We start from the raw sequence: 56,284 nt of genomic DNA, 5'->3' as shown, positions 1-56,284 counted from the left end.
ATGCGCTCTATCCGCATCTGACGGTGGCGGGCAACATCGGCTATGGCCTGCGCGTCGCCGGAATGCCAAAGCCCGAACGTCGGACCCGGATCGCCGAGGTTGCAGAGCTGCTGGAGCTTGCCCCGCTGCTCGACCGCCGGCCCGCGCAATTGTCGGGCGGCCAGCGCCAGCGCGTCGCCATCGCCCGCGCCATCGCCCGCGAACCGGCGGTATTCCTGTTCGACGAGCCGTTGTCGAACCTCGACGCCAGGCTGCGCGGCACCATGCGGACCGAGTTGCGCAAGCTGCACGACCGGATCGGCGCGACCAGCATCTTCGTCACCCACGATCAGGTCGAGGCGATGACGCTCGCCGACCGGGTCATCCTGCTGAACAACGGCCAGATCGCCCAGTTCGGCACCCCGCACGAGCTGTACCACGCGCCGCGCACCCGCTTTGTCGCCGAATTCGTCGGTGCGCCGCAGATCAACATCTTCGATGCGGTGGTGGCGCCCGGTGGCCTGACGGCCGAGAGCCGTTTCGGCCTGACCCTGCCGCTGCCCAAACCGATGGCCGGTACGGCCGAAGCGACCGTCGTCAGCCTTGGCATCCGGCCGGAAAACCTCTGCGTCGCCGAGGCGGGCTGTCCGGTGCGGCTCGACCATATCGAGGACATGGGCAGTCAGAAGGTGCTGTTCTGCCAGGCGGGCGCGCAGGAGATCCGGCTGATCGAACCCGGCAACCATGCCTTCAGCAATGGCAGCGACATCTTCATTGGCGTCCGAAACCCGGCGGTCCTGTGCTTTGACCCCGAGGGTCCGGCCGATTCGCAGGGCTGAGGCCGGCCCTCAGGCCGCCTGCGCCTTGTCGATGCGGCCGATCTGGGCATAGCCGCGGAACAGATAGTGCTGCTCGGCCGTGACGCCTTGCCGCTCGGCAAGGGCGGTCAGTTCGTCGGCCAGTTCGACCCGCGGCGTGACGTGGAACTGATCGAGCCAGGTGCAAAGGGCTGTCTTGAACACCTTCGGCAGACCCGCCTGATCCCCGAAGTCGACCAGATGCAGCGTGCCGCCCTCGGCAACATGGGACAGCGCCTCGCCGAGCGCGGCGCGCCAGTCGGGGATCATCGACAGGCTGTAGGACAGCACGACGTGATCGAAATCGCGCCGCCCGAACAATGCCTGCGGATCGAAACTGCAGGCATCGCCAAGCGCCAGCCTCGCGCGGCCCCCGAGCTTGGCCTGCGCCGTTTCGAGCATCTGCGCGGAAATATCGAGACCATAGAGGTTGCGGCCGGGATAGCGCCTGCCGATCAGGTCGAGATTGCGGCCGGTGCCGCAGGCAACCTCGAGGATATGCGCGTCCTTGCCCGGATCGATCTGTGCGATCAGCCGGTCGCGGCCGAGCAGGTAATATTTCCGCGTCACGTCATAGATCCGCCGCTGATAGCGATAGATCCCGTCCATCAGGGCGCCGTGCGCATCCGCGTGGTCGGTCATCTCGAGGCCTTCAGCCGATAGACGTGAAAGCCGCCATAGATCGCCGAACGGTCCGCGCGGGTGCCCTCGCGCGAGGCCGCCGCGTCATAGCTCCAGCGATCCAGAACCTCGGGCACGACACGTCCGGGCAGGATGTCGGGCACGCCGCCGGTGCGGAAGATGACCCGCGCGCCGGGTGCCGCGGTGCGGGTGATCTCGGCCCAGAGCGCATTCAACTGCCGGTCGCTCATCCAGTCCTGCGCATCGAGCAGGACATAGGCGTGCTTCGATGCGTCGGGCTGACCGGCCAGCATGTCGGTGACCGACCGGTTCAGCACCGTCACCCGCGGCGCGTTTGCCCGCACGGCATCGAAATTCCCCGGTTCCAGATAAGGCGGCATCGGCCCCGTGCCATCGGGATTATAGCCGCGAGAGGCCGCCTGCCACGCAAAATAATTGTCCTCGATCGGGAAATCGCAGAACAGTTTCCGTGTACGCTCTTTCAAGACCGGGATGATGTCGCCACCGGCATCGGCGGCGAGCTTCTCGTATTGCGCGGGCGGAATGCCCAGACCGAACAGCGAGGCGCGGCGGCGCGCCAGAAACCGGACGCCGGGGGAATCGTAAAGCGGCGCAATCCGGGCGTCGAAAAACGCGGTCTGTTCCTCAAGGCTGCGGGCTTCCAGCAGCGGGCGGAAATCGACCCGGCCAAGGCGGGCGATCAGGTGCACGGCCCCGATGAACCGGCCCAGCAATCCGTGGCGATACAGCCCCTTGCGAAAGATCTGCTTGCGCTGGCCCGAGGGCGTCCGCTCGGTCCAGTATTTCAGCGTCTGTTCATCGAGATGCGGCGCCAGGTAACGGTCGAAGGCCGCAACGTTCGAGGCCCGGTTGCCATGGCCGAACATGTCATGGAACGCCGCGTGGTCCGGCAGGTGTTGCGCGGCGGCAAGCTTCAGCCGGTTCAGCGCGACATGGGCGGGCGACAGATCGACCGCGGTGATCGATGCGGGCCCGGCGCTGAGATAGGACATCATGTTGCAGCCGCCAGAGGCGAGACAGACGACATGGTCCTGCCCGGTCAGCGCCAGCGCCTGCATGTCGACGACCGGATCCTCCCAGATCTGGGCATAGACGAGGCCGCGGAACAGCCGCCCGAAGGCGCGTTCGAGCACGCCTTCCCGGGTCGAGACAGCGTTCTGGTTCACCGCTGCGCCGATCTGGTCGTCCACGGTCTGTGTCTGGCTCATGCGTGATCCCTTGTTGCCGCCCTCAAGGCTCGGACAGCTCTTTGTTCTTCTTCGACCGGCGGCGGGCAACCTTGCGGGCCAGCATCCGCTTGCGCGTCATCGCGGCCTCCCAGTCGATCAGCCGCAGCGAGCCATCGGGATCCTCGACAATCGCGGTGCAGCTTTCAACCCAGTCGCCCGTGTTGACATAGTGGATTTCGTCTATCATGCGAATGTTCGCGTGATGGATATGGCCGCAGATCACGCCATCGTAACCGCCGCGGCGGGCGTCGTCGGCCAGCACCTCTTCGTACTCGCCGATAAAGTTGACCGCCTGCTTGACCTGCTGCTTGGCCCATTTCGACAGCGACCAGTATTGCGCGCTCCACAGCCGCCGCACCTGATTGATCCGCGGGTTGAGCCAGATCAGAAAACCATAGGCGCGATCCCCCAGCAGCGCGAGCCACTTGGCATTCATCACGATAACGTCGAACTGATCGCCATGGGTCACCAGATACCGCTTGCCGTCCAGCGCGACGAAATCGGCGTTTTCGACCACCTCGATTCCGCCGAAATGCGTGCCGAGATAGCTGCGCATCACCTCGTCATGGTTGCCGGGGATGAACACGATCCGGGTGCCATGCCCCGCCTTGTCCAGCAATGCCTGCACCACGTCGTTGTGACCCTGAGGCCAGTGCCATCCGCGCCGCAGCTTCCAGCCGTCAAAAATATCGCCGACCAAATAGATCGTATCGGCATCGTAATGCGCGAGAAAGCTCTGCAAGAGCTCGGCCTGACATCCACGCGTTCCAAGGTGGATGTCGGAAAGGAATATGGTTCTATGGCGCAAGGGCTTACTTGAGTGGCGGCTTTCTGTCGTCCTAGGCGACGCGTGTCACAAATCCATGACGGACAAGAGCGAATGCCTTCCCAGGAAGCGGCATCGCCCAGCAATCCATTAGCGAGCGGGACAGTAGAAGCCCAGACTGCCGTCGTCCATCAAAATCCGCGCGCGGCGGATTGCGCCAGTTGTCCGAAGCCCAATGGGTCCGGGGCGGGAGGCGAGGGGAATGCGCCTGTGGGTCATGGCCGGACGCGCCGCCTGCCGGTCTGCGGCCGCGGTCACAGAACGTCGAGATTGTCCTCGATCAGGATCTCGATGCGGATCTGTTCCTGCGATGCCAGCGGCGGGCGGCGATCGCAGCGTGCCTTCAGCAATCTGATCGCGCTTCGGACCAGATGGCCGGGGTTCTGGGCGATGACGGCATCGAGGACCCGGTTGCGCAGCATCTCCTCGGTATAGCGGGTGCGTTCGTGGGCGATGATGACCTGGCCTGCCGGATCGCTGGCGTCGCGGATCGCCTCGAGCGGCAGCCGCGCCTCGGAGCCGAGGATATAGGCGCCGATGATGTCGGGGTGATTGGCATAGGACGTGCGCACCACGGTTTCGGTACGCACGGGATCGCCGAAGGTTTCAAGCGACGGCAGCGGGGTGAGCGCGGGAAAATCCGAGGTCAGGACCCGGTCGAACCCCAGACGACGCTCGACACTGTCGAGCGCATTCATGGTCTCGGACACCACAAGGATCTTGCCCGCCCGCGGGCCGAGAAACCGGCCGAGAAGCCGACCCGCGGTCGCCCCGGCAGAGTTGTTGTCGACACCGACGAAATCGAGCGGGCGGAGGTCGGGCTGACCCGAGAGGAATTGCACGACCTGCACCCCGCGTCCGATCAGACGGCTGGTCGCGTCGCGCAACTGCGGGCTTTCCGGCGCCATGATCGCGACGCCGTCGACCCGTTCCGCCGACACCCGCCCCAGCAACGCGGCGGCCGAATGCGGGTCGTTCGGCAGCGTGCAGTGAAAGGCGACCTCGATCGAATCCGACAGCAGCGCGAGGCGCGATTCCTCGATGCGGTCGATCAGCGCGGCCATGAAATCGTCGCCGGTTTCGGGCAACAGGAACTCGAAGCGATAGCTGCGTCCGCGCGCCAGATTGGCCGCCGACTGGTTGCGGACGAATCCGATCCTCTCGATGGCGCCAATGACCGATGCAACGGTTTCCTTGCGCACGCCGGGGCGGTTGTTCAGCACGCGGTCGACCGTCGCCAGGCTGACGCCGGCGGCCTTTGCAAGGTCTTTGGTTGTGGGGCGCATCGCGGGACTCCGGTCCGGTGTCGCAGCAATCTTTCATATATCGGAGCGGAAGTGCAATGCGAATGAGGTACGCACCTCAGAATTTTCTTGCTGTGATGTGCGTGCCTCATGTAACAATTGACCGGCAAGAGTCGGGGAGAGGAGAACCCGGCCTTCAGGGAGGAGACCAAATGCACTGCACACGCACCTTGTCCGTCGCAGCCGTCGCGCTGACGGCGGCGACCGCCGCCGCACGGGCCGACGACCTGACGCTCTGCTGGGCGGCCTGGGACCCGGCCAACGCGCTGGTCGAATTGTCGAAGGATTTCGAGGCCCAGTCGGGCAACAAGATGTCGTTCGAATTCGTCCCCTGGCCGAACTTCGCCGACCGGATGCTGAACGAGCTGAATTCCGGCGGAAAGCTCTGTGACCTGATGATCGGCGACAGCCAGTGGATCGGTCTTGGCGCCGAGGCGGGCCATTACATCAAGCTCAACGACTTCTTCGAGGCCAACGGCATCACCATGGACGACTTCCTGCCGGCCACGGTGAAGGGATATGCCGAATGGCCGAAGGGCACGCCGAACTACTGGGCGCTGCCGGCCTATGCCGATGTGGTCGGCTGGACCTATCGCAAGGACTGGTTCGACCGCCCCGAGCTTCAGGCCGAGTTCCAGGAGACATACGGCCGGCCGCTCGAGGCGCCGACGACGCTCGATGAACTGATGGACGTGGCCAAGTTCTTCCAGGGGCGCGAGATCGACGGCAAGACCGTCTATGGCGCGGCGATCTATACCGAGCGCGGCTCGGAAGGGATCACCATGGGCGTGACGAACGTGCTGTATAACTATGGTTTCGACTACGGCACGCCCGAGAACCCGTACCAGCTGGAAGGCGTGGTCAATTCCCCCGAGGCGGCCAAGGGGCTCGAGTTCTACAAGGAGCTCTATGACTGCTGCACGCCCCCGGGCTCGTCGGACTGGTACATGTCCGAGGATATCGACGCCTACAAATCCGGTCAGGTGGCGCTGCAGATGAACTTTGCCTTCATCTGGCCGGGGGTCGAGGCCGACCCGAACGTCGGCGGCGGCAAATCCGGCTATTTCGCCAACCCCGAAGGTCCCGACGGCCATTTCGCCCAGCTGGGCGGGCAGGGGATATCGGTGGTGTCCTATACCGACAGCAAGGACGCGGCGCTCGACTATATCAAGTGGTTCGCCCAACCCGAGATCCAGCAGCGCTGGTGGGACATGGGCGGCGCCTCGGCGATGCGCGCCGTGGTCGAAAACCCCGACTTCGCCACCAGCCAGCCCTATGCCCAGACCTTCCTCGATTCGATGGCGATCGTGAAGGACTTCTGGGCCGAACCGGCCTATGCCTCGCTGCTTCTGTCGATGCAGGATCGCGTCCACAGCTATGTCGTGGCGGGCCAGGGAACCGCGCAGGAGGCGCTCGATGCGCTTGTCGCGGACTGGACCGAGATCTTCCAGGACGAAGGCAAGATGTAATCCGAAAGGCCCCGCGCCCGTCTTCTCCCCAGAGGGCGCAGGCGTGCGGGGCAGGGCCGGACAGCCCTGTCCCGCGTGCATCCCCACGGACTTTAGGAACCACAGATGTCGAACTCGATGATCGGGCGCGCTGCGGCGGCCACACCGCCGGGTGCCGCCCGGCAGATCAGGGGGCTGTCGGACCGGGCCATTGCCTGGATCTTCGTGGCGCCGACGATCTTCCTGCTGCTTGCGGTGAACATCTTTCCGCTGATCTGGACGATCCGGCTCAGCTTTACCAATTTCCGGGCGAACCGGCCCAATGCCGAGGTTTCCTGGGTGGGACTGAGCAATTATCAGCGCATCCTGACCGATCCCGACATCTGGCGGACCATGCAGGCGACGGCGCATTTTCTGGTCTGGACGCTGGTGTTTCAGGTGCTGATCGGCTTCACGCTGGCCTGGCTGATCAACCGCAAGTTCAAAGGAAACGACCTGTGGACCACCATCATCGTGCTGCCGATGATGCTGTCGCCGGCGGTGGTGGGCAATTTCTGGACCTTCCTCTATCAGCCGCAGATCGGGCTGTTCAATTACGTGGTCGCATTCTTCACCGGCATCGACCCGACGAGTTTCACCATGATCGGCGACGTGGCGCTGGCGCCCTGGGCCATCGTGATCGTCGATACCTGGATGTGGACGCCGTTCGTGATGCTGATCTGCCTGGCCGGGCTGCGCTCGATCCCCGATGCGATCTATGAGGCGGCCGAATGCGACCGCGCCTCGTCCTGGCGGCAGTTCTGGACCATCACCATTCCGATGACGCTGCCGTTCCTGATGCTGGCGGTCCTGTTCCGCGGCATCGAGAACTTCAAGATGTTCGACCTCGTGGTGCAACTGACCGGCGGCGGACCCGGCAACACCACCACGCTGACCTCGATCGACCTCAAGCGCGAAGCCTTCGAGAAATGGCGCACGGGCTATTCCTCGGCCTACGCGATCATCCTGTTCGTGACCGTCTTCGGGCTGGCCTCGATCTATGTAAAGGCACTGAACAAGGTGAAGGAAAGATGAGCGGATTTTCGATCACCGAACCCTCGCGCGGGCAGAAATGGATCGCCGGCCTTCTTGTCGCGGGCTATGCGCTGATCACCATCCTGCCGCTGATCTGGATCGTCGCCACCGGGTTCAAATCCTCGGCCGATTCCATCGCCTATCCGCCCAAGGTGTTCTTCTCGCCGACGCTTGAAGGCTATGTGAACCTGTTCACCACCCAGACCCGGCAGACGCAGGAGTTTCTGGCCGCGCATCCGCCCCAGACCTGGTACGAGGAGATCGTGCATGCCCGCGGGCTGGTGATCGCCGGGCCCTCGCGGTTTGGCGAGCGCTTCATGAATTCGGTCATCATCGGCTTCGGCTCGACCTTCCTGTCGGTGTCGCTTGGGACGCTCGCGGCCTATGCCTTTTCGCGCTTCAAGGTGCCGCTGAAGGACGATCTGCTGTTCTTCGTGCTGTCGACGCGGATGATGCCGCCGATTGCGGTGGCGATCCCGATCTTCCTGATGTTCCGCGCGCTGGGGCTGAGCGACACCCATGCCGGCATGATCCTGCTTTACACGGCGGTGAACCTGTCGCTGGCGGTCTGGCTGCTGAAGGGGTTCATCGACGAGATCCCGCTCGAATACGAGGAAGCGGCGCTGATCGACGGCTACACGCGGTTTCAGGCCTTCTACAAGGTGGTGCTGCCGCAGGCGGCGACGGGCATCGCCTCGACCGCGATCTTCTGCCTGATCTTCGCCTGGAACGAATATGCCTTTGCGGTGCTGCTGACCAGCGGCACGGCACAGACCGCCCCGCCCTTCATCCCAACGATCATCGGTGTCGGCGGTCAGGACTGGCCCGCCGTTGCCGCGGGCGCCACGATCTTCCTGCTGCCGGTGATGATCTTCACCATCCTTCTGCGCAAACATCTGCTGCGCGGCATTACCTTCGGAGCGGTGCGCAAATGAAACGGATTCACTCCCCCTTCGATCCCGACCGCAACCTGACAAAGGACGAACTGGCAGCGGAAAAGACCCTGCCACGGCCCGACTGGGGCACGCCCGAGGAGGAACCCCATGTCAAGTACCGCATCCACCCGGCCGACCGCCTGCTGGTGCGCGGCCCGTGGGAGATGGCGGCCTCGATCCTGATCGGTCTGGGCGTGGTGATGCTGATGCAGCCGTTCTTCCTGTGGGCCTACACCTGGTCCTTTCTTGTCACGCTGGTCGGCACGGTGATGTTCATCGTCGTCAGCCATTTCCCGGATTGAGTGCCATGCTGGAGAAACTTTCGCCGATCCTGCCCTCGCGCGACATCGACGCGACCGAGGCATTCTATGCCCGGCTCGGCTTTGCCACGGTGTTCAAGGCCGCGGACTCCTATCTGGTGACGAAACGCGACGCGGCCGAGCTGCATTTCTTTCTCTCGCCGGGCACCCTGCCGGCCACCAACGACCACGGCGCGTTCCTGCGGCCTTCGGATGTCGATGCGTTCTCGGCCGAGGTGGCGGCACTTGCGCTGCCGGCCAAGGGCGTACCGCGGTTTCAGCCGGCCGAGGACAAGCCCTGGGGGATGCGCGAATGCGCCCTGATCGACCATGACGGCAATCTGATCCGTGCAGCCCAGGAGATCGCCGATGGCTGAGATCGTGATCGAGAACCTGCGCAAGGATTTCGGCAGCTTCACGGCGGTGAAATCCTCGTCCTTCACCATCGCGGATGGCGAATTCTTCATGCTGCTCGGCCCCTCGGGCTGCGGCAAGACGACGACGCTGCGCATGATGGCGGGGCTCGAACTGCCAACCTCGGGGCAGATCTATATCGATGGCGAGGAGGTCGGGCAGAAACCCGCCAGCCAGCGCGACATCGCCTTCGTGTTCCAGATGTTCGCGCTCTATCCGCACATGACGGTCGGCCGGAACATCGCCTACCCGCTGCGCAGTCAAGGCGTATCGCGGGCCGAAACCCGCACAAGGGTGGCCGAGGTCGCGCGCATCCTCGGGATCGAGGACATCCTGTCAAAGCCGGTCGGCGGGCTTTCGGGCGGCGACCGGCAGCGCGTCGCGCTTGGCCGTGCCATTGTCCGCGAGCCCAAGGCATTCTTCATGGACGAACCGCTTGGCGCGCTCGACGCGGAATTCCGCGAACATATGGCCGAGGAACTGCGCGCGCTGCACGACCGGATGGGCGCGACCACCGTCTATGTGACCCACGACCAGTTGGAGGCCATGCAGATGGGCGACAAGATCGTGGTGATGAACCACGGCGTGGTTGAACAGTTCGGCGTTCCGCAGGACATCTACGACTGGCCGGCAACCATGTTCGTGGCGGGCTTCATCGGCTCGCCGCCGATGAACTTTCTGGGCTTTGACGGCAGCGTGGCGCCCGGCGCGACCGAGGTCGCCCTTGGCGCCAACCGGTTCGCGATCCCGCAGGCCCGCGACGGGGGCAAGGGCGCGCTGGTGCTGGGCGTGCGGCCCGAACATATCCGGCTCGACGATGCCGCGGACTATCGCGGGCGGGTTCTGGCGGTCGAATACCTCGGCACCACCCAGATCGTGACCCTTCAGACCGAACATGGCGAGGTCAAGGCCCGCACCGCCAGCAGCGATCCGGTCCGGGTCGGCGCGACGACCGGCCTCGCCTTCAACCCGCGGACACTGACCTTGTTTGACCGCGACAGCGGCAGGGCGTTGCGGTCGGCAGCAAACGAACGGGTGCTGGACCATGGCTGAAATCGAACTCTCCGGGATCGGCAAGAGCTTTGGCGACACGGTTGCGCTCGACGCGGTCACGCTGACGGTGCCCGATGGCGCCTTCATGGTGCTGCTGGGGCCGACCGGGGCGGGCAAGACGACCACCCTGCGCATCGTCGCGGGGCTTGACCGGCCGGATGCGGGCGAGGTGCGGATCGGCGGCACGGCGGTGACGGGCATGACGCCCGCACAGCGCAACGTCGCGATGGTGTTCCAGCAATATTCGCTCTACCCGCATATGTCGGTGCGCGAAAATCTGGCCTTTCCGCTGAAATCGCCGCTGCTGCGGACCCCGCCCGACCGGATCGCGCGCAAGGTGCAGGAGGTGGCCGAGACGCTGCAGATCGCCCACAAGCTCGACAATCGTGCGACGACCCTGTCGGGCGGCGAGATGCAGCGGGTGTCGATCGGGCGCGCGCTGGTGCGCAATCCGGCGGTCTATCTGATGGACGAACCGCTCAGCTCGCTCGACGCCAAGCTGCGCGCCGACCTGCGGATCGAGTTGAAGAACATCCAGGCCGGATCGGGCGCGACCTTCCTTTATGTCACCCATGACCAGATCGAGGCGATGACCATGGCGACCCATGTCGGCGTGCTCGACCGCGGAAGGCTGGTGCAGATCGGCAGCCCGCGCGAGATCTACGAGGATCCGGTCAGCCTCTATGCCGCCAGCCGCCTTGGCCAGCCGCGGATCAACCTGTTGCCGGCAGACCTGTTCGGGGAACGGCCGCCGGGGGCAAGGACCATCGGCCTGCGCCCGGAACAGATCCATCAGGGCGAGGGCGCGGACAGCACCGTGACCCGGGTCGAACATCTGGGCGACCAGACCCGGCTGCACCTGTCGTTCCTCGGTCACGATCTGATCACCGTGACCGACGCCCATACCGGCCTGCGGCCCGGCGACACCGTCAAGATCCGGCCGGAGCGTCCGTTCTTTTTCGATGCCACCGGCGCCCGCGTTCACTGAGGGAGGACCCCATGACACAGTTCATCAACAGGAAGGAAGACATCGTCGCCGAGGCTGTGGACGGGTTGATCGCCGCCTCGGGCGGACGGCTCGCGCGGCTCGACGGCTATCCGCATATCCGGGTGATCCTGCGCACCGACTGGGACAGGACCCGGGTGGCGCTGGTCTCGGGCGGCGGGTCGGGGCACGAACCGGCCCACGCCGGGTTCGTCGGCAAGGGGATGCTGACCGCGGCGGTCTGTGGCGACGTCTTCGCCTCGCCCTCGGTCGACGCGGTTCTGGCCGGCATCCTGGCGGTGACGGGGCCTGCGGGCTGCCTGCTGATCGTCAAGAACTATACCGGCGACCGGCTGAACTTCGGCCTTGCGGCGGAACGCGCCCGCGCCTTCGGGCTGAAGGTCAGGATGGTGGTGGTCGACGACGACATCGCGCTGCCCGATCTGCCGCAGGCGCGCGGCGTCGCGGGCACGCTGTTCGTGCACAAGATCGCCGGGGCGCTGGCAGAGAGCGGGGCGGATCTGGACACCGTGACCGCCGCGGCAGACCGGGTGATCGCGGGCACAAAATCGATCGGCATGTCGCTTGATACCTGCACGGTGCCGGGCTCGCCCAAGGAACAGCGCATCCAGAGCGGCAAGGCCGAGCTCGGGCTTGGCATCCATGGCGAGGCCGGGGTGGAGCAGGTCGATTATACCGACGCGCAAAGCGCGATGCGGATGGTGGCAGACAGGTTGGCGGCCCATATGGCGCCCGGCCGGCCGCATGTGGCGATCCTGAACAACCTTGGCGGCACCTCGGTGCTGGAGATGCAGATCCTTGCCCATGAACTGGTGCGCTCGCCGATCGGCGGCCGTCTGAAACATCTGGTCGGGCCGGCATCCCTGATGACCTCGCTCGAAATGCGCGGCTTCTCGGTCTCGGTCTATCCGGCAAGTGCCGAGGATCTGGTCGCACTGGCCGCGCCGACACCGCTCGCTGCCTGGCCCGGCCTGTCGACGCTGGTCCCTGTCGGGGTTGTCGAACTGCCCGACGGGCTGCGGCCGATCCGGCCGGTGCCTTCGGATCATCCGCCGACGCGCGCCTTCCTGACCCGCTGCTGCGAGGTGTTCCTCAAGGCCGAGGCCGATCTGAACGCGCTCGACGCAAAGGCGGGGGATGGCGACACCGGCTCGACGCTTGCCGGTGCCGCGCGGGCGCTGATCGGGGCGATGGACCGGCTGCCGCTGGCCGATCACACGCAGCTTTACCGCGCCATCGGGCTCGAACTGAGCCAGACCATGGGCGGATCCTCCGGCGTGTTGCTGGCGATCTTCTTTGCCGCCACGGGCGATGCGGCCTCGAGCGGCCAGTCGCAGCGCGAGGCGTTCAAGGCCGGGCTTGCCCGGATGCAGGAGATCGGCGGCGCCCGGATGGGTGACCGCACCATGATCGACGCGTTGCTGCCCGCGCTGGAAAAACTGCCCGAGGGCCTGCCCGCGGCGGCGAAGGCCGCCCGCGAGGGCGCAAACCGGACAGCCGGGATGACCCGCGCCAATGCCGGGCGGTCGTCCTATATCAACGCCGAACAATTGCGCGGGCAGGTCGATCCGGGCGCCGAGGCGGTCGCCCGTCTGTTCGAACATCTGTCGGCGTGAGCCTTTGGGGTTGCCTCATGCGGGGCCGGGGGGTGCCCCCCGGCCACCGGCTCTAGGCCTGGGCTTTCGCGTCCCGTCGTTCCAGCAACTCGGCCTCGGGGTGGATCGGGCGATAGATCTCGACCCGGTCGCCATCCTTGACCGTCGCTGTCAGCTTTGCGACCGAGCCGAAGATGCCGACCTTGTTGACGGCAAGATCGATCTCGGGGAATTGCTGCAGCAACCCCGAAAGCTCGATCACCTGCTCGACGCTCGATCCCTCGGGGACCTCGATCTTGATCCAGGCTTGCGCCGATTGCTTGGCATAGGCGACCCCGACATTCATCGCGCTGTCTCTCCTTCGGGCTCGGGCGACAGGACGCCCGCTGCAGTGAAGACCTTGGGAAGCCGGCTGTCAGCCGTGTGGCCCGAGGCGCGCTGGCGCGAATCCACAATGGATTTCAGGGCCAGCAGGAACCCCAGAATGATGAATCCGCCGGGCGGCAGGATCAGCAGCAGGAAGCCGTCGTAATCGGGGATGACCGTGATCTCGAGAAACCCGAGCCGCGGCCCCAGCAGCACCGAGGCATTGGCAAACAGCGTGCCGGACCCCAGGATCTCGCGGCAGGCCCCCACGAACACCAGCGACGCGGTGAACCCGAGCCCCATCATCAGCCCGTCGAACGCCGCCGCCGGCGCCGAGTTGCGCGAGGCAAAGGCCTCGGCCCGGCCGAGGATGGCGCAGTTGGTGACGATCAGCGGGATGAACAGCCCCAGCACCTTGTGCAGATCGTGCAGCCAGGCGTTCAGCGCCATGTCGACCACGGTCACGATACAGGCGATGACCAGCACGAAGGCGGGAATGCGGATCTCGGGCGTGATGGCGTTGCGCACCAGCGAGATCGCGACCCCCGACATCACCAGCACCGCCGCGGTAGCCAGCCCCATGCCAAGCCCGTTGGTCGCGGTCCCGGTGACCGCGAGCAAGGGACAGAGCGCCAGCATCTGGCCGAAGATGATATTGTCGTCCCAAAGGCCGCTGCGGGCGATCTTCGAATAATCTGCGGACATCACTTGGCCTCCGGTGAAGCGGTTGTGTCGGCGGGCGCCGCCAGCAGCGCCGGCTGGTTGCGCCCGAAGAACTCGAGCCCCCTGCGGACGGCACCGACCACGGCACGCGGGGTGATCGTCGCGCCGGAGAACTGGTCAAAGGACCCGCCGTCGCGCTTGACCTTCCAGGCGTCGGGGCCGGGGTTGCCCAGCGACAACCCGGTGAAGCGGAAGATCCAGTCGGATTTCGCCGCCTCGACCTTGTCGCCCAGACCGGGCGTCTCGGCGTGCGACAGAACCCGCACCCCCAGCAGTTGACCGTCCGGATCGACGCCCAGAAGCACCTCGATCCGCCCGCCATAGCCATAGCCGATCATCTCATAGGCGGTGCCGGTGACCTTGCCGCCCTGCAGCGCGCGATAGACCGTCACCGGCCCTTCCTGCGGATCGTCGAGGGTCAGCGGCCCGGCTGTGACCTCGTTGTCGCGGATGTCGTCGGGGATCACCTGCGCCAGCGAGGCATAAAGATCCTCGGTCGCCCGATCCTCGATCGCGCCGCGGGTCAGGTCGTTGACGACGGCCAGCACCAGCGCGGTCAGCAGCGAAAACAGCCCGAGCAGCAGCCCGTGCGCAATCGGCGCGGTGCGGAAGGCGTCGATCCTGCCCCGCAGCCAACCGGGCGATGCGGGATGTTCGGCGGCCTCGGCGACGGCGGAACCCTCGGTCATGGGCGCGCTCCCTTGGCGATCTCGAGCGGCTTGCCCTTGCGGTCGCGCCCGAAGATGCGTGGACGGGTATAGGTGTCGATCAGCGGCGTGCAGGCGTTCATCAGCAAGACCGCAAAGGCTGCGCCCTCGGGGAACGACCCCCAGGTGCGGATGATCACGATCAGGGCCCCGGTGCCGGCGCCATAGATCAGCTGGCCGCGGGCGGAGACCGGCGAGGTGACATAATCGGTCGCGATGAAGAAGGCGCAGAGCATCAGCGCCCCCGAGGTCAGATGCCAGAGCGGCGAGGGGAAGCTTGCCGGATCGGCCCAGTGAAGCGCCCCCGAAAGTGCCGCCGCCGCCCCCAGCACCGCGACCGGAATGTGCCAGGTGATGATGCGCATGGCGATCAGCAGGCAGCCCCCGGCGAGGATCAGGGCGGCACTCGTCTCGCCCAGGCTGCCCGGAACATGGCCATAGAACAGGTCGCGGATCGAGAATGTCTGCGCCATGATCTGGTCGAGCGGCAGCCCGCCGCCAAGCTGTGCACTGACAAAGCCCAGGGTCGAGGCGCTGCTGACCGCGTCGACATCGCCGCCGCCCCCGAAGGTTATCGCCAGCGACTGCCAGAGGTCGGGCGCGCCCGCTGCGCCAAGCGGATCGGGCAGGACCCAGACGGTCATCTGGACCGGCAGCGATATCAGCAGCATGGCACGCGCCACCATCGCGGGATTGAACATGTTCTGCCCGATCCCGCCATAGACCTGCTTGCCGATCACGATGGCGATGAAGGCCCCGACCGTCCCGACCCACCAGGGCGCCCAGGGCGGCAGCGTCATGGCAAGGATCCACCCGGTCAGCACCGCCGAGCCGTCGAGCAGAAAGCGCGCCACCGGACGTTGCGCGACGATCAGGCACACTGCCTCGAACGCCACCGCGCTGAAAATCGTGACCAGAAACAGCAGGATCGCCGGCCAGCCAAACTGATAGAACCCAAGCCCCGTTGCCGGGGCAAGGCACACCGCCACCATGGCCATGGTCTGGGTGACCGAGAACATGGAATGGGCATGAGGCCCGCTTGAGACGACACGAACGGTCATTCCGCAGCCTCCTTCGGGGTCTCTGGCGCGGCCCCGGACGCGGCGGCGGCCTCGGCCTTCTTGCGCTCGGCCATCTCGGCCTTGCGTTTGGCCATGGCCTGACGCTTGGCCTCGGCGATAGCCTCTTGGCGGATATTGCGCGCATCGGCCAGGCGCTTGGTCTCTTCCTGCTGGTGCTTCTGGCTTTGCTTGAAGGCAAGCCGCCCCTTGGCATAGTTGAAGCCCTGCACAAGCTGGATGTTCGACGGGCAGTTGAACGAACAGGAGCCGCAGGCGATACAGTCGAGCAGGCCGATATCGACCGCGCCATCCAGATCGTCGTTCCGGATCCGGGCGTGCATTTCCATCGGCATCAACCCGCAGGGGCAGACCTTGATGCAGCCGCCGCAGCGAATGCAGGGCATCGCCGCCTTCTGGCGGGACTCGGTCTTTTGCAGCGCAAGAATGCCGTTGGTGCCCTTGATCACCGGGACCCGCAGGCTCTGGATCGGCAGGCCCATCATCGGGCCGCCCAGAAGGATGCGTTCGGGCTCGCCCTCGAGCCCGCCGCAATGGTCGATGATCTCGGAGACCGGCGTGCCGATCAGAACCTCGATGTTCGCCGGCCGCTTGATGCCATGGCCCGAGACCGTCAGCACCCGCGAGATCAGCGGCTCGCCATAGCGCACCGCCTTGTGGACCGCATGCGCCGTCGCCGCATTGTGCACGACGACACCAAGTTCGGCGGTCAGCGCGCGCGCCGGGGTCTCAAGGCCCGTCACGGTCTGGACCAGATGTTTCTCGGAGCCCATCGGATAGAGCGTGGGAACCCGCATCACCCGCGCATTCGGCCCGGCGGCCAGGATATGGCGGCGCATCGCCTCGATGGCGTCGGGCTTGTTCGACTCGATGGCGACGATGACCTTCTCGACGCCAAGCGCCTTTGCCATGATCCAGATGCCGTCGGCCACTTCCTCGGCCCGTTCGCGCAGCAGCCGGTCGTCGCAGGTCAGGTAGGGTTCGCATTCGGCGGCGTTGATGATCAGCGTGTGCAGCGGATAGCGTTCGCGCAGGTTCAGCTTGACGGCCGCCGGGAAGGTCGCGCCCCCCATGCCGACGATGCCCGCCTCCATCACCCGCTGGGCGATGTCCTTTGGGTCCGCGTCCTCGGGGCGCAGACGCGGCAGGTGCGGGCCCCAGCGATCCTCGCCATCGGGACGGATCGTGATCGTCGCCACCGGCAGGCCCGAGGGGTGCGGCGCCGTGAAATGCCCCACCGCGATGACCCGCCCCGAGGTCGGCGCATGGACGTTGGCCGAGATCGGCCCGCGCGCCTTGCCGATCAGCTGGCCCTTCAGCACCAGGTCGTCGCGTTTCACCAGCGGCACCGCCTCGGCCCCGATGTGCTGCTGCAGCGGAACCCGGATGATGCTGGGCATCGGCATCTTTTCGATCGGGCTTTTTGCCGACAGGTATTTGTTGGTCTCGGGGTGGATGCCGCCGCGGATCGAGAACATGTCCGCGCCGCGTCTGAGAGAAGAGAGGGAAAACAGTTTCATCGCGCGGCGTCCTTATGCGGCGGGCTCGAAGTGTTCTTCGGGTTTCGGCCAGTACCAGTTGCGAAGGGTGCGAGGTTTGCTGCGCATGATGATCGCCTCGGTCGGGCAGACCTCGACACAGGCATCGCAGCCGATGCAGGCATCGAAGATGACGCTGTGGATCTGCTTGGCCGCGCCGATGATCGCGTCGGTCGGGCAGCGTTTGTAGCACTTGGTGCAGCCGGTGCAGTGGTCTTCGAAGATGAAGGCCGCCATTGGCCCGGCGTCTTCCTGACCGGCAAGATCGGCGCCGCCCGCGTGACAGCTGGGACCCGCGATCTCGACCAGCTTCAGCGCCACTTCGCGCCCGCCGGGGGGGCAGACGGTCGCCACGGCCGAGCCGTCGGCCACCGCTTCGGCCGCGGCATGACAGCCGGCGAACCCGCACTGGCCGCAGTTGGTGCCCGGAAGCGCCGCCTCGATCTCGTCGACGATGGGCGGGGTTTCGACATGGAACTTGCGCGCTGCAACCCCGAGCACGATACCCAACCCGACCCCCAGCGCGGACATCGTTGCGATGGCTTCAATCATGGGAGGTCTCCGATCCGATCAGTTCGCGACGAGGCCGGCAAAGCCCATGAACGCCATGGACAGAAGGCCGGCCGTGATGAAGGCGATGGGCGGCCCCGAGAACGGGACCGGAACGGCAAGTCGGGCGATCCGCTCGCGCATCCCGGCAAAGATGACGAGGACCATGGTGAAGCCCGCGGCCGATCCGAAGCCATAAAGCAGGCTTTCCGCGAAGGAGTGCTGTTCCTGAACGTTCAGCAACGCGACCCCGAGCACCGCGCAGTTGGTGGTGATCAGCGGCAGATAGATGCCAAGCGCGCGGTAGAGACCGGGCGAGGCCTTGCGAATGAAGGCCTCGGTGAATTGCACGATCGCCGCGATCACCAGGATGAAGCTGAGGATGCGCAGGAATTCCAGATGCAGCGGGACGAGGATCAGCGCCTCGACCGCCCAGCTTGCCGCCGCCGCAAGCGTCAGCACGAAGGTGGTGGCAAAGCCCATGCCGATTGCGGCCTCGATCTTCTTCGACACCCCCATGAACGGGCAAAGTCCGAGGAACTTCACCAGCACGACGTTGTTCACCAGCGCGGTTCCCAACAATATGACGAGGTATTCTTCCATTCTCTTGCTCCGCGGGCGCAGCCTCTGTCCGGGTCTCTGGCGCCTGCCGCCTGGCAGCGCCGGGATGCGGCGGCTCTGATTGGGGTTGAAGCAAGCGCCGTGCCAATTGGCACCGCAGGTGGTTCCCGTTGCAGGCGCAGCTCCGCTCACCGAGGAATCCGGCCGCCATTTCATCGCCCGACCGCCCCGCCGACGCCGCAGATCCGTGGAATGCGCGCGATCCCTGGCCAAGGCCCGCATCGCCCCGACCGCTGTCGACAGCGCAGGCACCGGCCCTCAACGTCGTCTTTGCGACAATTGTCGGCCCCATGTCGGACGCGGCGCCGCGGGCTGCGACCGCGCAAAGACGGCCCTGGCGCAGCCACACGCCATCCCGGCTTCGCATTTTCTGCGATCCCAGTCGCGCCGTTGGCGGAAATCCCCGGGAACCTGCCCCTCGCCCAGCTTGGCACGATCCTTGCTGAATGTGTTGTCGCGAGCCTGCCGGCCAGACACCTGACTTCGGGTCCGCTCTGGCCAGCCGACCCAAGCAGAGGGAATTCGATTTGCCACCTTTCCAGGCTTCCGGCCTTCACATGCAGGGCGGATCACAGCCGCCGGAGGCGATCCGGCCGGTCGAGGTTGCCGACCGCGTGCAGTGGATCGGCGCGCTGGACCCGCATCTGCGCAATTTCGACATCATCCTGCGGACGGCGAACGGCACCAGCTATAATTCCTATGCCGTGCGCGGCAGCAGCGGCGTTGCGATCATCGACACGGTCAAGCAGGAGTTCACAGACCCTTTCCTGCGCCGCCTCGAGGCCGTCACGCGCTATGACGAGATCACGACCCTTGTCCTCAACCATCTGGAGCCTGATCACACCGGCGCGGTGCCGGAATTGCTGCGTCGGGCACCGCATGTCGAAATCTGCGTGTCACCGCGCGGGGTGCAGGTTCTGCGCGCCCTGCTGAAGGACGATTTCGACAGCTATACGGTCAGGGTGGTGCGGACCGGCGACACGGTCTCGCTCGGCGATCGCAGGCTGCGGTTCCTGACCACACCCTATGTGCACTGGCCCGACACCCAGTGCACCTATCTGGAAGAACAGCAGTTGCTGTTCACCTGCGATCTGATGGGCTGCCATTTCTGCGACGAACGGCTGTTCAACGATTGCGTCGGCGATTTCCGGTTCTCGTTCGAATATTATTTCGAACACATCATGCGGCCCTTCAAACGCTATGTGATCGAGGCGCTCGATCTGATCGAGCCGCTCGACATCGCGATGATCGCGCCAAGCCACGGGCCGATCCTGCGTTCGCATCCGCGGGAATACATCACCCACTATCGCCGCCTGGTGAAGACCCGGCTGGCAAGCGAAGTGGGCAATCAGAAAACGCTGCTGATCTTCTATGTCAGCGCCTATGGCGCGACCTCGCAGATGGCCTATGCGGTCTATGCCGGTGCCGCCGAAAACCCCGGGGTCCGGGTCTCGCTGTTCGATCTGCAGGTCGGCGAGGTGACGCCCTTCGTGGATCTGATCGAGGAAGCGGACGCACTGGCCTTTGGCACGCCGACGATCAACGGCGACGCGGTCAAGACCGTGTGGGATCTGCTCGCCGGCCTCGTCGACATCGACACCAAGGGCAAGCTTGGCGCCGCCTTCGGCTCCTATGGCTGGACCGGCGAGGCGGTGCCGATGGTCGAGGCGCGGATGCAGGGGATGAAGATGCGGGTGCCGGAAAAAGGCATCAAGATCAAGCTGCACCCGACCGAGGATGAGCTGGAGGACTGCCGCGCCTTTGGCCGCCGTCTGGCCGCCCATCTGACCGGAGAGGTCGCAGCGCGCGAGATTGACATATCCGACCTGCTGTGACGGCACCGGCCATCGGTTTCGCCCAGCCTGTCAGACCAGAAGAGCTGCCGGTTGAACTCGAAAGGACACCGAAATGGCCCATGCAAAACTGACCTTCGCCGACGTCGCCCTGACCGTGAACGTCCCGTCGGGAACCCGCATCATCGAAATCTCCGAGAAGGTCGGCGCCGGCATCACCTATGGCTGCCGCGAGGGCGAATGCGGCACCTGCCTGACCCATGTGATCGAGGGCGGCGAGAACCTGTCCGAACCCTCGGTCCTGGAACAGCGGGTGCTGAAGGAAAACCTCGCCGGGCGCAACGACCGGCTGGCCTGCCAGTGCCAGGTGCTGGGCGGCGAAATCAAGGTTCGCCCGGCCTGACGGGGCGCTGCGACAGCAGTTGGCACGATCCTTGCTAGATCAATGGTGCGCAACTGCCTTGCCCGTGGCCTTGCCGGCCACGGGATGACTACCACGGAAAGGAAGACACCATGGCAATGCAAATCGTATCGGATCTCTGCACCTCTTGCGGCGATTGCGAACCCGTCTGCCCCACCAACGCGATCACCCCGAAAAAGGGTGTGTTCTACATCGACCCCGCGGTCTGCACCGAATGCGAAGGCGACCACGACATGCCGCAATGCCTGAACGTGTGCATGGAAGACGGATGCATCATTCCGGCAGCGTGACCGCGGCAAAGGACGCCCTCTGCGGCGACCGGATGTCCGAGCCCGAGTGTCCCCGCACAGGCGGGGACCTGTCGGACCGCAACGACGCCATGCGCCAGACCCTCAGGGTCACGGCGCTTGGCGACGGCTATGTCGAGCTGGAAGGCGACCGCGCCGCGGGCTGCGCCAGCTGTGCCTCGCGTTCGAGCTGCGGCTCGGGGGCGCTGGCCGAGCTGATCGGTGGCAAACAACACCTGCGACTGCGCCAGACCCTGCCGCTGTCGGTCGGGGACGAGGTCGTGGTCGCGATGGAAAGCAGCGCGTTTCTGGGTGCGATGACGCGCGCCTATCTGGTGCCGCCGGCGGCTCTTTGCGTCGTTGCGGCCGTGTCGGCATCGCTTGGCCTGTCCGATGTGGCGACGGCCTTGCTCTGTGTGCCCGCCCTTGCGCTGTCCGCGCTGCCGCTTGTCCGTGCCGACCGCCGGGAACGCGCCGGATCGGCGCTGCGGATCGAGGGGCTGGCCAACCCGGGGCCCGGATCGGGCCGCGGCTGATGGCCGGTCGCGCGGGCACCCGTCTGCGGCTGTCGCTGGTCGCGTTCTGCCTTGCCGCGATTGCGGCGCTGGCGGGGGTGCTTCGGGCCGAAAACCGCGATCCGGTGCATTCCGAAACGCTTTATGTCTTTGGCACCCTGGTCGAGGTCGTCATTTACGGCGAACCCCCGCAAAAGGCCGAGGCCGCGACTGCCGAGCTTGGCCGCATGTTCCAGAGCTTTCACCGCGACTGGCACGCCTGGCGGCCGGGCGAACTGGGGCGGCTGAACGATGCCATCGCCAGCGGCACCTCGCTTCCGGTCGATGACGAACTGGCGGCCGTGCTGCGTCAGGGGCAGGCGTTGTCGTTGCAAAGCGGCGGCCTGTTCGACCCTGCGATCGGCAAGCTGATCGGGCTGTGGGGGTTTCACGACGACGTGCCGCCCTCGGGTCCGCTGCCAGACAGGGAGGCCATCGCGCGGCTTGCCGCCGCACAGCCGCGGATGGCCGACCTGCGGTTCGACGGCAACATCGTGTCGTCGCGCAATCCGGCGGTTCAGCTCGATCTCGGCGGCTTTGCCAAGGGATCGGCGCTCGATCTTGCCGCCGCGACGCTTTCACGGCGTGGCATCCGCAATGCGGTTCTGAACGCGGGGGGCGACGTTCTGGTGATCGGCACCCATGGCGCGCGCGAATGGCGGGTGGCGATCCGCGATCCCTTCGGCTGGGGGGCTGTGGCCGCACTCTCGGTCCATCCCGGAGAGGCTGTCTTCACCTCGGGCAACTACGAACGCTTCCTCGAACAGGACGGCGTGCGGTTTTCCCATATCATCGACCCGCGCAGCGGCTGGCCGGTGACCGATATCGTGTCGGCAACCGTGCTCGACACCAACGGCGCGCGGGCCGATGCGGCCGCAACCGCGCTGTGCGTGGCCGGCCCGGACGGCATGGCCGCGACGGCGCGCGCGATGGGCGCGGATGCGGTGCTGCTGATCGACCGCAACGGAACTTTCTATGCCACGCCCGCCATGGCCGCGCGCCTTCAGGCCGCTTCGGATGCGGGCGAGGAGCGGCCGCTGCCGCAGATGGTCATCGTCCCGCTGCAAGGCGATGCCGCGATCAACTGATCGTCCTGTTTGGCACATTGTCCTGTCTGCTACACGACAATCCCGTCGCCTGCCGGCGCAGGTGGCGGGTCAGGGTATTTCCCGGCCTGCCGCGACTACGCCGGTCCTGGCACAAAGTTTGCTGCAGGAAAGCAGGGGCAGGCCGTGCCCTCCGTGCCGCGATCCTGGGCGGCCCGGCAACAGCGGCCCGCCGTCGATCCAAACGCACCGGCCCATGAGGTTTCCATGCAGCGTCCGAACCGTCGCCGTTTCCTCCGCAGCGCCCTGGCAGGAACCGCAACCCTTGCCGCCGCCAGCCTGTTCCCGAAACCCGGCTCGGCCGAGCCCTGCCTTGTCATCGGCGGCGGCCCGGCCGGGGTCAGCGCCGCGCTGGCGCTCCGGGCGGCACGGCCCGGCCTGCCGGTCACGCTGGTCGAACGCGATCCGACCCGTCTGGCGGCGCCCGCGGCGGAGATTGCCGCATTCCTGCGGCCGGCGCCGCCTGCCGACGTCGCGGACCTCGCGGCCGCGGGCGTCAGCGTCGTTCTGGACGACGTGACCGAGGTCGATTGGGCATCCCGCCGCCTGGGGCTGTTCAGCGGCCGCCGGATCGCCTTTGGCTCGCTGGTGATGGCACCGGGCGTTGCCCCGCGGGACGAGGCGATTGCGGGCTATGACGCCATCGCCCGGCATGTCTGGCCCGCCGCCTGGGGCAGTCCGCGCGAAGCGCGCCGTCTGTCGGGCCAGCTTGCCGCAATGGCAGATGACGGCCACGTGGTCCTGCGCCTGCCCGAAGGGGCGGGGGGCCACCCGGCGGTCGCAGCCGAGCGCGCCCTGACCATCGCCGATTTCCTGCACCGAACCCGGCCCTCGGCCCGCCTGACCGTCCTTGACGCCGCACCCGATTCCGAGGCGGCGCGGATCTTTGCCGCACGCCTGCCAGTGGGGGGCGCCGCCGCCCGGGTCGACTGGCGCAACGCTGCCGCGGGCGGCCGGGTGTTTGCCGTCGATGCCAGCCGCGGGATACTGGAAACGGGTGCCGGGACGCTTCGTGCCGATGTGGTCAATTTCGTCGTGCCGCAGGGTGCGGCAGCGGTGGCGCGGCTCGCCGGGCTGGTCGATGACAGCGGCTGGTGCCCCTGCGACGCCGGCGCGCGGTCGCTTTTGAACCCCGACGCCATCGTCATCGGCGATGTCCGCCGCAACGCAACCCGCGATCTGCCCGGCGCGCTGGCCCAAGGCACCCTCGGCGCCCGCGCCGTTCTGGCCTCCTGAGGCATCGCAGGTCGCGGTCAGATACGCTCGCCCGCCGCCGGGTTTGGCGCCGTGCTTGACCTGATGGCCAGTTCATAGGGCAGCACGACCTTCGGCACCGGCGCGCTGGCGCGGGTTGCCGGATCGAGCGCCATGCGCTCCAGCAGCATCTGCGCCGCGATCAGGCCGATCCGGCGCCGCGGTTGATGCACGGTGCTGAGCGGCGGCACGAAATGCGCCGCAATCCCCAGATCGTCGAACCCCATGACCGAGACCGACGCCGGCACCGAGACGCCGCGCTGATAGAGCGCGCCGATGAACCCCATGGCCATCTCGTCACTGGCACAGAAGACCGCGCTGGGGCGGTCGCCGGCATCAAGCCACAGCGCCGCCGCCCGCGCGCCCGACGGCAGGGTGAAGTCGCCGGGAAAGATCCAGTCGGCGCGCAGGCTCAGCCCTGCCTCCGCCAGCGCCGCGCGGGTGCCATTGAGCCGCGCACGGGTCAGCACGTTCTCGGGCGGGCCGCAGACGAACCCGATGTCGCGATGCCCCAGATCGAGCAGATGCCGGACAGCCGCCGCCGCCGCCGCGGTATTGTCGATCGTCACCATCGGGCGTTCGATGCTGTCGATCCATTCGCAGGCAAAGACCATCGGCGGGCGCACCTCGGGCGGGCCGCGATTGAGCAGCAACTCGCGGTTCAGCATCCCGTCGAGAACGATCAGCCCGTCGGTCTGGTTGTGGCTGAAATATTCCGGAAAGCGGTGATCGTCGAGCGCGGTCGGCGTCGTGTCCGAGATCAGCACGTTGTAACCGGCCTCGGACATGACCTCGGCCACGCCGGACAGGATCCGGGCGAAGAACGGGTTCGAAATGTTCGGCACCAGCACCGCAATCGCCCCGGTGCGGCGGCGGCGCAGCGACCGCGCGGCCTGGTTCACGGTGTACCCGGTGTCGTGGATCGCCCGGATCACCGCCGCCCGGGTCGTCTCGCTGACCTTGTCGGGATGGGTCAGCGTGCGGCTGACCGTGGCCGTCGAAACGCCGGCGACACGTGCAACATCGCGGATCGAGGGGGCGCGGTGGGTCATCGGCGTGGGGCTTTCCCGGTGTGAGTGCGAAGGTCGTGGACATTGCTGCGGTGCGGCTGGAATTCAACCCTTGTAAACGATTACATGCCACGTAAGATGCAAATGTAAAGCAATACATGGACGATTCGCAAAAGGACCGGGGGCAGCACCAAGACCGCCGGCAGGGAGGATGCGATGAAGACGATCAAGGGTCCGGCGCTGTTTCTTGCACAGTTCGCCGGCGATGCGGCGCCGTTCGACACCTGGGACGGGATCACCCGCTGGGCTGCCGATTGCGGCTACAAGGGCGTGCAGGTGCCTTCCTGGGACAGCCGGCTGATCGACCTCGAAAAGGCCGCCGCAAGCAAGGATTACTGCGACGAGATGAAGGGCGTGGCCGAGGCGAACGGCGTCGCGGTGACGGAATTGTCGACCCATCTGCAGGGCCAGCTGGTGGCGGTCCACCCGGCCTATGACGACTGGGTCGACGGCTTTGCCGCGCCCGAGGTTCGTGGCAAGCCCGCCGCGCGGCAGGAATGGGCCACAGATCAGGTGAAGAAGGCGCTGACCGCGTCACGCCATCTGGGCATCGCCGGGCATGTCACCTTCTCGGGCGGGCTGCTGTGGCCGTTCCTCTATCCGTTCCCGCAGCGCCCCGAAGGTCTGGTCGAGACCGGGTTTGACGAACTGGCGCGGCGCTGGCGCCCGATCCTCGATCACGCCGACGAGTGCGGCGTCGATGTCTGCTATGAGATCCATCCGATGGAGGATCTGCACGACGGCGTCACCTTCGAGATGTTCCTCGAACGGCTGGACGGCCACCCGCGCTGCAACATGCTGTATGACCCCAGCCATTATGTGCTGCAGTGCCTCGATTATCTGGACAATATCGACATCTACAAGGACCGGATCAAGATGTTCCACGTCAAGGATGCCGAGTTCAATCCGACCGGCCGGCAGGGGGTCTATGGCGGCTATCAGCCCTGGGTCGACCGGGCGGGTCGGTTCCGCAGCCTCGGCGACGGGCAGGTCGATTTCGGCGCGATCTTCTCGAAGATGGCGGCGAACGATTTCGACGGCTGGGCCGTGGTCGAATGGGAATGCTGCCTGAAACACCCCGAGGACGGCGCGCGCGAGGGTGCGGCCTTTGTGCGCGACCACATCATCCGGGTGACTGAAACCGCGTTCGACGATTTCGCCGGCGGCGGCAGCGACGAGGCGGCCAACCGGGCCATGCTGGGGATCGGAGGCTGACATGGCAGAACGCATCAGGTTGGGCATGGTCGGCGGCGGCAAGGATGCCTTCATCGGCGCCGTGCACCGGATCGCGGCCCGCATCGACGGCGAGTATGATCTTGTTGCGGGGGCGCTGAGTTCGACCCCGGAAAAGGCCCGCGACAGCGGCGCGACGCTGGGGCTGGCACCCGACCGCTGCTATGGCGATTTCCGCGAAATGGCGATCCGCGAGGCACGGCTGAAGGACGGGATCGAGGCCGTGGCCATCGTCACCCCGAACCATCTGCATTATCCGGCGGCGCGCGAGTTCCTCAAACGCGGCATCCATGTGATCTGCGACAAGCCGCTGACCTCGACCCTGCCCGACGCCCGCAAGCTGGCGAAGCTCGCCGCGGACAGCGACGCGCTGTTCGTTCTGACCCACAATTACACCGGCTATCCGATGGTGCGGCAGGCGCGCGAGATGGTGGCGCAGGGCGAGCTTGGCCAGATCCGCGTCGTGCAGGTCGAATACCCGCAGGACTGGCTGACCGAGGCGGTCGAGACGACCGGCACCAACAAGCAGTCCGAATGGCGCACCGATCCGGCACGCTCCGGGGCGGGCGGCGCCATCGGCGACATCGGCACCCATGCCTTCAACCTTGCCTGCTTTGTCACCGGGCTGACGCTCGACCAGCTTTCGGCCGACATGCAAAGCTTTGTCGAAGGCCGGCGGGTCGACGACAACTGCCATGTGATGCTGCGCTTCAAGGGCGGCGCCCGCGGGATGCTGTGGGCAAGCCAGGTCGCGCCCGGCAACGAGAACGGGCTGAAGATCCGGGTCTATGGCACCCAGGGCGGGCTTGAATGGGCGCAGGAGGATCCGAACCGGCTGTGGTACACGCCGTTTGGCGAACCGAAGCGCCTGCTGACCCGCGGCGGCGCCGGCGCGCGCGCGGTCGCGGCGCGGGTCAGCCGCACGCCCGGCGGCCACCCCGAGGGCTATCTTGAAGGCTTCGCCAACATCTATGCCGAGGCGGCCCGCGCGATCCGGGCCAGACAGGCGGGCACCCCGGTTCCGGCCGACGTGATCTATCCGACCGTGCAGGACGGGCTGCTGGGCGTCGCCTTTGTCGATGCCTGCGTGCGCTCCTCGGCCAAGGGCGCGGCCTGGGTCGGTCTGGCGTGAGACGATCATGGCGGGCGTGACGGCAGCGGCTGTGCAGGGCACGGCACCGGCGGTCCCGGCGCTGGCCCTGCGCGGCGTCGACCGCTCCTTTGGCCCGGTCACGGTGCTGCAGGACCTGACGCTGGAGCTGTTCCCGGGCGAGGTTCACGCGCTGATCGGCGAGAACGGCGCCGGCAAGTCGACCTCGATGAAGATCATGTCGGGCTATCTGGCGCCGACCGCGGGCACGGTCGAGGTCGATGGCCGCCCGGTGCGCTTTGCCGACAGCCGCGAGGCCGAGGCGCAGGGCGTGGTGTTGATCCATCAGGAATTCAACCTCGCCCAACTCCTGAGCGTGGAGCAGAACATCTTTCTCGGCCACGAGTTGAAGCGCGGCTGGCGGCTCGACCACGGCGCGATGCGGGCACGGGTGCGCGAGTTGCTCGACCAGTTGCAGACCCCGCTTGACCCGCGCGACAAGGTGGCGGCGATCTCGGTGCCCGAAAAGCAGATGGTCGAGATCGCCAAGGCGCTGGCGCGCGAGGCGCGGGTGCTGATCATGGACGAACCCACGGCCGCCCTGACCACCCGCGAGACCGAGGTACTGTTTGCCCAGATCGCCCGGCTGAAGGCCAAGGGGGTCGCGATCCTTTATACCTCGCACAAGCTCGACGAGGTGGCGGCCATCGCCGACCGGATCACGGTGCTGCGCGACGGCCGTCAGGTGGTGACGACGACGGGCGGCGCGATGACCGAGGATCAGATGGCCGAGGCCATGGTCGGGCGCGAGCTGTCCGACATGTTCCCCGCCAAACGCCCCGCCGACACCGCCGGCGCGGTGCTGGAGGTGCGCGGATTCTCGGTCGAGGATGTGGTCCGGGACGCAAGCTTCACCCTGAGGCGGGGCGAGATCCTGGGCTTTGCCGGGCTGGTCGGGTCCGGCCGCACCGAGCTGATGGAGGGGCTGATCGGCATCCGGCCCACCCGCGGCGAGATGCGGATCAACGGCGCGCCGGTGCACATCGGATCGGTCGCGGCGGCGCGGCGCGCGGGGCTCGTCTATCTGCCCGAGGATCGCAAGGAACACGGGCTGATCCTGACCCAAGGGATGCGGCCGAACCTGACGCTTCTGGCCTTGCCGCGGTTCGGCAGGCGGCTGCTCGACCGGGCGGCGGAAGAGGCCGCGCTGACCCGCGCCATCGAGGAATTCGACATTCGCGCGCCGCGGCGCGACGTGCTGGTCGGCAACCTGTCGGGCGGCAACCAGCAAAAGCTGCTGCTGGCCAAGACCATGCTGGCCGAGCCGCAGATCGTGATCATCGACGAGCCGACCCGCGGCATCGACGTCGGCACCAAGCAGCAATTCTATGGCTTCATCCACGGCCTGATCGACGCCGGCCATTCGGTGATCGTCGTCTCCTCCGAGATGACCGAGGTCATCGGGCTGGCAAGCCGGGTGCTGGTGATGCGCAATGGCCGGATCGCGGGCGAAGTGCGCGGCGCCGAGGTCAACGAGGACGCGATCGTCCGGCTGGCGATGGGACTGGAGGGAGCGGAGAATGGCTGAGACCTTGGCACAGAGAGAACCGGGCAGGGCGGCGGCGCGGATCGATCTGCAGACGCTCGGGCCGATCCTGGCGCTGATCGCGCTGATCGTCATCGGCACGCTGCTCAATCCCGATTTTCTGGCCTCGCGGAACATCACCAACGTGCTGTCGCGCTCGGCCTTCATCGGCATCATCGCGGTCGGCATGACCTTTGTCATCACCGCGGGCGGGCTCGATCTGTCGGTCGGGTCGATGACGGCCTTCATCTCCGGCGTCATGATCCTGCTCATGAACGCGCTGATCCCCGCCATGGGCCCCAGTCTGGGGGTCATTCTGGTCGGCATGGCGGCAGGTCTGGCGCTTGGCGCGGTCCTCGGTGCGGTGAACGGCCTGCTGATCACCCGGATGCGGATCGAGGCCTTCATCGTCACCCTGGGCTCGATGGTGATCTTCCGCTCGCTTGTCACCTGGCTGGCCGATGGCGGCACGATCTCGCTCAACTTCGGCGTCGCGAGCCTGTTCGAGCCGGTCTATTATGGCGGGCTGTTCGGCATCCGCTGGCCGATCATCGTGTTTGCGGTCGTGGCGCTGCTGGGCGAGATCGCGATGCGCCACACGGCCTTCGGGCGGCATTGCGCAGCGATTGGCAGCAACGAACAGGTGGCGCGGTTCTCGGCCGTCGATGTGAACCGGGTCCGGCTGATGACCTATGTGCTGCTGGGGTTGCTGGTGGGGCTGGCCTCGGTGCTCTATGTGCCGCGGCTTGGCTCGGCATCGAATTCGACCGGCGTGCTGTGGGAGCTTGAGACCATCGCCGCGGTCATCATCGGCGGCACGCTGCTGAAAGGCGGCTTCGGCCGGGTCTGGGGCACCGTCATCGGCGTGCTGATCCTTGGCCTCATCGACAATATCCTGAACCTCACGGATCTGGTCAGCCCCTATCTGAACGGCGCGATCCAGGGCGTGATCATCATCCTGGCCGTTGTGTTGCAACGGGCCCGGAAATCGACCCGCTGACCGGAGGAGGGTCGGGCGGAGCAATTCAATGGGAGGAAGAAAATGAAGATGACGAAATTCCTTGCCGCGACCGCGGTCGCGCTGGCGCTGGCGGCCCCCGCCTTCGCGCAGGACAAGGTGGTGATCGGGGTATCGATCCCGGCCGCGACCCATGGCTGGGCGGGGGGCATGAATTTCCATGCCGAACAGGCCATTGCGCGGCTCGAGGCGACCTATCCGCAGCTCGATTTCGTGCTGGCCACCGCAAGCGACCCGTCCAAACAGGTCAATGACATCGAAGACATGATGGCGACCCGCAATATCGACGCGCTGGTCGTGCTGCCGTTCGAATCCGAGCCGCTGACCGCGCCGGTGAAACGCGTGAAGGACAGCGGCGCCTGGGTCACGGTGATCGACCGCGGCTTGTCCGAGGACGGGATCGAGGATCTCTACGTGGCGGGCGACAACCCGGGCTTTGGCCGGGTCGCGGGCGAGTTCTTTGTCCAGCAGATGCCCGAGGGCGGCAAGATCGTCGTGCTGCGCGGCATCCCGACCACCATCGACAACGAGCGGGTCGAAGGATTTCAGGCCGCCATCGAGGGTTCGGGGATCGAGATCCTCGGGATGGAGCATGGCAACTGGAACCGGGACGATGCCTTCAAGGTGATGCAGGACTTCCTGTCCAAGTATCCGCAGATCGACGGGGTCTGGGCCTCGGACGACGACATGGCGGTGGGCGTGCTGGCCGCGATCAAGGAATCGGGGCGCAACGACGAGATGTGGGTGCTGGGCGGCGCCGGCATGAAGGAGATGATCGCGCGGGTGCGGGACGGCGACGCGATGATCAAGGCCGACGTGACCTATCCCCCGGCGATGAGCGCGACGGCAATCGAGCTGACGGCGCTGAACTATGTCTCGAACGCGCCGGTGTCGGGCAAGTTCGTCATCGGCTCGGTCCTGATCACCGGGGATAACGCCGAAAAGTTCTATTACCCCGACAGCCCGTTCTGAGCCTTGGATGAAGAAACGCCCGGTGCCTTGCAGCACCGGGCGTCCACCTTGCGATCCGCTGCGGGTCGGCTCAGGCCGCCTGCACCGGGGTTTTCGACTGTGCGCCCGGGTCGCGTTCCAGCAGCTCGCGCTGCGCGTCCCCCCAGGCACGGATGTCATAGGCCGCGACCTGCGTGCGCAGCCGCTCCATCCGCCCGGCACGCTCCTCGGGGGCCATTTCAAGCGCATGTGCGATGGCCTGATCCATGGCCCGGTGCGAGAACGGGTTGGTGGTGATCGAGGCGTCAAGCTCGACCGCAGCACCGGCGAATTCCGACAGCACCAGCACCCCGTCGCAGTCGACCCGGGCGGCGATGTATTCCTTGCAGACCAGGTTCATCCCGTCGGCAATCGGCGTGATCCAGGCCACATCGGCGGCGCGGTAATAGGCGATCAGCTGATCGAACGGCACCGCGCGCGACATCAGCGCCACGGGCTGCCAATGGAACGTGCCGAAGCGGCCGTTGATGCGGCCTGCGACGCTTTCGATCTCGGACTGGATCTCGGCATAGGCCTCCATGTTGCGATTGGCGCTGACCGAGACATGCATCAGCCGCACCTTGCCGCGCAGATCGGGCCGCGATTCGAGCAGCCGTTCATAGCTTTCCAGCTGCTGCGCGCCGCCCTTGGTATAATCGGTGCGCCCGACCGACAGGATCAGTTGCGCATCACCCAGCTCGTCGCGGATCTCCTGCATCCGCGCCAGCGTCTCGGGCTTGCGCGCGCATTCCTCGATATAGCCGACATCGACCCCGACCGGGGTGGCCGCGACCGTGACCTTGTGGCCATCGTGCAAAAGCCCGGTGACCATCGAGCGTTCGGTCAGCGCGGTGCCTTCGTTGATCAGCGCGTCCTCGACCCGCATCCGGCCGGTGGTCTCGACATCGAACAGGCTGCGCGCGACCGACACGAAATTGGCGGCATAGCGGGGGATGTGGAATCCGACCACGTCGCAGGCCAGCAGGCTTTGCACGATCTCGCGCCGCCAGGGCAGCATGTTGAACATGTCGGCCGAAGGGAACGGCGTGTGGTGGAAGAACGAGATCTTCACATCGGGGCGCAGCTGACGCAGATAGCCCGGCACGAGCCAGAGGTTATAATCGTGCACCCAGACCGTGGCGCCCGGCGCCGCCTCGGCCGCCGCGGCCTCGGCAAAGGCCCAGTTCACTTCGCGAAAGTTCGGCCAGTCGACCGGGTCATAATTGTACCGCTCGCGGAAGCTGTGCAGGATCGGCCAGAACGCTTCCTTCGACGTGACCATGTAGAACTCGCGCACCTGATGCGCGGTCAGCGGCAGGCGCGAGACGGTATAACGCCCGAAGGCATCCTGAATCTCGATGTGGCGTTCGAACCCGGGGTTCGAGGGATCGTCGGCCTGTTTCCAGGCAATCCATGCGCCGTGGTCGACGTCAGCGAAAAAGCTGCGCAAAGTTGGCACGATGCCGTTCGGGCTCGTGTTTTCGCGCAGCCGGATAGAGCCGTCTTCTTCCTCGACTTCTTCATAGGGCTGACGGTGATAGACGATCACCAGGTCAGAGCGCTGATGGTCGTCGTCTTTGGTATCAATGGTTCTCGGGGTCATGGGTTGTCCTTTGAATCTTGTGAATTTTCTGGATGTATCTGATATCGCGTCGTTTTCGCCCGGCGTCAGTGCAGCCCGAAGGTCGCGATCGCCTCGTGAATGCCGGCCGCGCCGACGCCTTCGGCGACGTGGACGTGGGGCAGGTGCCCGACCTCGTCGAGCAGGCGCTTTTCGGCGCCGCCCACCGCGACGGCAGGCACGCCAAGCGCCAGCATCGACAGATCGTTGAGCGTGTCGCCCGCCGCCAGCACGCGGGTTTCCACCAGCCCGAGATGGTCGATCAGCCGCCGCAGCGACGGCCCTTTCGAAATCCCGGCGGGCAGCACGTCAAAGAACCGGTTGTCCGAGATCAGCACGTCGAAGCCCATCGCCTCGACCGTCGCCTTTGCGGTGGGGTCAAGATCGTCAGGGTCGAGGTCATAGCTGAGCCGATAGCGGAACTCGGTCGGTTGCAGCCGCAGCCCCGCGCGGCCGTCGAGCGCCGCGCGCACCCGCGCCGCGCTGCTGTCCCAGGTCAGGGCGATTTCCTCTTCGAGCACCGCAATCGGTTCGATCTCACCCTCGGACGTGATCCGCGCAATGGTCGTGCCGACATCGCCGATCACGTAGTCGGGCCAGGGCACGTCGCCGCCGCCGCAGAGATCGCGAATGAACGCAGGGTCGCGCCCGGTGACAAAGATCAGCCCGACCGTCTGGCGGTTGGCCTCGATCCAGTCGTACAGCCGGCGACGATCGCCGTCGCTGCCACCAAGGAACGTCCCGTCAAGGTCGGTTGCCAGCACCATGCGGCGCCCGGCAAGCGGTGCGGCGTGAAGCGCCGGCGGGGTGAAACCAGTGGGCTCAGGGCGGGTCGGGGTCTGCTGTGCTTGCGTCATAGGGTCTTTCTGAAGGTCTTTCTGTTCGGTTGTGGTTCGGATCGCGGGGCGCGATGCCGATGTGGCGGATAGCTTGGTCGGGCAAGGCCCGTCGGTCATGCAATGGCCTAACTTACGGGTTCTGCGTCATCAGGAGCGGATCACGTCCTCGATACGGTCTCTGGCGGTCGCCGGCTCAGGCCGGTTTGCGCGGGCCGGCAAAGAACCAGATGATGAATCCCAGAAGCGGCAGCAGGATCACCAGCAGGATCCAGAGCACCTTGGCCCCGGTTCCGGTCCGCGACCCGGCGATAGAGATGATCGCCCAGATGTCGAGGGCCAGCAGAATGATCCCGAAGAACCCGGAAAGATTGAACATGCGGTCTCCATTTTGTCGCTTGGTCGAATGGTCGAACTCCTGCCTGTCTCAACGCGGCACCAGGCGTTTTGTTCCCTGATACCCTTGCAATCTGCGCTTCGTGGTCGTCCGCCACATGAAGTTTGCCCCTTGATCGGACGGCTTCCCCGGCAGCTTCGTGCCCCCCGGGAAGGGATATGGAGGTTTCGCCCCAGGCCGCGCTGCCCGGCGAAATGCGCGCCAGGGATCGTTCGGCCGAACGCGCCGCGTCACCGCGGCTGTTGCCCGCGATACGACGGCGCAGGCAGATGGGACGTTTCCCGACGGAGGACGTCAAAGGTCCGCCGGGCCGCGGGCTGTGGCACAGATTGACCAACGTTATCGCCCGCTCGGCGTTGTCGCGATCCGGAACATGCGGAGGATCGCAGGTACGGGTCAGGTTCCGGACCCCAGGGCCAGATCCGCGCCAGAGGCGCCGGTACAGCCCGCGGGTGCCGCGGGTTCGCTGATCGAGGGCCGCCCGGCGGTTCGCACCGCCCGAGTCCTGTCCCTGCGCCACAAACCCGTCCGCATCGCAGGTTTCCTACACCGTGCAGGCGCAGAAAGCCACCCCCTATGCCCGGAACAGCCGCCGCACCGGCCCGGTGCGCACAAATGCTGGGCAGATGCTGCCGCCGATCTGCCCCATCTTGTGCAGTCCCGCGACGGCCGGCGGACCGATGGGCCAACGCGTCGGCCGCACGATATTGACTTGTTCGTTCGAACGAACAATAACGCGGACAGAACCCGCGAGGCCGCCATGACCACACCCCCGGAGACGTCGAAACCCGATAGGCCAGCCTATGACCGGCTGCTGGAAACCGCGGTGGAACAATTCGGGTTGAAGGGTGTCGACGGCATCAGCACCCGCGAACTTGCCCGCGCGGCCGGAACGGTGATGTCCTCGATCACCTATCATTATGGCAGCAAGCAGGGGCTCTATCTGGCCGCGGCCGACTACGCCACCGACCGGATCGCCGAGTTTCTCGGCCCGTTGCTGGTCAAAGCCACGCCCCCCGACCAGCTCGACCCGGCCGAGGCGGTGGACGAGATCTGCCGCATCGCCGAGGTTGCGCTCCGCTTCATGCTTGCCCCCGAAGGCGCGTCGCTGGCGCGGTTTGTCGTGCGCGAACAGATGGAGCCGACAGAGGCCTTTGAAATCATCTATGGCAAGCTGATCTCGCGTCTTACTGCGCGTCTGGTCGGCCTTGTCGAACGGGCCGGGAACGGCCGCTGGGGGCCAGAGGAAGTCCGCATCAAATCGGTGACGATCTTCGGCCAGCTCCTTGTGTTCCGCGTTGCCCGGGCGACGGTCATGGCGGTGACAGGGTGGGAGACGCTGACCCCCGATCATGGCGAGCGGGTCCGATCCGTGGTGCAAGGCCAGATCCGGGCAATCCTGGCACCAATGGAGAGCGCGCAATGAAGAAACCGGTGATCGTGGCCATCGTCGTTCTGGCGCTTGCAGCCGGGGCTGGCGTCGCCTGGAAGAACGGGCTGTTTGCGCCCGAACCGCAGTCCGAGCTGACGCTTTACGGCAATGTCGATATCCGCACCGTCGATCTGGGGTTCCGGGTCGGCGGCAGGATCGCCTCGATGCCCGTCGACGAGGGTGCCCATGTCACGCCGGGCGAGGTTCTGGCACAGCTCGACCCGGTGCCTTTGCAACAGGCGCTCGACGCGGCAAATGCCGAGGTCGCCGCCGCCACGGCGGCGCATGACAAGGCCCTGGCCGGCAACCGCCCGCAAGAGGTCGACATGGCCCGCGCGCTGGTCACCCAGCACGAAGCCTCGGTCAAGCGGGCCGAACTGTCCTACACGCGTGCCAGCCGCCTTGTCGCATCGAAAACCATCAGCCAGTCCGACCTCGACACCGCCGAGGCCGATTTCAACGAGGCGAAGGCCGCGCTGGCGTCGGCCCGTCAGGCGCTGTCGCTGTCCGAGGCCGGCAGCCGGGCCGAAGACATCGCTGCGGCGGCGGCCGATCTGGCGGCGGCGCTGGCCAAGCAGGATCAGGCGAAGACCGCGCTCGACGATGCCACCCTGACGGCGGTGCAGGAGGGCACGGTTCTGACCCGCGCGCACGAACCCGGCGCCATCGTCGCGGCGGGCGCGACCGTCTTCACCATCGCCATCGACCGGCCCGTCCGGGTCCGCGCCTATGTGTCGGAACCCGATCTCGGCAAGGTGGTGCCGGGCGCGACGGTGCGGCTGACCACCGACAGCAGCGACAAGACTTATCACGGCACCATCGGCTTCGTCTCGCCCACCGCGGAATTCACGCCAAAGTCGGTGCAGACCCCCAGCCTGCGTACCGATCTGGTGTTCCGGCTGCGGATCAACGTCCTCGATGCCGACGACGCGCTGCGCCAGGGCCAGCCGGTGACGGTGATGCTGGACAGGCCGACACCATGACCGATCCCGCCGCCACAGCCGAACTCGATGCCGTCACGCGCCGATTCGGCAAGGGCGGAACGCCGGCGCTCGACAATGTCACGCTTCAGATCCGTCCGGGCCGGATGAGCGGGCTTGTCGGCCCCGATGGCGCCGGCAAGACCACGCTGATCCGGCTGCTGGCCGGGCTGCTCGACCCCGACGCGGGCGCGGTCACGGTGTTCGGCCACAGGGCGACCGCGACCGACCGGGCGCGCATCGGCTACATGCCGCAGCGCTTCGGCCTCTACGAGGATCTGACGGTAATCGAGAACCTGCGGCTTTACGCCGAGCTGCGCGGCTTGCCCGACAGCGCCCGGGCCGGGCGCTTTGCCGAGCTGCTGCGCTTTACCGACCTGACCCGGTTTCAGGGCCGTTTCGCCGGCAAGCTCTCGGGCGGGATGAAACAGAAACTCGGCCTTGCCTGTGCGCTGGTCGAGACGCCCGACCTGCTGTTGCTCGACGAACCGGGCGTCGGGGTCGATCCGGTGTCGCGGCGCGAGCTTTGGGCGATGGTCCAGCAACTGACCGGCGAGGGGATCGCGGTTTTGTGGTCCACCGCCTATCTGGACGAGGCCGAGAAATGCGACGAGGTGTTTCTGCTGAACGAAGGCCGGCTGATCCACGCCGGCCCGCCCGCCGAGCTGACCCGCGAGGTGACGGGGCGGACCTTTCGGCTGCTGGCCGAGGGGCGGGGCAGGCGGCGGCTGCTGACCCGGATGATGGACCGCGACGACATCCGGGACGCGACGATCCAGGGTGCATCGCTGCGGTTGCTGACGGCGGCGGGGGCGGCGCCCCCCGATGACACGCAAGCCGTGCCGCCGCGGTTCGAGGATGCCTTTGTCGATCGGCTGGGCGGCGGGCCGAAGGGCACCAGCGCACTGGCCGAAAGCTATCGAACCATCCCCGACACCGGCGTCGCGGCAATCGAGGCCAAGGGCCTGACCAAGCGCTTTGGCGATTTCACCGCCGCCCGCGACATCGGCTTCACCATCCCGCGCGGCGAGATCTTTGGCCTGCTCGGCCCCAATGGCGCAGGCAAATCGACCACCTTCAAGATGCTCTGCGGCCTGCTGACCCCGACCGAGGGCCAGGGCCATGTCGCGGGCCACGACCTGCGCCATGCCCGCGCCGCCGCCCGCCAGTCGCTGGGCTACATGGCGCAGAAATTCTCGCTCTACGGCGATCTCAGCGTGCGGCAGAACCTGAATTTCTTCGCCGGCGCCTATGGGCTGACCGGCGCCGCCCGCCGCGCCCGGATCGCCCAGCTGACCGAGGTGTTCCACCTTGGCCCCTATCTGCGCCAGAACGCGGGCGGGCTGCCTTTGGGGTTCCGCCAACGTCTGTCGCTTGCCTGCGCGGTGATGCACGAGCCGCCCGTGCTGTTCCTCGACGAGCCGACCTCGGGCGTCGACCCCATCGTCCGGCGCGAATTCTGGAGCCACATCAACGGGCTGGTGCAAAAGGGTGTGACGGTTCTGGTGACCACGCATTTCATGGAAGAGGCCGAATACTGCGACCGGATCCTGGTGATCTATCGCGCCGAACAGATCGCGCTTGGCACCCCCGACGAGCTGAAAGCCGACGCCGCCGCCCACACCGGCCGGGCCGATCCGACGCTCGAGGATGCCTTCATCGCGCTGATCGAGGCGCATGACGCCGAGGCGGAGGCCGCGGCATGAGCCTGCGCCGGTTCCGCGCCCTGCTGGTCAAGGAAAGCCGCCAGATCCTGCGCGATCCCTCGACCTTCCTGATCGCCTTCGTGCTGCCGCTGATCCTGCTGTTCCTGTTCGGCTATGCCGTCTCGCTCGACATCCGCGAGGTGCGCATCGGCGTCGCACAGCAGGACGACAGCCAGGAGGCCGCGAGCCTTGCCGTGGCCTATCGCAATTCGCCCTGGTTCGACGTCACCATGGCACCCGAGCCGCGCGGGCTGGAACCCGATCTGGTCGCGGGGCGGATCCGCGGCATCGTGGTGATCCCGCAGGATTTCGGACAGAGGCTTATCGCCGCCGACCGGACGGCCGAGATCCAGATCATTACCGACGGTGCCCAGCCCAACAGCGCAGCCTTCGTCGCCAATTTTGCCGAAGGGGTGCGCGCCACCTGGGCCGCGCAACGGGCGGCCGAGGCCGGCGTGACCGCCGCGCCGCCGATCACGCTGGTCCCGCGGTTCTGGTACAACGCCGAACTGACCAGCCGCGATTTCCTGATCCCCGGCTCGATCGCCATCGTCATGGCGATGATCGGCACGCTGCTGACGGCCCTCGTCGTCGCCCGCGAATGGGAACGCGGCACCATGGAAGCGATGATGGCGACCCCCGTCGCCATGGCCGAGCTGCTGGCCAGCAAGGTCCTGCCCTATTTCGTGCTGGGCCTCGGGTCGGTGGCGCTCTGCACGACCCTGGCAATCACCGTCTTCGACGTGCCGTTCCGCGGCTCGATCCTCGCGCTCATGGCGCTCTCGTCCGCCTATCTGGTGCCGGCGCTCGGTCAGGGGCTGCTGATCTCGGCGGCCACCAAGAACCAGTTCGTCGCCAGCCAGATGGCGCTGATCCTGTCGTTCCTGCCCTCGATGGTGCTGTCGGGCTTCCTGTTCGAGATCCCGTCGATGCCGCCCGTCATCCAGGCTTTCACCTATATCGTGCCGGCGCGCTATCTGGTGCCGTCCCTGCAGACGGTGTTCGTCGTCGGCGACATCTGGCCCATGTTCTGGCGTGGCATCGCGGCCCTGTTGCTGTTCGGGCTCGTGTTCTTCGTGCTGGCGATCCGGGTCACGCGGCGGAGGATCGCCTGATGGCCGGTCGGCTGCTTGCCATGATCGTCAAGGAACTCTGGGCGATCCTGCGCGACCCGCGGGCACGGATGATCCTGATCGTGCCGCCGCTCATGCAGTTCTTCGTGCTTGGCTTCGCCACCACGATGGAGGTGAAGAACACGGCGATCGGGATCTACGACCGGGACGGCGGCGCCTGGAGCATCGAGATCGCGCAGCGCATCGGCGGGAGCCCGAACGTCGCGCGGGTGATCCCGCTTCACAGCGAAGCGGCGATCCGCCGGGCCATCGACCGGCAGCAGGTGATCGGCGTGCTCTCGTTCGGGCCGGAATTCAGCGGCGACGTGGCCGCCGGCCGGCCGGCCGAGATCCAGGGGCTGTTCGACGGGCGCAAGTCGAACGCGGCGCAGATCGTGGCGGGCTACATGTCCGAGATCGCCAAGGGCGTCGGGGCCGAAGTCTCGGTGCAGACGGCCAGCTCGCAATCGGTCGTCACCCACTGGTTCAATCCCAACCTGCAATATCTGTGGTTCACCATGCCGGGCCTCGTGGTCATCATCACCACAATCACCGGGCTTGGCCTCACCTCGCAGGCGGTGGCGCGGGAACGCGAACTGGGAAGCTTCGACCAGCTCATGGTCTCGCCGCTGCGGGTGCCCGAGATCCTGATCGGCAAGGTGGTGCCGCCGATGCTGGTCGGCTTCTTCAACGCCTCGATCTATATTCTGCTGATCTCGACCCTGTTCGGGGTGCCGCTGACCGGCTCGGTGCCGTTCTTCTATCTTTCGCTGCTGCTTTACCTGCTGGCGCTCGCGGGCGTCGGGATGCTGGTCTCGTCGCTGTCGCAGACCCAGCAGCAGGCGTTTCTGGGCATGTTCCTGGTCGCCGTGCCCGCGATCCTGCTGTCGGGCTATGCCAGCCCGGTCGAAAACATGCCGGTCTGGCTGCAATGGGTCACCCAGGCCGATCCGACCAAGCATTTCCTGGTCGTCAGCGAAGGGGTGTTCCTGAAGGACATGCCGATCCCGGATCTGTGGGCCAACACCTGGCCGCTGGCGCTGATCGCGCTGGTGACGCTTGGCACCTCGGCGGTGCTGTTCCGTGCCCGGATGGAATAGGCGCGGGCTGGACGTGGCGGCGGAATCGGCGCATGGTATGACCAAGTAACACCGAAGGCCGCCATGACCGTCAAGACAACCCTCAGCTTCACCGACCGCCACCGCGCCTATCTGGCCGAGAAGGTGGCCGAGGGCGTCTATGCCTCGACAAGTGCCGCTGTCGCCGCGGCGGTCGAACAGATGATGCGCGACGAGGCGACGCGCGACCGGGCGCTCGACGCCATGGCCGAGGAGATCCGCGCCCGCATGGCGACCCCGCGCGCGGCCTATCTGCCGGCGGACGAGGTGCTGGACGGGCTGCGGGCCGTCCGCGGTTCCCGACCCGGCGAATGAGCGCGGGCGGCGGGCGGCTCTATCGCGTCCGCCTGCATCCCGACGTGCGGGGCGATCTGCTGCAGATTGCCGACTGGATCGCCGAACGTGCCGGCGAGGCGCGGGCGGTCGCGATCCTCGACGAGATCGGGGCCAAGATCCGCGCGCTCGAAACCCTGCCACAGCGCGGATCGCTGCGCGACGAGATCGCGCCGGGTCTGCGCGCCATCCCGGTCGCCCGCCGCGGTGTCCTGGTCTTTACCATCGACGAGGCGCAGGCCGAGGTCCTCGTCCACGCGGTCAGCTGGGGCGGCGCCGACTGGATCGGGGCCGTCGGGCGCCGCGGCGGTTGAGGCGCGCGGGGCGCCTTCAGGCGCTGGCCGCGGCGCGTTTCGCGCTCCGTGTCCGGCGCAGGAAGGCCAGCAGGAACATCGCCGTCAGGATCAGAACGATGGTCGGAGCCGGGGCGCTGTCCAGAAAGAAGCTGAGGTAGGTGCCGCTCAGCATCGCGGTCAGACAGACCAGACAGGCCACCGCCATCATCCGGCCAAAGCTGCGCACGGCCAGGAACGCAATGGCCCCCGGCGCGATCAGCAGCGCCACGGCAAGGATCAGGCCCGTGGCCGACAGCGTGGCCACGATGGTCAGCGACAGGATCGTCAGCAGCCCATAGTGCAACACCCTGACCGGCAGGCCCGAGGCGCGGGCCTGCCCCGGATCGAAGGCATGCAGCAGCAGGTCCTTCCATTTCAGCAACAGCGCCGCGGTGACGACCAGCGAGATCGACCCCGCCGTCCACAGATCCTCTGCCCCGACCCCCAGCATGTTGCCGAACAGCACGTGATCGAGGTGCACATTGGTGTGGATCGAGGTGTAGAGCACGATGCCAAGCCCGAACATGCCCGAGAACACGACCCCCATTACCGTGTCCTGCTTGATCCGGCTGTTCTCGGCCAGAAATCCGGTCGCAAGCGCGGTCAGCATGCCGGCCCCGAAGGCGCCGACGATCAGCGGGAAGCCCGCGATATAGGCCAGCACGATGCCGGGCAGGATCGCATGGCTGATCGCGTCGCCCATCAGCGCCCAGCCCTTCAGCACCAGAAAGCACGACAGCAACGCGGTCGGGATCGCGACAATCGCGCAGATCAGAAACGCCTTCTGCATGAAGGCGAACTGGAACGGCAGGATCAGACCGTCGATCATGGCGCCGCCTCAATGCGCAGCGCCTCGGCAGCCTTGCGCCGCGCCGCCAGAAGCCCGTGTTTCGGCGCCAGCACGAAGGCCGTCAGAAACAGCAGGGTCTGCAGCACCACGATGACCCCGCCGGTCGCGCCATCGAGGAAATAGCTGATGTAGGCGCCAAGAAAGCTCGTGACCGTTCCGATCAGCACCGACACCGCAATCAGCCGCGGGAAGCGGTCGCAGAGCAGATAGGCCGTCGCCCCCGGCGTGACCACCATGGCGATCACCAGAAAGGCTCCGACCGTCTGCATCGCCGCGACGACCGAGGCCGAGAGCAGCACGAAGAACATCGCCTTCAGCACCCTTGGGCGCAGGCCGATCGAGCGCGCGTGGTTTTCGTCGAAGAACACCACCATCAGGTCCTTCCACCGCGCCAGCAGCACGATCAGCGAACCGACCCCGATGATCGCCAGTTGCAGCGTATCCTCGGGCGTGATGGCAAGAATATTGCCCATGGTGATGGTCTGGATCGACACCGCCATCGGGTTGACCGACACCATGAACAGCCCGAGCCCGAAGAACGAGGTAAAGATCAGCCCGATCACCACATCGACCTTCAGCCCCGAGCGGTCGGACAGAAACAGCATCGCCGCCGCCGCGAGCCCGCCCGACAGAAAGGCGCCAAGCGCGAAGGGCAGGCCGAGCATATAGGCGCCGGCGACGCCCGGGACCACCGAATGCGACAGCGCATCGCCGATCAGCGACCAGCCCTTGAGCATCAGGAACGAGGACAGAAAGGCACAGACCGCGCCCACCAGCGCCGAAACCCACATGGCGTTGGTCATGTAGCCATAGCTGAACGGTTCCAGCACGATCATTCGCCGCCCTCCCGCATGGTGCGCTCGCCGTACTGGACCAGCGGGCGTTCGTCGTCGCTGAGGATCGTGACCCGCCGCGGATCGTCATCGTCGTGCAGCGTCCCGCCGCCCAGCGTGAAGTGGCGCAGCACGCCGCCGAAGGCATCCTCGAGGTTGGCGCGGGTAAATGTCGTCGCGGTCGGGCCATAGGCCAGCACCGTCCCGCGGATCAGAACCGCGCGGTCGCAATATTCGGGCACCGAGCCGAGGTTGTGGGTCGAGACCAGCATCACCCGCCCCTCGGCGCGCAACTCGCGCAGCAGCGCGACGATCTGTTCCTCGGTCGTGACATCGACCCCGGTGAAGGGCTCGTCGAGCAGGATGACCTGACCGGCCTGCGCCAGCGCCCGGGCCAGGAAGACGCGCTTTTTCTGCCCGCCCGACAACTCGCCGATCTGGCGGCTGCGAAAGTCCTGCATGTTGACCCGGTCGAGCGCCACCTCGACCGCCGCATGATCGGCTTTCGACGGGCGGCGCAGGAACCCCATGTGACCGAACCGGCCCATCATCACCACATCCTCGACCAGCACCGGGAACGACCAGTCGACTTCCTCGGCCTGCGGGACATAGGAGACGAGATTGCGGCGCAGCGCGTCCTTCACGCTCATCCCCAGCAGCGTGATCTCGCCCCGGGCGGCGGGGACAAAGCCCATGATGGCCTTGAACAGGGTCGATTTGCCCGAACCGTTCACACCGACAAGGGCCGTCACCGTGCCGCGCGGGATCTCGAACGAGGCATTCCTCAGCGCGGTGTGGCCGTTGCGATAGGTGACGGTGACGTCGCGCGCACGGATCCCGCCGCCCGGATCGTCTGCGGGATCGATGGCCGGACCGGTGGCCGCTGCGGCGGTGTTGCTGTCACGCATGGCGTTGCGTCCTTCTGCCGGGACATCCCCGGCGGTTGAATTGGCCCGGTCCGGGGCAGCGCTCAGTTGCCGGCACCGGCGAGACCGTCGGCGATGGTCTGCGCAGTGACCGCCAGCAGATCGAGGTAGCCCGGCACCGGCCCGCCCGGTTCGGACAGGCTGTCGACGTAAAGCACCCCGCCATAGGCGGCCCCGGTCTCGCGGGCGACCTGCTTTGCCGGGGCCTGATTGACCGTGCTTTCGCAGAACACCACCGGGATCTGATGCGCCTTGACCCCGTCGATGACGCTGCGCACCTGTTGCGGCGTGCCCATCTGGTCGGCGTTCATCGGCCAGAGGTAGAGCTCCTTCAAACCGAAGTCGCGGGCGAGATAGCTGAAGGCGCCCTCGCAGGTGACCAGCCAGCGCTGATCCTCGGGGATCGCGGCGATCTGCTGGCGCAATGGCTCCAGCGTCGCGCGCAGCTCGGCCTTGTAGGCCGCGGCATTCGCGGCATAGATCGCCGCATTCGTGGGATCGTTCGCGGCAAAGGCTGCCTCGATATTGTCGATATAGATCAGCGCATTGTCGAGCCCCATCCAGGCGTGCGGGTTGGGCTTGCCCTGATAGGCGCCGGCCGAGATCGGGATCGGGTCGATCCCGTCGGTCAGCGTGACCGAGGGCACGTCGCCGAGGTTCGACAGGAATTGTTCGAACCACAGTTCCAGGTTCATGCCGTTCCACAGGATCAGATCGGCGCCATGGGCGCGCACGATGTCCTGCGGCGTCGGCTCATAGCCATGGATCTCGGCGCCGGGCTTGGTGATCGACACGACCTCGGCGGCATCGCCCGCCACCCGGCCCGCCATATCCGCCAGAACCGTGAAGGTGGTCACGACCTTCATCCGCTCGGCGCCAAGGGCCGCCTGCGCGAACAGAAGTCCAAGGGCTGTGGCCGCCAGCAGGCGTCTGGTCATTGCGATCATGAGTCCGGTTTCCTCTGCCTCGGTCATTCTGCATGTAAATGAGAAGCATTTGCAAGTATAGCTGTGAATGCGAGGCATTCGCAATACGTTGCGTGATGCCGCCACGATGGGTATAAGGTCACCTCCCGGAAGGAGATCGCAGATGTGTGCCCAGTCGACCGAATTTGCCCAAGCGCTGCGCGATGCCGGGTTGCGGGTCACTCATCAGCGCATGACCGTGATGGCGATCCTGAAGGATTCGGTCGACCATCCGAGTGCCGACGAGCTGTTCGAGCGCGCAAGGAAGGTCGATGGTGCGGTCTCGTTCGCCACGGTCTATCGCACCCTCTCGGCGCTCGAAGAGGCCGGACTGGTGCGCAAGCTGACGTTCGAAAGCGATCCGGCACGGTTCGAGATCACGCCCGCCGCCGAGCACGACCACCTTGTCGATGTCGACACCGGCGAGATGATCGAACTGGCAAGCGAGGACATCAACCGCCTGCGCCGCGCGCTGGTCGATGACCTGGGCTATGAAATCGTCGCCCAGACCACGCTGATACGGGTCAGGAAGAAACCGGCGCCCTGAGCCGGCCCCCCGGACAGGGGCGGGCAGGGCGGCCGGGCCCTATTCCGCGGCGATGACCTTGGGCCGCTGCGGCACATAGTTCAGCACCGGCGCCAGCCAGCGTTCCGCCTCGGCGATCGCCATCCCCTTGCGGGCGGCATAATCCTCGACCTGGTCGCGCTCGACCTTGCCGACACCGAAATAATAGCTGTCGGGATGCCCGATATAGAACCCCGAGACCGAGGAGCCGGGCCACATGGCAAGGCTTTCGGTCAGCGTGACCCCGGTTGCGGCGGTGGCATCGAGCAGATCGAACAGCGTGGTCTTTTCGGTATGGTCGGGTTGCGCGGGATAGCCGGGCGCGGGCCGGATACCGACGTATTTCTCGTCGATCAGATCGGCGTTGCTGACGGCCTCGTCGGGGGCATAGCCCCACAGTTCCGTGCGAACCACCTCGTGCATCCGCTCGGCAAAGGCCTCGGCAAAGCGGTCGGCGAGTGCCTTGACGAGGATCGCGGAATAATCGTCATGCGCGGCCGCGAAGCGTTCGGAAATCGCCGCCTCCTCGGGGCCCGCCGTCACCACGAACCCGCCGACGTAATCGGGGGCCACGCCCTCGGGCGCCACGAAATCGGCCATCGCGACATTCGGCCGGTCGCCGCGCTTGGCGGTCTGCTGGCGCAGCGTGTGCAGGGTCGCGCGCGCCTCGGTCCGGGTGTCGTCGGTGTAAAGCCGGATGTCGTCGCCGACCGCATTCGCGGGCCAGAACCCGACCACGGCGCGCGGCGTGAACCACTTTTCGCCAATGATCCGCTGCAGCATCGCCTGCGCATCGGCAAACAGCGCGCGCGCCGCGGCGCCCTGCTTCGGATCGTCGAGGATCTTGGGATAGATCCCCCTCATCTCCCAGGTCTGGAAGAACGGCGTCCAGTCGATGTAACGTGCGAGTTCCGCCAGATCCCAATCCTCGAAGACCCTGGTGCCAAGCAGGCTCGGCGCCGTCGCGCGATAGTCCGCGAAATCGATCTTCAGCGCATTGGCCCGCGCCGCCGCCAGCGGCACCCGCTTTTTCGCCAGTTCGGCGCGCGCGTGCTTTTCGGCGACGTCGGCGTATTCGGCGTTGATATTGGCGACATAGGCAGGCTTTTGCGCATCCGACAGCAGCGCCGAGACGACGCCCACCGCGCGGCTTGCGTCGGTCACATAGATCGCCTGACCCGCGTCATAGCGCGGGTGGATCTTGACCGCCGTATGCACGCGCGAGGTCGTGGCGCCCCCGATCAGCAGCGGAATGTCAAAGCCTTCGCGCTGCATCTCGGAGGCCACATGCACCATCTCGTCCAGCGACGGCGTGATCAGGCCCGACAGGCCGATCACGTCGACCTTCTGTTCCTTCGCGACCGCCAGGATCTTTTCGGCCGGCACCATGACGCCAAGGTCGATGATCTCGTAATTGTTGCAGGCCAGCACGACGCCGACGATGTTCTTGCCGATGTCGTGGACATCGCCCTTCACCGTCGCCATCAGCACCTTGCCGGCGGTTTCGCGGCCCTCGCCGCCGTTCAGCCGCTTTTCCTCTTCCATGAAGGGCAGCAGCACCGCGACCGCCTGTTTCATCACCCGGGCCGATTTGACCACCTGCGGCAGGAACATCTTGCCCGACCCGAACAGGTCGCCAACGACGTTCATGCCGTCCATCAGCGGGCCTTCGATGACATGCAGCGGCCGGTCGGCGGCCAGCCGCGCCTCTTCGGTGTCGGACTCGATATATTCGGTGATGCCGTTGACCAGCGCGTGTTCCAGCCGCTTTGCGACCGGCCATTCGCGCCAGCGCAGATCCTTTTCGCGCGCCTTCGCCCCCGCCTGACCGCGATAGGTCTCGGCGATCTCCAGCAGGTTTTCCGTGGCGGTTCCGCCGGCTTTCGGCGCGCGGTTCAGCACCACGTCCTCGCAGGCCTCGCGCAGCGCCGGGTCGATCTGGTCATAGACCGCAAGCTGGCCCGCATTGACGATGCCCATGTCCATCCCCGCCTGAATGGCGTGATAGAGGAACACCGCATGCATCGCCTCGCGCACCGGCTCGTTGCCGCGGAAGCTGAAGCTGAGGTTCGACACCCCGCCCGAGATATGGACATGCAGGCAATCGGTGGTGATCCGCCGCACCGCGTTGATGAAATCGACGCCGTAGTTGTCGTGTTCCTCGATGCCCGTGGCGACCGCGAACACGTTCGGGTCGAAAATGATGTCCTCGGGCGGAAAGCCGACCTCCTCGGTCAGCAGCTTGTAGGCGCGGCTGCAGATCTCGACCTTGCGGTCTTCGGTATCGGCCTGGCCCGTCTCGTCAAAGGCCATGACGATGACCGCCGCACCATAGGCCCGGCACAGCCGCGCCTGACGCAGGAACGCCGCCTCGCCTTCCTTCATCGAGATCGAGTTGACGATGGACTTGCCCTGCACGCATTTCAGCCCGGCCTCGATCACCTCCCATTTGGAGCTGTCGATCATTACCGGCACGCGCGCGATATCGGGTTCGGCGGCGATCAGGTTCAGGAACTCGACCATCGCCTGTTTGCTGTCGATCAGGCCCTCGTCCATGTTGACGTCGATGATCTGGGCGCCGGCCTCGACCTGATCGCGGGCAACGTCGAGCGCTGCCGCATAATCGGCATTCTTGATCAGCTTGCGGAACCGGGCGGATCCGGTGACGTTGGTGCGCTCGCCCACGTTCACGAAGGGGATGTCCTCGGTCAGCGTGAAGGGTTCGAGCCCCGAGAGCCGCATCAGCGGCGCCTGGTCGGGCACGACGCGGGGGGCGAAATCCTTCACCGCCTCGGCAATGGCGCGGATGTGGTCATAGGTCGACCCGCAGCAGCCGCCGACCACGTTGACGAGCCCTTCGCGCGCGAAGTCGGCCACTTGTGCCGCCATCTGCTCGGGCGTCTCGTCGTATTCGCCCATCTCGTTCGGCAGCCCGGCGTTCGGATAGGCGCAGATCATCGTATCGGCGATGCCCGACAGCTCGGCCAGATGCGGGCGCATTGCCGCCGCGCCGAGCGCACAGTTCAACCCGACGGTCAGCGGCGCCGCATGGCGCACCGAATGCCAGAAGGCGGTGGGGGTCTGCCCCGACAGCGTGCGCCCCGACAGGTCGGTGATGGTGCCCGAGATCATCACCGGCAGCCGCTCGCCACGCGCGGCAAAGACCTCCTCGCAGGCAAAGATCGCGGCCTTGGCGTTCAGCGTGTCGAAGATCGTCTCGATCAGCAGGATGTCGACCCCCCCCTCGATCAGCGCCTCGGCCTGTTCGGCATAGGCGGCGCGCAGGTCGTCGAAGCTGACCGCGCGGTATCCCGGGTTGTTCACATCGGGGCTGATCGAGGCGGTGCGGTTCGTCGGGCCAAGCGCGCCGGCGACAAAGCGCGGCCGGCCATCCGTCGCCTCGGCCCGGTCCATCGCGGCCCGCGCGATCCGTGCGCCCGCCAGATTGAGGTCGCGCACCGCGCCCTCCATCGCGTAATCGGCCTGCGCGATCACGGTCGAGGAGAACGTGTTGGTCTCGACAATATCGGCACCGACCATCGCGTAACGATAGTGGATGTCCTCGATCGCCTCGGGCCGGGTCAGGTTCAGCAGGTCGTTGTTGCCCTGCTGGGGCTTGTCCGAGACATGCGGCAGGTGGCAGGAGCATGCCCCGCCGCCGCAGCCCTGAAAGTCGCCTTCCGACAGGCCGAGCCGCTGAATCTGGGTGCCCATCGCCCCGTCGAGGATCAGGATGCGGTTGCGGGCCGCTTCTGCGAGACGGGCGAAGACGGGAGATCTGGCAATCATTGGGGCCTGGAATCCTTGATGTGATCCGCCCCTCCTACTCCGGATTCGCGATGATATGAAATTCATAATCATCATCATCTTCATGCAGGCCATTCACATTGGGCGGCGGGGCACCGCCTTTTGCCCCAATGCGCCGTCCCGGCACGCCTGCTGCCGGACGATCGCGACGGCCACCGACTCGATTCGCACGTCGGCAGGAAAGTACCGGCGGCCGGCGGACCCGGCGGGCACCCGGGCGGCGGATGTCACCCCGCTTCTGGGAAATGCGCCACTGCCGTCCGATACTATTTTTGCCGGTGCCGAGAATTGATCGACCGCAACAGGGCTGTGGCGTTTACAAGTTCAGCCCGTTGGCGTCCTGCTGTGACTCCTGGGCCAAAAATACCCGCGGCAGCGATGCTGGCGCAAGCGTCAGCAGGCTGCGGGCAACCAGAAGCTAGGAGGAAATCATGGCAACGGCGCTTGTTCTCGAGGAAAAAGGTAAACTGTCACTTCGGGACTTTCCCGTGCCACTGGACCTCGGCCCGCAGGATGTGCGGGTGGCAATCCGCACGGTCGGGGTCTGCGGCTCGGACGTCCACTATTATACCCACGGCAAGATCGGGCATTTCGTGGTGCGCGAGCCGATGATCCTTGGCCACGAGGCCGCCGGCGTCGTCACCGAGATCGGCGCCGGGGTGACGGGCCTGTCGGTCGGCGACCGGGTCTGCATGGAACCGGGCGTGCCAAATCCGACCTCGCGGGCCTCGAAGCTCGGGATCTACAACGTCGATCCGGCCGTGACCTTCTGGGCGACGCCGCCGGTTCACGGCTGCCTGACGCCCGAAGTCGTGCATCCCGCCGCCTTTACCTACAAGCTGCCGAAGAACGTGTCCTTTGCCGAAGGCGCAATGGTCGAACCCTTCGCCATCGGCATGCAAAGCGCGCTGCGCGCCCGCATCCAGCCCGGCGACATCGGCGTCGTGACCGGCGCAGGCCCGATCGGGATGATGACCGCGCTTGCGGCCCTCGCGGGGGGCTGCGCCAAGGTCTATGTCGCCGACCTTGCCCAGCCAAAGCTCGATATCATCGGCAAGTATGACGGGATCGAGACCATCAACATCACCGAACAGCCCACGGCGCAGGCAATTGCCGAGGCGACGGACGGCTGGGGCGCCGATGTAGTGTTCGAATGTTCCGGCTCGGCCCCGGCGATCTTCGACATCGCGTCGCTGGCGCGGCCGGGCGGGGCGGTCGTTCTGGTGGGCATGCCGGTCGATCCGGTCCCGGTCGACATCGTCGCGCTGCAGGCCAAGGAGCTGCGGGTCGAGACCGTGTTCCGCTATGCCAACATCTATGACCGTGCCATCGCGCTGATCGGGGCCGGCAAGGTCGATCTGAAGCCGCTGATCTCGGCGACGCTGCCCTTTGCCGACAGCATCGCGGCCTTCGACCGGGCGGTCGAGGCGCGCAACACCGACGTGAAGATCCAGATCGAGATGCCGGTCGCCTGAGCGGCGGCCTGATGCGGGCCGCGCAGGCCCGTATCACAAAGCATGATACGTCAGGACGGGCGGGCTGTTACAGCCCGCCCGTTTCGTTTTGCGATGGCGCGGCGCGCGACCGGCGGCAATCCGGCTTTGCAACCGTGCCGGCGGTCCAGACACCTGGGTCAGAGCATCCGCGACTCGGTACACCGCACCCGGACGACGACACTCCCCCTGGTGTCGCGCGGGGGCGGTGACCCTAACGTCATGAGTAGTTTCTTGCGTTAACCGGTCAAATTCGTATCAGTAATTTCTTCGTAGGGTCGTGGATAACACGAGGTGAAAGCTGTAGGTTGGACTCCAGCGCCGAACGGATCATCCAGCTTGGGGAGAGCAGGACCGGCGGCGACGGGGAGACGAGACATGCAACCAGATCTGGAGCTGGTCCACATCCGCAAAGGCGAGTCCTTTGCCGCGTGGCACCACGGATATCCGTTCCGCACGGTACGCTGGCACTATCATCCCGAATACGAAATTCACCTGGTCGTCGCGACTTCGGGCCGATTTTATATCGGTGATCACATCGGACATTTCGCACCTGGCCAACTGGTGATGGTCGGTCCGAACCTGCCGCAGAACTGGATCAGCAATGTGCCCGCCGGCACCATCTCGCCGCGGCGCAGCCAGGTGATCCAGTTTGCCGAATCCTTCATCGACAGCGCGCTCGACGTCATTCCCGAGTTTCAGGCCTTTCGCCCGCTGCTCGACCGCAGCCGCCGGGGGCTTTTGTTCGATGCCGAGACCGGCGCCCAGATCACGCCGCTGATGACCCAGCTGATGGACGCCCGCGGGGTCCGGCGCATTGCGCTGTTCTGCGAGATCGTCGATCTGCTGGTCCGCGCCCCCGAGCCGCAGATCCTGGCCAGCCTCAACTTCCAGCTCAACATGGGCAAGGCGGACGAGACCGGGATCAACGGCGCGATTGCCTATCTGCGCGAGAACCTGACCGCGCCTGTGTCCGAATCCGAACTGGCCGACCGGACCGGGCAGAGCCCGAGCGCCTTCTCGCGGTCGTTCAAGCGGCACACCGGCACGACGCTGGTGCGCTACAAGAACGAACTGCGCATCGATCTTGCCTGCCAGATGCTGCTGTCGGATCCCGACGTGCGTGTGGCCGACATTTGCTATGACATCGGCTTTTCAAATCTGTCGAACTTCAACCGGCACTTCCTGAAGCTGAAAGGGATGTCCCCGACACAGTTTCGCGCCACCTTCGCAGCAAACGATCTGGTGCGAATGGCCGGATAACAAACGACCGAAAAACAGAAATTCCCCGCGTGGCAGGCATTGTGCAGGCTGCGAACGGGGATGGCTTGACTACTTTAGCAACTGGGAGGAACCCCTATGAAAACCTTGATGAGAACCGTCTCCGTCGCCGCAATCGGCGTCGTCGCCTCGGCCGCGATCGCGTCGGCCGCGGATGGCAAGCTGAAGATCGGCATGACCTTTCAGGAGATGAACAACCCCTACTTCGTCTCGATGCAGGAAGCGCTGATGGAAGCCGCAGACTTCCTTGGCGCCGAAGTCATCGTCACCGATGCGGGCCACGATGTTGCCAAGCAGATCTCGGACGTCGAGGACATGCTGCAGCAAAACATCGACATCCTGCTGCTGAACCCGACCGACAGCGCCGGGATCGAGGCCGCCGTCAAGATGGCCAAGGACGCCGGCGTGATCGTCGTCGCGGTTGATGCCAATGCCAACGGCCCGGTCGACACCTTCGTCGGCTCGAAGAACCGCGATGCCGGCTACATGTCGTGCAAGTACCTCTCCGAATCTCTCGACGGTGACGGCGAAGTCGCCATCCTCGACGGTATCCCGGTCATCCCGATCCTGCAGCGCGTCGAAGGCTGCAAGGCGGCTCTGGAAGAGTTCCCGGGCATCACGCTCGTCGACGTCCAGAACGGCCGTCAGGACCGCTCGGTCGCGCTCGGCGTGGTCGAGAACATGATCCAGGCGCACCCGAATCTCGAAGGTGTGTTCTCGGTCAACGACGGTGGCGCCATGGGTGCGCTGTCGGCGATCCAGGGTTCGGGCCGCGACATCAAGCTGACCTCGGTCGATGGTGCCCCCGAAGCCGTCGATGCGATCGCGAAGGGCACGCCCTTCATCGAAACCACGGCGCAGTTCCCGCGTGACCAGGTCCGTGTCGGTCTTGGCATGGCGCTGGCCCAGCTCTGGGGCGCCCGCGTTGTCCCGGCCGAAGTGCCGATCGACGTCCGGGTCGTCGACTCCGAGAACGCCGAAGGCTTCAGCTGGTAAAGGTCTCCTCCCTCGCCACCCCCGCGCCTGTCGCGGGGGTGGCACCTTTTCCTCCAACCTGTCGGGGCCCCCATGCTGGAACTGAAGAACATCAAGAAAAGCTTCGGCAAGGTCGAAGTCCTGCACGGCGTCGATCTCGAAGTGCGCGCTGGCGAGGTGCACGCGCTGCTGGGTGAAAACGGCGCCGGGAAATCGACCCTGATGAAGGTTCTGTGCGGCATCATCCAGGCCAGCGACGGAACCATCAAGATCAACGGCGAGGAACAACACTTCGCCAATTACGACGAGGCCATCGAGGCGGGGATCGGCATCGTCTTTCAGGAATTCAGCCTCATTCCCTACCTGTCGGCGTTCGAGAACATGTTTCTCGCCCGCGAGATCTGCAACCGCTTTGGCCTGCTCGACCGCCGCGCCATGCGAAAACGGGCGCGCGAGATCCTGGCCCAGCTCGATGTCGAGCTGCCGCTGAACGCCCCGGTGGCGGACCTGTCGGTCGCCGAACAGCAGTTCGTCGAGATCGCCAAGGCGCTGTCGCTCGAGGCCCGTATCCTCGTGCTCGACGAACCGACCGCGACGCTGACGCCGAGCGAGGTGGAACACCTGTTCAAGGTGCTGCGCGAGCTGCGGCGCAAGGGCGTCGCCATCGTGTTCATTTCCCACCATCTGGAAGAGATCTTCGAGATCTGCGACCGGATCACCGTGCTGCGCGATGGCGAATACGTCGCCACCTGCGACGTCGCGGACGTCGACAACGACCGTCTGGTCGAGATGATGGTGGGCCGGCGGATCGAACACAACTTCCCGCCGCGGCGGGATCTGTTGCCCAAGGCCGATCCGGTGCTCGAGGTCGAGGAGATCCAGCTTGCCCGCGGCGGGCCGGTCTCGTCCTTCGCGCTGCGCCGGGGCGAGGTGCTGGGCTTTGCCGGGCTGGTCGGCTCGGGGCGGACCGAAACCGCGCTTGCCATGCTCGGCGCCCATCCCGCGGCGCGCTGCAAGATGAAGATGGAAGGCAAGGAGGTGCGGTTCCGCGAACCCGCCGACGGGCTTGCCGCAGGGATCGGGCTGCTGCCCGAAAGCCGGAAGGAACAGGGGCTGATCACCAGCTTCTCGATCGTGCGCAACATCTCGATCAACAATTATGCGAAATACGCCAGGAACCGTTTCTTCATCGACCTGAAGAAAGAGCTCTACTGCACGCAGGAGGCCATGAGCCAGGTCAGCGTGAAGGCCAACAGCCCGTTTGACCGGCTCGATACCCTGTCGGGCGGCAACCAGCAGAAAGTCGTGGTCGCCCGCTGGCTGAACCACGACATGAAGGTCCTGATCTTCGACGAACCGACCCGCGGGATCGACGTCGGGGCGAAGGCCGAAATCTATCACCTCATGCGCGATCTCACTGCGCGAGGATGCTCGATCATCATGATCTCGTCCGAATTGCCCGAAATCCTCGGCATGTCGGACCGGGTGTGCGTGTTCCGGGACGGCGGGATCGTGGCCACAGTCGATGGCAGCGACATCACTTCCGAGAAGATCATGACCTACGCAACGACCGGGAGGAAAGAAAATGCAGCCTGACACCACAGCCACCACCCCGGTCAAACAGACCAGACGCCCGAAACTCCAGATCGGCCAGATGCTGCGCTCGCCGCTTGTGCTGCCGCTTGCCGGGCTGATCGTCGTGTCGCTCCTGATGGGGCTCGCCAGCGAGAACTTCTTCAGCTTCGACAACATATTCAACGTGTTGCGGCAGGTCTCGATCGTCGGCATCCTTGCCGTCGGCATGACCTTTGTCATCCTGACCGGCGGCATCGACCTGTCGGTCGGCGCGGTCATGGCGCTGTCGGGCACGATCTGTGCCGGGCTGGTCGTCAACATGGGGATGCCGGGGGTCGTCGGTCTGGCCGGTGGCGTGCTGGTCGGGATCGCCTTTGGCATGTTCAACGGTGCCATGGTGGCCTGGGGGCGGATGCCGGCAATCATCGTCACGCTTGCGACCATGGGCATCGCCCGCGGCCTCGGGCTGATCTATTCCGGCGGCTATCCGATCAGCGGCCTGCCGTCGTGGCTGTCGTGGTTCGGCATCGGCCGGATCGGCATCGTCCCGGTGCCGGTGATCTTCATGGTGCTGATCTATGCCTGCGCCTGGGTTCTGCTGCAGCGCACGCCCTTTGGCCGGCATGTCTATTCGATCGGCGGCAACGAGACGGCGGCGCGCCTGTCGGGGGTCAAGACCCAGAGGATCAAGCTTGCGATCTACACGATCTCGGGGCTGACCTCGTCGCTGGCCGCAATCGTGCTGACCGGCCGCCTGATGAGCGGACAACCGAACGCCGGTGTCGGATTCGAGCTCGATGCCATCGCGGCGGTGGTTCTGGGCGGCACCTCGATCGCCGGCGGCCGGGGGCTGATCCTTGGCACGCTGATCGGCGCGGTGCTGCTCGGGATCCTGAACAACGGCCTGAACCTGATGGGCATCAACCCCTACCTTCAGGACGTCATCAAGGGCCTCATCATCCTGCTCGCCATCTACATCGGGCGCGAATGGCGCTGACCGGCGACCGATCCGAAACAGACCCTGCGGAGGGTTGGGCAGACCTGCAATCCTCCGCCGCGACCGCCATCGGCCGCGCCGCAACCCGCCAGGCCAGCTTGTGAGGAAGACCATGGAGTTCACTGGAAAGACAATCATCGTCACCGGCGCGGGAAAGGGCATCGGGCGCGCAACCGCCACGCTGCTGGCCGCGCGCGGGGCAAAGATCGTGGCGCTCAGCCGCAGCGCCCGCTCGCTCGAAGGTCTGCCCGAGGAAATCGGTGCGCGGGTGATTGCGGCCGATTTCTCGGATGCGAAGGCGGTGCGCGCCGCCATGAAAGAGGCCGGGACCTGCGATGCGCTGGTCAACTGCGCCGGCATCAACGTGCTCGAAAGCGTGCTCGAGATGACCGACGAGGGCTGCGATGCGGTGCTAGGCGTCAACCTGCGCGCGGCCATCGTCTGTGCCCAGGAATTCGCGATTGCGCGGGTCGCCGCGGGCGGCGGCGGCGTGATCGTCAATATCACCAGCATCGCCGGGCATCGCGGGTTTCAGGATCACGTCTGCTATGCCGCCTCGAAGGCGGGGCTCGAGGGCGCGACACGGGTCATGGCCAAGGAACTCGGCCCCCACGGCATCCGCGTCGTCGCGGTCTCGCCGACGATTACCCTGACCGAGCTTGCGCTTGAAGCCTGGAGCGATCCGGCCAAGAGCGAGCCGATGATGGTGCGCCATCCGCTGGGCCGGTTCGCCGGAACCGATGACGTCGCCCGCAGCATCGCGATGGTGCTGAGCGACGACGCCGCGATGATGACCGGATCGGTTCTTGCCGTCGACGGCGGCTTCCTCGCCGTCTGAGCGGACCGCTCCAGAAACAAGACAAATCAAGGAGTAAGACAATGTCTGAATCGCTAGAAGGCAAGATTGCCGCGATCACCGGGGCCGCTTCGGGGATCGGGCTGGCCGCCGCCAGGATGTTGCTGGCAAACGGTGCAACCGTCGTCTTGGTCGACAGGGACGAAAAGGCGCTGAGCAAGCTGACCGCCGAACTTGGCGACAAGGCCATCGCCCAGATCACCGACCTGCTCGACACCGAGAGCTGCGCCGCGATGGTGCCCGAGATCCTCGCCAAGGTCGATCACATCGACATCCTCTATTGCAACGCCGGCACCTATATCGGCGGCGATCTGATCGACACCGACACCACCACCATCGACAAGATGCTCAACCTCAACATCAACGCGGTGATGAAGAACGTGCGCGACGTGATCCCGCACATGATCGAACGCCACACCGGCGACATCGTCGTCACCTCGTCGATTGCCGGCCACTATCCCACCCATTGGGAGCCGGTCTATGCCGCCTCGAAATGGGCGATCACCTGCTTCGTGCAGACGATGCGGCGCCAGATGATCCCGCATGGCGTGCGGGTGTCGCAGGTGTCGCCGGGCCCGGTGATCTCGGCGCTGCTCGCGGACTGGCCGGAAGAGAACCTGCGCAA

At 66.1% G+C, this 56,284-nt stretch carries 55 protein-coding genes (2 of these 55 only partly in view); 35 read left to right on the top strand and 20 right to left on the bottom strand.

From position 1 onward, the window contains the following. Positions 1–818 carry the 3' portion of an ABC transporter ATP-binding protein gene (locus DQG17_RS19820; protein ID WP_116134607.1) on the top strand. The gene continues 250 nt to the left of window position 1, outside the view, so 818 of the gene's 1,068 nt are visible here — the last part of the coding sequence; its start codon lies beyond the left edge, outside the window; its stop codon occupies positions 816–818. A gap of 9 nt (positions 819–827) precedes the next feature. Here the strand turns inward: DQG17_RS19820 and DQG17_RS19815 are convergent, their stop codons facing one another. The 4 genes from DQG17_RS19815 to DQG17_RS19800 form a co-directional block, all read right to left on the bottom strand. Next, positions 828–1,478: a class I SAM-dependent methyltransferase gene (locus tag DQG17_RS19815; protein ID WP_116134606.1), complete on the bottom strand. Its 651-nt coding sequence runs from the start codon at positions 1,476–1,478 to the stop codon at positions 828–830. Then, positions 1,475–2,707, bottom strand: coding sequence for a DUF3419 family protein (locus DQG17_RS19810; RefSeq protein WP_116134605.1), 1,233 nt, complete (start codon positions 2,705–2,707; stop codon positions 1,475–1,477). The genes DQG17_RS19815 and DQG17_RS19810 overlap by 4 nt, the downstream gene beginning before the upstream one ends. Before the next feature lie 22 nt (positions 2,708–2,729). Then, entirely contained in the window at positions 2,730–3,536 is an 807-nt protein-coding gene (locus tag DQG17_RS19805; RefSeq protein WP_116134604.1) for a UDP-2,3-diacylglucosamine diphosphatase, read from the bottom strand. A 272-nt stretch (positions 3,537–3,808) separates the two neighbouring features. After that, the gene (locus tag DQG17_RS19800) at positions 3,809–4,840 is read right to left on the bottom strand and encodes a LacI family DNA-binding transcriptional regulator (RefSeq protein WP_116134603.1); all 1,032 of its coding nucleotides are present in this window, start codon (positions 4,838–4,840) and stop codon (positions 3,809–3,811) included. Positions 4,841–5,010: 170 nt separating this feature from the next. On the opposite strand from DQG17_RS19800, the gene DQG17_RS19795 reads away from it, so the two are divergent. From DQG17_RS19795 to DQG17_RS19760, 8 genes are all read left to right on the top strand, one after another. Beyond that, positions 5,011–6,327 carry an ABC transporter substrate-binding protein gene (locus DQG17_RS19795; RefSeq protein ID WP_116134602.1) on the top strand — a complete coding sequence of 439 codons (1,317 nt, stop codon included), beginning with the start codon at positions 5,011–5,013 and terminating at the stop codon, positions 6,325–6,327. Positions 6,328–6,432: 105 nt separating this feature from the next. Next, positions 6,433–7,380, top strand: coding sequence for a carbohydrate ABC transporter permease (locus DQG17_RS19790; protein ID WP_116134601.1), 948 nt, complete (start codon positions 6,433–6,435; stop codon positions 7,378–7,380). After that, positions 7,377–8,315 carry a carbohydrate ABC transporter permease gene (locus DQG17_RS19785; protein ID WP_116134600.1) on the top strand — a complete coding sequence of 313 codons (939 nt, stop codon included), beginning with the start codon at positions 7,377–7,379 and terminating at the stop codon, positions 8,313–8,315. Before DQG17_RS19790 ends, DQG17_RS19785 begins: the two co-directional genes overlap by 4 nt. Continuing rightward, the gene (locus DQG17_RS19780; RefSeq protein ID WP_116134599.1) at positions 8,312–8,617 is read left to right on the top strand and encodes a hypothetical protein; all 306 of its coding nucleotides are present in this window, start codon (positions 8,312–8,314) and stop codon (positions 8,615–8,617) included. The genes DQG17_RS19785 and DQG17_RS19780 overlap by 4 nt, the downstream gene beginning before the upstream one ends. A gap of 5 nt (positions 8,618–8,622) precedes the next feature. Next, entirely contained in the window at positions 8,623–8,991 is a 369-nt protein-coding gene (locus DQG17_RS19775) for a VOC family protein (RefSeq protein ID WP_116134598.1), read from the top strand. Continuing rightward, entirely contained in the window at positions 8,984–10,081 is a 1,098-nt protein-coding gene (locus DQG17_RS19770; protein ID WP_116134597.1) for an ABC transporter ATP-binding protein, read from the top strand. The genes DQG17_RS19775 and DQG17_RS19770 overlap by 8 nt, the downstream gene beginning before the upstream one ends. Beyond that, positions 10,074–11,069: an ABC transporter ATP-binding protein gene (locus DQG17_RS19765; RefSeq protein WP_116134596.1), complete on the top strand. Its 996-nt coding sequence runs from the start codon at positions 10,074–10,076 to the stop codon at positions 11,067–11,069. Before DQG17_RS19770 ends, DQG17_RS19765 begins: the two co-directional genes overlap by 8 nt. A gap of 11 nt (positions 11,070–11,080) precedes the next feature. Further along, complete coding sequence (locus DQG17_RS19760) at positions 11,081–12,703, top strand: dihydroxyacetone kinase subunit DhaK (protein WP_116134595.1); 1,623 nt, start codon at positions 11,081–11,083, stop codon at positions 12,701–12,703. 52 nt (positions 12,704–12,755) lie between these two features. Here the strand turns inward: DQG17_RS19760 and DQG17_RS19755 are convergent, their stop codons facing one another. From DQG17_RS19755 to rsxA, 7 genes are read right to left on the bottom strand one after another with little or no spacing between them, the layout of a single operon-like run. After that, on the bottom strand, positions 12,756–13,028 hold the full coding sequence (locus tag DQG17_RS19755) for an RnfH family protein (RefSeq protein WP_116134594.1): 273 nt from the start codon (positions 13,026–13,028) through the stop codon (positions 12,756–12,758). Continuing rightward, on the bottom strand, positions 13,025–13,753 hold the full coding sequence (locus DQG17_RS19750; RefSeq protein ID WP_116134593.1) for an electron transport complex subunit E: 729 nt from the start codon (positions 13,751–13,753) through the stop codon (positions 13,025–13,027). The genes DQG17_RS19755 and DQG17_RS19750 overlap by 4 nt, the downstream gene beginning before the upstream one ends. Beyond that, the gene (rsxG, locus tag DQG17_RS19745; protein ID WP_116134592.1) at positions 13,753–14,460 is read right to left on the bottom strand and encodes an electron transport complex subunit RsxG; all 708 of its coding nucleotides are present in this window, start codon (positions 14,458–14,460) and stop codon (positions 13,753–13,755) included. Before rsxG ends, DQG17_RS19750 begins: the two co-directional genes overlap by 1 nt. After that, the gene (locus DQG17_RS19740) at positions 14,457–15,539 is read right to left on the bottom strand and encodes an RnfABCDGE type electron transport complex subunit D (RefSeq protein ID WP_116134591.1); all 1,083 of its coding nucleotides are present in this window, start codon (positions 15,537–15,539) and stop codon (positions 14,457–14,459) included. The genes rsxG and DQG17_RS19740 overlap by 4 nt, the downstream gene beginning before the upstream one ends. Further along, positions 15,536–17,077, bottom strand: a complete 1,542-nt coding sequence (gene rsxC / locus DQG17_RS19735; RefSeq protein ID WP_116134590.1) for an electron transport complex subunit RsxC — start codon at positions 17,075–17,077, stop codon at positions 15,536–15,538. The genes DQG17_RS19740 and rsxC overlap by 4 nt, the downstream gene beginning before the upstream one ends. Before the next feature lie 12 nt (positions 17,078–17,089). Further along, a complete protein-coding gene (locus tag DQG17_RS19730) occupies positions 17,090–17,647 on the bottom strand; it encodes an RnfABCDGE type electron transport complex subunit B (RefSeq protein WP_116134589.1) in 558 nt (185 codons plus the stop codon). Between the two features lie 18 nt (positions 17,648–17,665). Further along, positions 17,666–18,247, bottom strand: a complete 582-nt coding sequence (gene rsxA, locus DQG17_RS19725; protein ID WP_116134588.1) for an electron transport complex subunit RsxA — start codon at positions 18,245–18,247, stop codon at positions 17,666–17,668. Positions 18,248–18,822: 575 nt separating this feature from the next. Between rsxA and DQG17_RS19720 the strand changes: the two genes are divergently transcribed. The 6 genes from DQG17_RS19720 (at position 18,823) to DQG17_RS19695 (ending at position 23,662) form a co-directional block, all read left to right on the top strand. Then, a complete protein-coding gene (locus DQG17_RS19720) occupies positions 18,823–20,100 on the top strand; it encodes an FprA family A-type flavoprotein (RefSeq protein WP_116134587.1) in 1,278 nt (425 codons plus the stop codon). A 73-nt stretch (positions 20,101–20,173) separates the two neighbouring features. Further along, a complete protein-coding gene (locus tag DQG17_RS19715; RefSeq protein ID WP_116134586.1) occupies positions 20,174–20,461 on the top strand; it encodes a 2Fe-2S iron-sulfur cluster-binding protein in 288 nt (95 codons plus the stop codon). 53 nt (positions 20,462–20,514) lie between these two features. Beyond that, on the top strand, positions 20,515–20,769 hold the full coding sequence (locus DQG17_RS19710; protein WP_116134585.1) for a 4Fe-4S binding protein: 255 nt from the start codon (positions 20,515–20,517) through the stop codon (positions 20,767–20,769). Continuing rightward, complete coding sequence (locus DQG17_RS19705; RefSeq protein ID WP_157973694.1) at positions 20,748–21,302, top strand: SoxR reducing system RseC family protein; 555 nt, start codon at positions 20,748–20,750, stop codon at positions 21,300–21,302. Before DQG17_RS19710 ends, DQG17_RS19705 begins: the two co-directional genes overlap by 22 nt. Beyond that, entirely contained in the window at positions 21,302–22,408 is a 1,107-nt protein-coding gene (locus DQG17_RS19700; RefSeq protein ID WP_116134583.1) for an FAD:protein FMN transferase, read from the top strand. Before DQG17_RS19705 ends, DQG17_RS19700 begins: the two co-directional genes overlap by 1 nt. A gap of 225 nt (positions 22,409–22,633) precedes the next feature. Further along, on the top strand, positions 22,634–23,662 hold the full coding sequence (locus DQG17_RS19695; RefSeq protein WP_116134582.1) for an FAD-dependent oxidoreductase: 1,029 nt from the start codon (positions 22,634–22,636) through the stop codon (positions 23,660–23,662). Positions 23,663–23,679: 17 nt separating this feature from the next. On the opposite strand, the gene DQG17_RS19690 is transcribed toward DQG17_RS19695, so the two are convergent. Continuing rightward, a complete protein-coding gene (locus DQG17_RS19690) occupies positions 23,680–24,732 on the bottom strand; it encodes a LacI family DNA-binding transcriptional regulator (protein ID WP_116134581.1) in 1,053 nt (350 codons plus the stop codon). 174 nt (positions 24,733–24,906) lie between these two features. Here DQG17_RS19690 and DQG17_RS19685 point away from each other — a divergent pair, with 174 nt between their 5' ends. Genes DQG17_RS19685 through DQG17_RS19665 form a run of 5 tightly spaced genes read left to right on the top strand, consistent with a single transcriptional unit; the run spans position 24,907 to position 30,648 of the window. Beyond that, on the top strand, positions 24,907–25,965 hold the full coding sequence (locus DQG17_RS19685) for a sugar phosphate isomerase/epimerase (RefSeq protein WP_116134580.1): 1,059 nt from the start codon (positions 24,907–24,909) through the stop codon (positions 25,963–25,965). A gap of 1 nt (position 25,966) precedes the next feature. Beyond that, positions 25,967–27,115: a Gfo/Idh/MocA family protein gene (locus DQG17_RS19680; protein WP_116134579.1), complete on the top strand. Its 1,149-nt coding sequence runs from the start codon at positions 25,967–25,969 to the stop codon at positions 27,113–27,115. Between the two features lie 7 nt (positions 27,116–27,122). Next, complete coding sequence (locus DQG17_RS19675) at positions 27,123–28,661, top strand: sugar ABC transporter ATP-binding protein (protein WP_116134578.1); 1,539 nt, start codon at positions 27,123–27,125, stop codon at positions 28,659–28,661. Beyond that, the gene (locus tag DQG17_RS19670) at positions 28,654–29,658 is read left to right on the top strand and encodes an ABC transporter permease (protein WP_116134577.1); all 1,005 of its coding nucleotides are present in this window, start codon (positions 28,654–28,656) and stop codon (positions 29,656–29,658) included. The genes DQG17_RS19675 and DQG17_RS19670 overlap by 8 nt, the downstream gene beginning before the upstream one ends. 42 nt (positions 29,659–29,700) lie before the next feature. After that, a complete protein-coding gene (locus DQG17_RS19665) occupies positions 29,701–30,648 on the top strand; it encodes an ABC transporter substrate-binding protein (protein ID WP_116134576.1) in 948 nt (315 codons plus the stop codon). 70 nt (positions 30,649–30,718) lie between these two features. On the opposite strand, the gene ggpS is transcribed toward DQG17_RS19665, so the two are convergent. The 3 genes from ggpS to DQG17_RS19650 all read right to left on the bottom strand — a co-directional run bounded on the left by ggpS (position 30,719) and on the right by DQG17_RS19650 (position 33,502). Further along, a complete protein-coding gene (gene ggpS / locus DQG17_RS19660) occupies positions 30,719–32,269 on the bottom strand; it encodes a glucosylglycerol-phosphate synthase (RefSeq protein WP_116134575.1) in 1,551 nt (516 codons plus the stop codon). Positions 32,270–32,334: 65 nt separating this feature from the next. Beyond that, entirely contained in the window at positions 32,335–33,054 is a 720-nt protein-coding gene (locus tag DQG17_RS19655; RefSeq protein ID WP_232829517.1) for an HAD-IIB family hydrolase, read from the bottom strand. A gap of 265 nt (positions 33,055–33,319) precedes the next feature. Continuing rightward, positions 33,320–33,502, bottom strand: a complete 183-nt coding sequence (locus DQG17_RS19650; RefSeq protein ID WP_116134573.1) for a PLDc N-terminal domain-containing protein — start codon at positions 33,500–33,502, stop codon at positions 33,320–33,322. A 778-nt stretch (positions 33,503–34,280) separates the two neighbouring features. On the opposite strand from DQG17_RS19650, the gene DQG17_RS21885 reads away from it, so the two are divergent. The 7 genes from DQG17_RS21885 to DQG17_RS19615 all read left to right on the top strand — a co-directional run bounded on the left by DQG17_RS21885 (position 34,281) and on the right by DQG17_RS19615 (position 40,515). Next, positions 34,281–34,946: a CerR family C-terminal domain-containing protein gene (locus DQG17_RS21885; RefSeq protein WP_198666214.1), complete on the top strand. Its 666-nt coding sequence runs from the start codon at positions 34,281–34,283 to the stop codon at positions 34,944–34,946. After that, positions 34,943–35,935, top strand: coding sequence for a secretion protein HlyD (hlyD, locus tag DQG17_RS19640; RefSeq protein WP_116134571.1), 993 nt, complete (start codon positions 34,943–34,945; stop codon positions 35,933–35,935). Before DQG17_RS21885 ends, hlyD begins: the two co-directional genes overlap by 4 nt. Then, positions 35,932–37,638 (top strand): ATP-binding cassette domain-containing protein, encoded by a 1,707-nt coding sequence (locus DQG17_RS19635; RefSeq protein ID WP_116134570.1) that lies wholly within the window; start codon positions 35,932–35,934, stop codon positions 37,636–37,638. Before hlyD ends, DQG17_RS19635 begins: the two co-directional genes overlap by 4 nt. Next, the gene (locus DQG17_RS19630; RefSeq protein WP_116134569.1) at positions 37,635–38,753 is read left to right on the top strand and encodes an ABC transporter permease; all 1,119 of its coding nucleotides are present in this window, start codon (positions 37,635–37,637) and stop codon (positions 38,751–38,753) included. Before DQG17_RS19635 ends, DQG17_RS19630 begins: the two co-directional genes overlap by 4 nt. After that, positions 38,753–39,850, top strand: coding sequence for an ABC transporter permease (locus DQG17_RS19625; protein ID WP_116134568.1), 1,098 nt, complete (start codon positions 38,753–38,755; stop codon positions 39,848–39,850). The genes DQG17_RS19630 and DQG17_RS19625 overlap by 1 nt, the downstream gene beginning before the upstream one ends. 63 nt (positions 39,851–39,913) lie before the next feature. After that, positions 39,914–40,183 (top strand): hypothetical protein, encoded by a 270-nt coding sequence (locus DQG17_RS19620; RefSeq protein WP_116134567.1) that lies wholly within the window; start codon positions 39,914–39,916, stop codon positions 40,181–40,183. Next, positions 40,180–40,515: a type II toxin-antitoxin system RelE/ParE family toxin gene (locus DQG17_RS19615; RefSeq protein WP_116134566.1), complete on the top strand. Its 336-nt coding sequence runs from the start codon at positions 40,180–40,182 to the stop codon at positions 40,513–40,515. The genes DQG17_RS19620 and DQG17_RS19615 overlap by 4 nt, the downstream gene beginning before the upstream one ends. 16 nt (positions 40,516–40,531) lie before the next feature. Here DQG17_RS19615 and DQG17_RS19610 read toward each other — a convergent pair whose 3' ends face one another. The 4 genes from DQG17_RS19610 to DQG17_RS19595 all read right to left on the bottom strand — a co-directional run bounded on the left by DQG17_RS19610 (position 40,532) and on the right by DQG17_RS19595 (position 44,083). Then, positions 40,532–41,365, bottom strand: a complete 834-nt coding sequence (locus DQG17_RS19610) for a metal ABC transporter permease (RefSeq protein WP_116134565.1) — start codon at positions 41,363–41,365, stop codon at positions 40,532–40,534. Beyond that, positions 41,362–42,222, bottom strand: coding sequence for a metal ABC transporter permease (locus DQG17_RS19605; protein WP_116134564.1), 861 nt, complete (start codon positions 42,220–42,222; stop codon positions 41,362–41,364). The genes DQG17_RS19610 and DQG17_RS19605 overlap by 4 nt, the downstream gene beginning before the upstream one ends. Continuing rightward, complete coding sequence (locus tag DQG17_RS19600) at positions 42,219–43,127, bottom strand: manganese/iron ABC transporter ATP-binding protein (protein ID WP_116134563.1); 909 nt, start codon at positions 43,125–43,127, stop codon at positions 42,219–42,221. Before DQG17_RS19600 ends, DQG17_RS19605 begins: the two co-directional genes overlap by 4 nt. Before the next feature lie 62 nt (positions 43,128–43,189). After that, on the bottom strand, positions 43,190–44,083 hold the full coding sequence (locus DQG17_RS19595; protein WP_369908090.1) for a metal ABC transporter substrate-binding protein: 894 nt from the start codon (positions 44,081–44,083) through the stop codon (positions 43,190–43,192). Positions 44,084–44,234: 151 nt separating this feature from the next. Here DQG17_RS19595 and DQG17_RS19590 point away from each other — a divergent pair, with 151 nt between their 5' ends. Then, on the top strand, positions 44,235–44,657 hold the full coding sequence (locus tag DQG17_RS19590) for a Fur family transcriptional regulator (protein WP_116134561.1): 423 nt from the start codon (positions 44,235–44,237) through the stop codon (positions 44,655–44,657). Positions 44,658–44,696: 39 nt separating this feature from the next. Here the strand turns inward: DQG17_RS19590 and metH are convergent, their stop codons facing one another. Next, on the bottom strand, positions 44,697–48,464 hold the full coding sequence (metH, locus tag DQG17_RS19585) for a methionine synthase (protein WP_116134560.1): 3,768 nt from the start codon (positions 48,462–48,464) through the stop codon (positions 44,697–44,699). A 449-nt stretch (positions 48,465–48,913) separates the two neighbouring features. Between metH and DQG17_RS19575 the strand changes: the two genes are divergently transcribed. The 7 genes from DQG17_RS19575 to DQG17_RS19545 all read left to right on the top strand — a co-directional run. Continuing rightward, the gene (locus DQG17_RS19575) at positions 48,914–49,957 is read left to right on the top strand and encodes an NAD(P)-dependent alcohol dehydrogenase (RefSeq protein WP_116134558.1); all 1,044 of its coding nucleotides are present in this window, start codon (positions 48,914–48,916) and stop codon (positions 49,955–49,957) included. 396 nt (positions 49,958–50,353) lie between these two features. Then, the gene (locus tag DQG17_RS19570; RefSeq protein ID WP_116134557.1) at positions 50,354–51,238 is read left to right on the top strand and encodes an AraC family transcriptional regulator; all 885 of its coding nucleotides are present in this window, start codon (positions 50,354–50,356) and stop codon (positions 51,236–51,238) included. 108 nt (positions 51,239–51,346) lie between these two features. Then, a complete protein-coding gene (locus tag DQG17_RS19565) occupies positions 51,347–52,252 on the top strand; it encodes an ABC transporter substrate-binding protein (RefSeq protein ID WP_232829513.1) in 906 nt (301 codons plus the stop codon). Between the two features lie 72 nt (positions 52,253–52,324). Then, the gene (locus tag DQG17_RS19560; RefSeq protein ID WP_116134555.1) at positions 52,325–53,827 is read left to right on the top strand and encodes a sugar ABC transporter ATP-binding protein; all 1,503 of its coding nucleotides are present in this window, start codon (positions 52,325–52,327) and stop codon (positions 53,825–53,827) included. Positions 53,828–53,885: 58 nt separating this feature from the next. Then, positions 53,886–54,803, top strand: a complete 918-nt coding sequence (locus DQG17_RS19555) for an ABC transporter permease (RefSeq protein WP_369908089.1) — start codon at positions 53,886–53,888, stop codon at positions 54,801–54,803. A gap of 112 nt (positions 54,804–54,915) precedes the next feature. Further along, complete coding sequence (locus DQG17_RS19550; protein WP_116134553.1) at positions 54,916–55,641, top strand: SDR family oxidoreductase; 726 nt, start codon at positions 54,916–54,918, stop codon at positions 55,639–55,641. A 41-nt stretch (positions 55,642–55,682) separates the two neighbouring features. Beyond that, positions 55,683–56,284, top strand: the 5' portion of a protein-coding gene (locus DQG17_RS19545) for an SDR family oxidoreductase (RefSeq protein ID WP_116134552.1). The gene runs 130 nt beyond the window's last position; 602 of the gene's 732 nt are visible here — the first part of the coding sequence; the start codon lies at positions 55,683–55,685; its stop codon lies beyond the right edge, outside the window.

Origin of the sequence: Tropicimonas sp. IMCC34043 (assembly GCF_003390845.1) — a bacterium.
GTDB lineage: Bacteria > Pseudomonadota > Alphaproteobacteria > Rhodobacterales > Rhodobacteraceae > Tropicimonas.
The sequence above is the reverse complement of the archived record's forward strand: the minus strand, read 5'-3'. Positions and strand labels throughout refer to the sequence as shown.

Coding starts and splice junctions, on each gene's coding strand:
- DQG17_RS19815 (WP_116134606.1), bottom strand. CDS start 1,478: ATGACCGACCACGCGGATGCGCACGGCGCCCTGATGGACGGGATCTAT.
- DQG17_RS19810 (WP_116134605.1), bottom strand. CDS start 2,707: ATGAGCCAGACACAGACCGTGGACGACCAGATCGGCGCAGCGGTGAAC.
- DQG17_RS19800 (WP_116134603.1), bottom strand. CDS start 4,840: ATGCGCCCCACAACCAAAGACCTTGCAAAGGCCGCCGGCGTCAGCCTG.
- DQG17_RS19795 (WP_116134602.1), top strand. CDS start 5,011: ATGCACTGCACACGCACCTTGTCCGTCGCAGCCGTCGCGCTGACGGCG.
- DQG17_RS19790 (WP_116134601.1), top strand. CDS start 6,433: ATGTCGAACTCGATGATCGGGCGCGCTGCGGCGGCCACACCGCCGGGT.
- DQG17_RS19785 (WP_116134600.1), top strand. CDS start 7,377: ATGAGCGGATTTTCGATCACCGAACCCTCGCGCGGGCAGAAATGGATC.
- DQG17_RS19780 (WP_116134599.1), top strand. CDS start 8,312: ATGAAACGGATTCACTCCCCCTTCGATCCCGACCGCAACCTGACAAAG.
- DQG17_RS19775 (WP_116134598.1), top strand. CDS start 8,623: ATGCTGGAGAAACTTTCGCCGATCCTGCCCTCGCGCGACATCGACGCG.
- DQG17_RS19770 (WP_116134597.1), top strand. CDS start 8,984: ATGGCTGAGATCGTGATCGAGAACCTGCGCAAGGATTTCGGCAGCTTC.
- DQG17_RS19765 (WP_116134596.1), top strand. CDS start 10,074: ATGGCTGAAATCGAACTCTCCGGGATCGGCAAGAGCTTTGGCGACACG.
- DQG17_RS19760 (WP_116134595.1), top strand. CDS start 11,081: ATGACACAGTTCATCAACAGGAAGGAAGACATCGTCGCCGAGGCTGTG.
- DQG17_RS19755 (WP_116134594.1), bottom strand. CDS start 13,028: ATGAATGTCGGGGTCGCCTATGCCAAGCAATCGGCGCAAGCCTGGATC.
- DQG17_RS19750 (WP_116134593.1), bottom strand. CDS start 13,753: ATGTCCGCAGATTATTCGAAGATCGCCCGCAGCGGCCTTTGGGACGAC.
- rsxG (WP_116134592.1), bottom strand. CDS start 14,460: ATGACCGAGGGTTCCGCCGTCGCCGAGGCCGCCGAACATCCCGCATCG.
- DQG17_RS19740 (WP_116134591.1), bottom strand. CDS start 15,539: ATGACCGTTCGTGTCGTCTCAAGCGGGCCTCATGCCCATTCCATGTTC.
- rsxC (WP_116134590.1), bottom strand. CDS start 17,077: ATGAAACTGTTTTCCCTCTCTTCTCTCAGACGCGGCGCGGACATGTTC.
- DQG17_RS19730 (WP_116134589.1), bottom strand. CDS start 17,647: ATGATTGAAGCCATCGCAACGATGTCCGCGCTGGGGGTCGGGTTGGGT.
- rsxA (WP_116134588.1), bottom strand. CDS start 18,247: ATGGAAGAATACCTCGTCATATTGTTGGGAACCGCGCTGGTGAACAAC.
- DQG17_RS19720 (WP_116134587.1), top strand. CDS start 18,823: ATGCAGGGCGGATCACAGCCGCCGGAGGCGATCCGGCCGGTCGAGGTT.
- DQG17_RS19715 (WP_116134586.1), top strand. CDS start 20,174: ATGGCCCATGCAAAACTGACCTTCGCCGACGTCGCCCTGACCGTGAAC.
- DQG17_RS19705 (WP_157973694.1), top strand. CDS start 20,748: ATGCATCATTCCGGCAGCGTGACCGCGGCAAAGGACGCCCTCTGCGGC.
- DQG17_RS19700 (WP_116134583.1), top strand. CDS start 21,302: ATGGCCGGTCGCGCGGGCACCCGTCTGCGGCTGTCGCTGGTCGCGTTC.
- DQG17_RS19695 (WP_116134582.1), top strand. CDS start 22,634: ATGCAGCGTCCGAACCGTCGCCGTTTCCTCCGCAGCGCCCTGGCAGGA.
- DQG17_RS19690 (WP_116134581.1), bottom strand. CDS start 24,732: ATGACCCACCGCGCCCCCTCGATCCGCGATGTTGCACGTGTCGCCGGC.
- DQG17_RS19685 (WP_116134580.1), top strand. CDS start 24,907: ATGAAGACGATCAAGGGTCCGGCGCTGTTTCTTGCACAGTTCGCCGGC.
- DQG17_RS19680 (WP_116134579.1), top strand. CDS start 25,967: ATGGCAGAACGCATCAGGTTGGGCATGGTCGGCGGCGGCAAGGATGCC.
- DQG17_RS19675 (WP_116134578.1), top strand. CDS start 27,123: ATGGCGGGCGTGACGGCAGCGGCTGTGCAGGGCACGGCACCGGCGGTC.
- DQG17_RS19670 (WP_116134577.1), top strand. CDS start 28,654: ATGGCTGAGACCTTGGCACAGAGAGAACCGGGCAGGGCGGCGGCGCGG.
- DQG17_RS19665 (WP_116134576.1), top strand. CDS start 29,701: ATGAAGATGACGAAATTCCTTGCCGCGACCGCGGTCGCGCTGGCGCTG.
- ggpS (WP_116134575.1), bottom strand. CDS start 32,269: ATGACCCCGAGAACCATTGATACCAAAGACGACGACCATCAGCGCTCT.
- DQG17_RS19655 (WP_232829517.1), bottom strand. CDS start 33,054: ATGGTGCTGGCAACCGACCTTGACGGGACGTTCCTTGGTGGCAGCGAC.
- DQG17_RS19650 (WP_116134573.1), bottom strand. CDS start 33,502: ATGTTCAATCTTTCCGGGTTCTTCGGGATCATTCTGCTGGCCCTCGAC.
- DQG17_RS21885 (WP_198666214.1), top strand. CDS start 34,281: ATGACCACACCCCCGGAGACGTCGAAACCCGATAGGCCAGCCTATGAC.
- hlyD (WP_116134571.1), top strand. CDS start 34,943: ATGAAGAAACCGGTGATCGTGGCCATCGTCGTTCTGGCGCTTGCAGCC.
- DQG17_RS19635 (WP_116134570.1), top strand. CDS start 35,932: ATGACCGATCCCGCCGCCACAGCCGAACTCGATGCCGTCACGCGCCGA.
- DQG17_RS19630 (WP_116134569.1), top strand. CDS start 37,635: ATGAGCCTGCGCCGGTTCCGCGCCCTGCTGGTCAAGGAAAGCCGCCAG.
- DQG17_RS19625 (WP_116134568.1), top strand. CDS start 38,753: ATGGCCGGTCGGCTGCTTGCCATGATCGTCAAGGAACTCTGGGCGATC.
- DQG17_RS19620 (WP_116134567.1), top strand. CDS start 39,914: ATGACCGTCAAGACAACCCTCAGCTTCACCGACCGCCACCGCGCCTAT.
- DQG17_RS19615 (WP_116134566.1), top strand. CDS start 40,180: ATGAGCGCGGGCGGCGGGCGGCTCTATCGCGTCCGCCTGCATCCCGAC.
- DQG17_RS19610 (WP_116134565.1), bottom strand. CDS start 41,365: ATGATCGACGGTCTGATCCTGCCGTTCCAGTTCGCCTTCATGCAGAAG.
- DQG17_RS19605 (WP_116134564.1), bottom strand. CDS start 42,222: ATGATCGTGCTGGAACCGTTCAGCTATGGCTACATGACCAACGCCATG.
- DQG17_RS19600 (WP_116134563.1), bottom strand. CDS start 43,127: ATGCGTGACAGCAACACCGCCGCAGCGGCCACCGGTCCGGCCATCGAT.
- DQG17_RS19595 (WP_369908090.1), bottom strand. CDS start 44,083: ATGACCAGACGCCTGCTGGCGGCCACAGCCCTTGGACTTCTGTTCGCG.
- DQG17_RS19590 (WP_116134561.1), top strand. CDS start 44,235: ATGTGTGCCCAGTCGACCGAATTTGCCCAAGCGCTGCGCGATGCCGGG.
- metH (WP_116134560.1), bottom strand. CDS start 48,464: ATGATTGCCAGATCTCCCGTCTTCGCCCGTCTCGCAGAAGCGGCCCGC.
- DQG17_RS19575 (WP_116134558.1), top strand. CDS start 48,914: ATGGCAACGGCGCTTGTTCTCGAGGAAAAAGGTAAACTGTCACTTCGG.
- DQG17_RS19570 (WP_116134557.1), top strand. CDS start 50,354: ATGCAACCAGATCTGGAGCTGGTCCACATCCGCAAAGGCGAGTCCTTT.
- DQG17_RS19565 (WP_232829513.1), top strand. CDS start 51,347: ATGAGAACCGTCTCCGTCGCCGCAATCGGCGTCGTCGCCTCGGCCGCG.
- DQG17_RS19560 (WP_116134555.1), top strand. CDS start 52,325: ATGCTGGAACTGAAGAACATCAAGAAAAGCTTCGGCAAGGTCGAAGTC.
- DQG17_RS19555 (WP_369908089.1), top strand. CDS start 53,886: ATGCTGCGCTCGCCGCTTGTGCTGCCGCTTGCCGGGCTGATCGTCGTG.
- DQG17_RS19550 (WP_116134553.1), top strand. CDS start 54,916: ATGGAGTTCACTGGAAAGACAATCATCGTCACCGGCGCGGGAAAGGGC.